Genomic DNA, 57671 nt, shown 5'->3' with positions numbered 1-57671 from the left:
CGCGCGCCGGTCCGGCGACGCGCCCCCGGCCGCGATCCCGTCACCCGAGGCGACCCGTCCGGCCGCTCGGCCGGCGCCGCCGGGCACGGCCGCCAAGAATCGTGGGTACGGCACCGTGCGCCACCTCACCGACACGGCCGACCTGGTGGTCCGCGGGGAGGTGGCGTCGGTGACGGACGGGCGGGCGGTCTACCGCGTGGCGGAGGTGCTGTACCGCGCCCCGGGCGCCCCGGTGCCCACCGAGATCATCGTGGCCGCCGAACTGGCCGGGACGGCCGGCCGGCCGAGCGTCCTCTACCTGGGCCTCGTCGACCCGGCTGCGCGCGTCTACCACCCGCTCGGCGGGGAGTTCGGGATCTTCGACCTCGCCGGGGAAACGGCCACCAGCCGGTCACCGGCGATGTCGGTGACCGGTCTGCGTAGCGAGGACGCCACCGCTGCGGGTCGCGCGTTCGTCACCACGCTTGCCGAGCTTCGTCAGCTCGCGCGCGAGCGGCGCTGACCCCCGAAAAGCTGAGCCCGAAAAAAATGGAACTCGGTGCCCGGGACGCACAGATAGAAGGCGTAAGCAGTGCCGCGTTCCGAGCGAGACGGCCCGGGACGGCACCGAGACGCGAGGAGCGTTCCATGGCAGTCGACCTTCGCCGTACCCGGCCGCTGTGGGCCACGGCCGCCGCCGTGCTGTCCGTCGCGGCCCTGGCCGCCTGCGGCAGCGGCGGTGACGCCGACCGGGCCGCCGGGCCCGCCCCGAGCAGCGCCGCCCCGAGCAGCGCCGCCACGCCGACGGACGTCGCGCCCCCGCCGATCAAGGGCAAGCTGCGTGGGTACGCCACAGTGCGGCAGCTCAGCGACACCGCGGACCTGGTGGTACGCGGTGAGGTCGAGGAGACCGGATTCCGGGTCGACGAGGTGCTGAGCGCGACGACCGGATCGACAGTGCGGGCCGGGGTGCGGATCACGCTCGCCCAGCTGCCCGCCGGTGTGCCGGACATGGCGCACATGTCGAAGCTCGAGGCCGGCCAGGTCGTGGTGCTCTACCTCGCCCAGGACCCGGCGGCCTCGACGTTCCGGACGCTCAGCGGCGACTTCGGCGTGTTCGACCTGAACGGGTCCGGCGCGGAGGCCGTCGCCACGACCCGCTCGCAGACCATGGCCGTCAGCGGCCTGAACGCCGAGGACCCGGCCGCCTCCGGCCGCGGGTTCCGCACCACTCTCGGCCAACTGCGGGCCGTCGCCGCTCAGGCCAGGTAGGAGGAGTGGGCACGCGGACGGCACCCGCCGAGTGCCGTCCGCGTGGTCACTGTTCCCGGTAGGTGGCCAGGTCGAAGTCGGCGTGCACGCCGTCTCCACCCAGGTCCTGTACCCACAGGCCCAGGAACGCCCCCGTGAAGCCCCACGCCGCCGGCTCACCGTCGATGATCAGCGCGGCGTGCTCGTCGGACAGGATGGTCGCGTCCAGTTCGACAGGTAGCCGCTGCCAACCGGCGCCGAGGTCGTAGTCGAAGCGCACCGCCGGCCCGTCGAAGACGGCCCGCAGGCCGACCCGGGTGACGCCGTCGACATCGACGGTCAGCTCGGGGTACGCGGTGCGCCGCCCGTTGTCGGAGCTGAGCAGCTCCAGCACCGTCCGGCCGTCGTCGGCCCGGGTCAGGTAGAGGTGGTGCCAGTTGAGCGTGTTGTAGTAGGCGGTGATCCCGGCGAGCTGACGGTGGTCGGCCGGTGCGAACTCCACAACGGTCTCCAGCGAGCACTCCCTTGCGCCGACGCGCCGCCCGATCAGGCTGGGTGCCTGTCGACCGACCGGCGACTGCCCGCCGTGGACCCGCAGGTACGACGGGCGGGTGCGCAGGTCGACCCAGTCCGGGGTGGCCGGCCGACGCAGCGTGGACCAGCACCGGCCCAGCTCGGGGGCGTCGAAGTGGTCCGTCTCGGGCTCCGCCGGCCAGGGGTGCGCGGGCAGGTCGGGTGCGACGACGTCGTCCGCCGGCACCCCTCCGGCGATGCGCGGCCAGCCGCCCGACGGCCACTCGACCCGCTGGATCGCTGTCTCCCGACCCAGCACGCAGTTGCCCAGCGGGGAGTACGGGCGACCAACCAGGTGGGCCAGGTACCACTCGCCGTTCTGCGTGTGGACCAGACTGCCGTGCCCCGCCTTCTGCAACCGCAGGTCGGGCCGCCCGAAGGAGGTGAGCAGTGGCCCGTCCGGGTCCACCTCGTACGGTCCGAACAGCTCCCGGGACCGCGCCACGGTGACCTGGTGCTCCCAACTGGTGCCGCCCTCGGCGGTGATCAGCCAGTACCAGCCGTCGTGGCGGTACAGGTGTGGACCCTCGGTGACCCCGGCCGGGGAGCCGGTGAACAGGATGCGAGGGCTGCCGACCAGACGGCGTGCGGCACGGTCGTACTGCTGGATCTCGATGCCACCGAAGCGGTCGCGGCCGGGCCGCCAGTCCGCGCTCATGCCCAGCAACCAGGTGGTGCCGTCGTCGTCGTGGAACAGCGCCGCGTCGAACCCGCGCCCGTGCAGTTTCACCGGATCGGACCAGGGGCCGGTGATGTCCTCTGCGGTGACCAGGAAGTTCTGCGGATCCCAGTAGCCGCTGGCGAAGCTGGCCACGTCGCTGTAGACGAGGTGGAACTGACCGTCGTGGTACGTCAGGTCGGGCGCCCACACTCCGTTGGAGTCGCCGCATCCGCGCAGATCGAGCAGGCGCCGGTCGGTGATGATCCCACCCAGGCTGCGCCAGTTCACCAGATCACGCGAGTGGTGCACGAGCACACCCGGATACCACTCGAAGGTCGAGGTGGCCAGGTAGTAGTCGTCGCCGACGCGCAGGATCGACGGGTCCGGGTGGAAGCCGGCGAGGATGGGATTGCGGATCGACCGGATAGCGGTCGCCACGTTAGCGATGTCGGTCGACACGAGCACTCCTCTGGACGGGCTGTCTGGAACTTCCGGAAAATCGCGGTCCTGGATCACTGGAGGCCCTGCTTACGCTAGCCGCTCTTTTCGCAATAGGACAGAGGTCTTGACCGCTGGGACAACAGCTCGTAGCGTGCCGGCCATCGATCGGCATTACCGGCGAAGCATTGAAAGTTTCGGAGATCCATAGCTCCGCAGGGGGGACCGTGGGCACGGAGAACGGCCGAAACGTCACCATCGCCATGATCGCGCGGTTGGCCGGAGTCTCCGTGCCCACCGTCTCCCGGGTCATCAACGGCCGCTCCGACGTCGCCCCCGACACCCGGGAACGCGTCGAGGAGCTACTGAACCGGCACGGCTACCGCCGCCGCTCACCGTCACGGCGTACCGACGCCGCCCTCATCGATCTGGTCTTCAACGACCTGGACAGCCCGTGGGCCGTGGAGATCATTCGTGGGGTGGAGGACGTCGGCCAGACCAGTGGCGTCGGCACCGTCGTGTCGGCCATCCACTGGCGCATCTCCTCGGCCAAGCAGTGGCTCGACAACATGCGTACGCGGTCCACCGAGGGAATCATCTTCGTGACCTCGATGGTGAACCCACCGTTGCAGGCCGAGCTGCGCCGGCTCCACCTGCCGGTCGTCATCATCGACCCGGCCGGGGTCGACCCGCAGGAGTCACCCACCATCGGCGCCACCAACTGGGCGGGCAGCCTCAGCGCCAACCAGTACCTGATCAGCCTCGGCCACCGCCGCATCGGCTTCATCGCCGGCCCGCCGCACCTGATGTGCAGCCGGGCCCGGATGGACGGCTACCGGGCCGCCCTCGGCGCCGCCGGGATCCCCATCGACGACGCCCTGATCCGCCCCGGCAACTTCTACCACGAGGCCGGCTTCACAGCGGGTACGCAACTGCTGGCCCTGCCCGACCCGCCCACCGCCATCTGCGCCTCCAGCGATCAGATGGCCCTCGGCGTCTACGAGGCGGTCCGTAAACGGGGTCTGCGGGTGCCCGACGACGTCAGTGTGGTCGGCTTCGACGATCTGCCGGAGGTGCGCTGGTGCTCGCCACCGCTGACCACCGTCCGGCAACCCCTGGCCGAGATGGGCATGCTGGCCGCGCGGACCGTGCTGCGCCTCGCCAGCGGCGAGAGGACCGAGAGCCCCCGGGTCGAACTCGCCACCGAACTCATCGTCCGCGACAGCGCCGCACCAAGACGCTCGTGACCTTGCCTAGTCGATGCGCAACGCCTCGTCGACGCCGGTCTCCCGGCGGCCGAGGTGTGCCGGATCCCGACCGGAGAGCAACTCCAGCGCTGCCTTCAGACAGGCGCCGTTCTCCCGGTACGAACTGAACCACCACGTCTGGGCGTACCGCTTCGCGCTGTCGTCGCCCACTCCGTTGGCGTCGATGCCGAGGCGGCGGCACAGTGCCACGGCGCGCGGAAGGTGGAAGGTCTGGGTCACCACAGTGGCTCGCCGCACCCCGAAGATCCGCTCAGCGCGCGCACACGAGTCGTACGTGTCGAAGCCGGCGTAGTCCGGCACCACCTTGTGCGCTGGTACGCCCCGCTCCACCAGCCATGTCCGCATCGCGGCGGGCTCGTTGTAGTCGGCGTTCATGTTGTCGCCGGACACCAGGATCGCCCGCACCTTGCCGGCGTCGAACAGCCGCCGCGCGATCTCCAACCGGGCGGCGAGGACGGGTGAGGGCGTGCCGTCGGCGTCCACCTTGGTGCCCAGGACCAGGGCGACCGGGGCGTCCGGCACCTCGGACTCGCCGTAGAGGTGGCCCTCCGCGGTGTCGCGGATCCACGTCACGCTGGCCACCGTGCCGCCGGTCAGCACCACGATCCCCACCACGAGCGCGAGGACCGTACGACGGACCAACGGGTGCTCCCCGTACCAGCGTCTGGCCGCGCCGAATCGTCCCCGCATGCCGCAAGGCTATTCGGCCCGCGCTCACGACTGTCGTCGGCGTCGCTGTCGACCTGATGCCGTAGCCGAGTCATCGATTGTCTATGGACAATCGCTCACTGTTAACGCTAACGTGACGGACAGTCGTCGATACTCGACCGATCTCAGGCCGCCGTGACGGAGCTGTCGCCATTGGCCCGAGGCGTGACGGATGACGATCGTGGCGTGGGGCGGGTGGCACGTGGCCGGCGCGAGACGGCCCGAGACCACCACCGGGCGACCCGCGCGCCACGCGGCCGAGGCGTGAACGGCCACCGGGATTCCAGGGCACCGCAGCAGCCGGGACAGTCGTACGACGACGACCGGCCCGCCCACCTGCCCAGCGCACCTCGCTGAGCAGTGGCCCACAGCTGGGCCGCCCTGATGGCGACCGTCGATCCCGGCCCTGGCCGCCGGTTTGCGTCCCGCTGTTCGGAGTCCGGGCCCGAGCAGCGGGACGCACACCCGCACGAACAACCGCACGAACAACCGACGGTGTACGCCGCCGTCGGTCAGCGCGTCAGCTTCGGGACCACCGCTGGCTGTTCGAGCCGTTGCAGCTCGACAGGACCGCAGGGGTGCCGTTGGCGGTTCCGGCGGCGTTGGGCGTCAGGCACAGGCCGGACTGTGCGCCGGTCACCGTGCCATCGGTGTTGACGTTCCACTGCTGGTTGGTGCCGCCGTTGCAGTCCCAGATGATCACCCGCGTGCCGGGCGAGGTTCCGGCACCCTCGGCGTCCAGGCACTTCGTGCCGTACACCTGGAGTTGTTTCGCGGCGGTCGACGTCCACTGCTGGTTGGTGCCGCCGTTGCAGTCCCACAACGTCAGTTGGGTGCCGTTGGTCTGCGACCGCGACGGGACGTCTAGGCAGCGGTTGGCGGCCGCGTTGCGCAGTGGCGCCGACGTGCCGCCGGGTGGCGGCGTGGTGGCGCTCGTGGTGTCGAAGCCGAGGAACCGGATGGCCTGCGCGGCGTCGAACGGGATGGAGTGGCCGTACCCCTGGAAGCTGATCGCCTCGACGGGCGCCGTGCCGCCGGTGCCTCCGTACCGGGTACGGGTGGCGCTGGCCTGCGGGGAGTCGGTGAAGCTGGGGATCTGCGACACGCCCAGCACGTTGGTCCACTGCTTGATCTGCTCGCCGAAGTTGACGTAGCTCAACGTGGTGTCCGTGGTGCCGTGCCAGATCTGGAACCGAGGACGCTTGCCTGAGTAACCGGGGTAGGCGTTGCGGACCAGGTCACCCCACTGCTGCCCGGTCCTGACGATCCGGCCGCCGGAGCACTCGCTGTTCCACTCCGCGCCGTTGGTGGTGGCGAAGCACCCGAACGGGACCCCGGAGGAGCTGAACCCGGCGTGGAACACATCCGGGTAGAGGCCGACCATGACGTTGGTCATCATGGCGCCGGAGGAGAACCCACCCACGCCGATCCGGTTGGCGTCGACCGGGTAGCGGCTCCGGACGTGGTCGACCATGGACTTGAGGCCCACCGGGTCGCTGCCGCCGTCGCGCCGCAGGGCCTGCGGTGACGATACGTCCCAACACTTGCTGCTCCGGGTCACCGACGGGTAGATCACGATGAAGCCGTAGCGGTCGGCGAGGGTGCTCAGGCCGAAGCCGCTGTGCACCGCCGGACCGCTGCCGGTGCAGTAGTGCAGGGCGAGGAGCAGGGCCGGCTGGGCCGCGACCCGGTCCGGCACGTACAGGTGCATCTGGAGGTTCGTCGGGTTGGTGCCGAAGTTGGTCACCTGGGTGAGCGTCGCGGCCGACGCCGGGGTGGCGACCGTGACCACTGCCGTCATCGTCGCCAGGGCCGTCGCCAGCGTGGCGGCCAGCAGTGCGATCCTTGATCTCATCGGCGGTTCCTCTTGTCGTGAGTCGGGGACCCGGCGGCAGCACGGCGGTCCGGCGCAGGCGGATCGACGACGGCGCCAGGGTGGCCCCGGGGCGCGCGACGTCCGCCGCGCGTCACCGGCGGCTGCTGACGGAACCTGATGCGACGTCCACCTGCCCCGGGGACGTCCTGACCACTGAGGTCGAACCAGCGAGGGGCCTCCCGGTGAGCCGCGGACGCTGACCGCCTCGCATCGACTGTGAGCGATAACATGCCGTTCGTCAAGCTGTAACGTTCGACGACTGTCGATCTCATGTCGGGGCGTTCACGGCTTCCACCGCTGGAGGGTGGATGTCACAATGAGGGCGGCGCTCACGTGGTCACCGCTGAGCCCGGGGGAGGGCCTTCCGCAGGAAGCGGACGGTGGGCACGAACCCGGAGGCCGTCTCATGACCCATCTGCCAGACGCTACTGCCCTCTCCGGCATCGTCGAACTGCTCGGCGGCGTGCTGCAACTCGCCGCCGCGGTCGTCACTCTGCTGGCCGCCGTGAGTGTCCGCGGGCGTCGCTCCGGGCGCGGGGAGCGCGGCGAAGACGACGTCTGACGCATCTTGAGATTGTCCAACCGACAGTGCCATTGTGGTACGTCGATGAAGAGCCGCGCGCGGGGCTGACGTCCGTCCACTGGGCAGCCGGGATCACATGTGATCTCGGGGGGCGGTGACACGAGCGATGGACCAACCCGAGTCTGCCGTCCACGAGATCGCCCGTCACCGGTTCGCACCCTGACCGGTCGGGCGGCTCCTCTGCGCGAAGGAACCCCGCCCATGCGTAAACCGAAGACCCGAGCAGCACTCCTGGCGGGCCTGCTGCTCGCCGCGAGCGCGCTCGCGGGCGTCAACCCACCAACCGCCAGCGCGGCGGCCGACCCGGTCACCGTGACCGTCAACACCCGCGCGGGACTGGCGAGCGTGCCGGACACCGCTCTCGGCGTCAACCACGCCATCTGGGACTCGAACCTCGGCACCGCCGAGACGTCGGACCTGCTCAGAGATGCCGGTGTGCAGATGATGCGCTACCCCGGCGGCTCGTACGCCGACATCTACCACTGGAAGGACCACACCGCGCCCGGCGGTTACGTCGCGCCGGGGACCGACTTCGACACCTTCATGGCGGCGGTCCGGCGCGTCGGCGCGCAGCCGATGATCATCGCGAACTACGGCACCGGCTCGCCCGCCGAGGCAGCCGACTGGGTGCGGTACGCCAACGTGACCAAGGGCTACGACGCGCGTTACTGGACCGTCGGCAACGAGAACTACGGCAACGGCCACTACGGATCCGCGTGGGAGGCCGACGACCACCCCGACAAGAGCGCCACACAGTACGCGAGGCTGGTCGTCGAGTACGCCGACGCGATGAAGGCTGTCGACCCGAGCATCAAGGTCGGAGCGGTGCTGACCATGCCGGGCAACTGGCCGGACGGGATCACCGCCGGCAGCGATCCGGGCCCGTGGAACCAGACAGTGCTCTCCATCGCCGGCCCGAAGATCGACTTCGTGGACGTGCACTGGTACCCGGGCGGCACCGCCGCCGAGTCGCTGGCCCGCGTCAACCACCTCCCCGACGCCACCTACCTGCTGCGGCAGCAGCTCGCCAGGTACGCCGGCCCGAACGCCGACCGCATCGGCATCAGCTTCACCGAGCTGAACGTCGACGCCGGCCGGAACACCCAACCGGCCGCCCTGTTCCTCGCCGACGTCTACAGCGGTCTGCTGGAGAACGGCGTCTTCACCGCCCACTGGTGGAACGTGCACAACGGCATGGGCACCGTGACGCAGGTGGCCGGTCAGACCGACTACGGCGACTTCGGGATGCTCTCCAGCGGAGCCTGCACGGAGGACGGCTCGGTCTGTCAACCGCCGCTGAACACACCGTTCGCGCCGTACCACGGGCTGAGCATGATGAAGCTCTTCGCGAAGACCGGCGACCAGTTCGTTCGCGCTGGTACCGACGAGCCCCTGGTCACCGCCCACGCCGTCCGCCGGAGCAACGGTGACCTCGCCGTGCTTCTGGTGAACAAGGACCCGGACAACGACCACCCGGTCACCATCGACTACTCCGGGTTCACCCCGTCGACCGTCGCGCCGACGGTGTCCACCCTCACCAACGGGGCCACCGGCATCGTCACCAGCCAGTCCGGCTCGGCGACCAGCCGGACGCTGCCCGCGTACTCGTTGACGACGCTCGTGCTGCGTGCGGCCGGCACCACCGCCGGACGGCCGACGGCACCGGGCCAGCCGACCGCGAGCGGCGTCACCGACCGCGCCGCGACGATCACCTGGCCGGCGTCCGCCCCGGGCGCCAGCCCGATCGCCAAGTACGAGGTGCACCGGCAGTTCGGCGCGGTCAGCGAGCAGGTCGGCGAGACGACGAGCACCTCGTTCACCGTCGACAACCTCGTGCCGGGCAGCAGGTACACAGTCAACGTGTTGGCCCGCGACACCGCCGGGCGGGTCTCCTGGGCCTCACCGCCGCTGACCTTCGCCACCGGCAGCCCTGCCGCCAGTACGTGCACCGTCCGCTTCAGCGCCAACAACGACTGGGGCAACGGTTACATCGGTGGCGTCGAGATCATCAACAACGGGTCCAGCCCCATCAACGGCTGGACGCTCACCTGGACCTGGCCCACCGGTTGGCAACAGGTGAGCAGCGGTTGGAGCGCCACCTGGGAACAGGTCGGCACCGCGGTGCGGGTCACGCCCACCACCGACAACCGGCAGATCGCCGCCGGCGGCACGGTGAGCGCCGGCTTCGTCGGCGCGTACGGCGGGCCGAACGTGCTGCCCACGGCGTTCACCCTCAACGGCACCATCTGCGCCACCGGCTGACGCCGCGACGGTCGGCTGGCCCGTTCGTCGGGTCAGCCGGCCGTCCCTGCTATCCGCGCTCGTGTCTGCCCGGGGTGTGCCCGAAGGCCCGGCGGAAGACGTCGATGAACGCGCTGGCGGAGGACCATCCACACCGATGCGCCACGGCGGTGACCGGAACATCCTCGGCCAGCATCACCAGAGCACGGTGCAGCCGCAGTTGGGTACGCCACTGCGGGAAGGTCATGCCGAGGTCGGAGCGGAACAGGCGGGACAGCGTACGGTCGCTTCCGCCGACCTGCCTGCCGAGCGCGGCCAGGGTGCGGTTGTCGGCCGGGTCGGCGTACAGGATCGCGCAGAGTGCCTTCAGTCGGGGCTCGGTGGGCGTGGGCAGGCGCACGGGCTGCGTGGCCGAGGACCGTAACTGGTCGAGCAGAACGGCCCGCAGCCGCGCACGCGCGGGGCTGTCATCCTGGGGTGCGCGGGTGTAGGCGAGGATCAGCTCGCGCAGCAGCGGCCCGACGGCCAGTACGGTCGGCTCCGTCAGATTCAGCGGGTCCTCGGTCGCGGGCAGGCCGATCAGGTGCAGTTCGAGTGCGCCGTGGGCCTGGTGCGCGTGCGCGGTTCCGGCGGGCACCCAGATGGCGCGGCTGGCGGGGACGACCCAGGAACCCGCGTCGGTGGTAATGGCCAGCACGCCACGGGCGGCGTAGACGATCTGATGGTCGTCGTGGCGGTGCACGTCGATGACGGACCCGGACGCCAGCTGCTGGGCGCGAGTCGGTGCCACCGGCCGATGGCGGATTTTCGTCATTGGTTGGCAGATTATCGGAAGCCCGACAGGCCGGGAAGCGGCGAGCATAGCGGCGTGCCGAGAAACAGAACGATCATCCTGCTATCCGTCGGGCATGGTTGCGTGGACGTCTACCAGGGGGCTGTGGCGGCGCTCATACCGTTCTTCATCGCCGAGCGTGCCTACACCTACGCGGCAGCTTCCGGCCTTGTGCTCGCCGCCTCGCTGCTCTCCTCGGTGGCGCAACCGCTGTTCGGTGCGCTGACGGACCGGTGGGCAATGCCCTGGCTGTTGCCACTGAGCACGATCCTGGGCGGACTGGGAATCGCATGCAGCGGAATCACCGGTTCGTACCCGATGACGCTGGCGTTCGTGGCCGTCTCCGGGATCGGAGTCGCGGCGTACCACCCCGAGTCCGCCCGGGTCGCGCGGATCGCCAGCGGCGGAAGCCACGCCGGGATGGGTTGGTTCTCCCTCGGCGGCAACCTCGGCTTCGCCGTAGCGCCCATTCTGGTCGCCGCCGTCGTCGCCAGCCGCGGTCTGCGACTCACTCCGTTGCTCGTGGTGCCGGCCCTCGCGGGCAGCGTGCTGTGCCTGCCCGTCCTTCGCGCGCTGCGTCCGACGACGGGGGCCGGTTCCGACACTCCGCGGTGGATCGGGACCGACGACAGGGCGTCGTTCGGCCGGCTGTCGCTGGCCGTGGTCTGCCGCTCCATCGCGTTCGCGGGTCTGAGCACATTCCTGGCGCTCTACGCGCCGCAGCGCACCGGCGGGGGAACCTCGGCGGGAACGGCGGCGCTGGTGGTGCTCTACCTCGGTGGAGCGGTGGGTACGGTGCTCGGGGGCAACCTGGCCGGCCGCTGGGACCGGGTCACCGTCGTGCGCTGGTCGTACCTGGTGAGCGTCGCCGCCGTCGCGGGGGTAGTGCTCGTCCCCGGGCCGGCGTTCTATCTGTTCGTGGCGCTCACCTCGGCCGGGCTCTACATTCCGTTCTCTCTCCAGATCACCCTTGGCCAGGACTATCTTCCGACCCGCGTCGGCACCGCGAGTGGCATCACACTGGGCCTGGCCGTCAGCGCCGGCGGCCTGGTCAGTCCACTCATCGGCGGTGTCGCCGACGCGATCTCCCTCCAGGTCGCCCTCGCCCCGCTGATTCTGATGCCCGCGCTCAGTTGGCTGCTGTTCCGTACCCTCCCCGAGCCTGCCCCGCCGAGGCGCTGAAGCAAGCACGTTCGGGTTGGCACCTGACGCACTCCCCGAAGTGTGTGATGTCTGTGAGTCATCACGATGACTCACAGACATCACGCTCGTCCGGGAAGGGTCGGCCCCCACAACAGCCGCCGCAGTCAGCGCCCCTGGCGCATGATGACGGTGGCCGAGCCGGTGTCGTCCGCCCACGGGTCGAGCACGAGGGTGTACGTGCCGCGCTTCGGCAGCGGACCCGTCTCGAACCGGCCGGTCCCGCCGATGATGCAGCCGCTGCCCATCGGGTCGCCGTCCGGGCCGGTCAGGAGCAGGATGCCGCACCGGTCAGGCAGACTCCCGGCAGTCACCACGACGGTGACGCGACGACCGGCGTCGGCGGTGAACCTCAGCCGGCTCACCGCACCCGGTCTGCTGACGGTCAGGGTGGCGGCTCGGCCGTCCGCGACGCTGTCGGCCTCCTCGTCGTGAGCGTCGCGTAGCCGCACGTCCGCCGAGCCGGTGTCGGTGGAGGTCCCGTCGACCTCCAGCACGTACCGGCCGGTGGCTGGCAGGACGAACCCGTCGACATGTCCCTGGCCGCCGATCACGCAGCCGCTGGTCACCTGTTCACCGGCCGGGTCGCGCAGGCGCAGCAGGTTGCACCGGTCCGGCACTGTGGCGTCGGTGACCTGGAGGAAGATCTTCTGACCGGCGCGGCCGTCGAAGGCCAGGCGGCTGACCGCGCCCGGTTGGGCGAGCGTCGCCCGGACCGCGGGCCCGTCCAGCGTGAGCGTCTTCTCCTCGTCGGTCACCGCAACGACCCGTACGGTTGCCCGACCGAGGTCGGCATCCCACGGATCGAGCACCACCTGATGGTCGCCGGTGGCCGTCAACGTGGTCGTGTCGATGAAGCCGGCACCGGAGATGACACAGCCGGTCGCCAGTTGCCGGCCCTGCGGGTCGAGCAGCAGCAACACGCCGCAGCGATCCGGCACGGTGGCGGCGGGTACCTCCACGAAGATCTTCTGACCGGCCCGGCCCGGCACCTTCGTCGCGGCCGTGGCGCCGGCCCGGGTCACCTCCAGCTCGACATCACCGGCGGCAGGCACGTCGCGCTGCGCGCGGGCGGCGTCCTCGGCGAACGCCACCTGCCCGGTGAGGCCGACGTCGAGCACACAGTCGGCGAAAATCTGCGGGTCGGTGACACCGGCGCGCCGGCAGACGAGTTCGGCGGTGGCCCGGTTGGGCAGGTCCCCGACGGTGAGCAGTCGGTCCGGGAACCGCCGGTCGGTGAACGTGCCGGTGTTCTGCCCCGGCTCGTAATCGAACAGCGACCGTTGCGCCTCGACGCGCCAACTGTCGGCGAAGCCCGGGTACAGCGCCTCGAAGGTGGGCGGCTGCGCCACCCGCTTGCCGTTGCGGACCGTCAGGTCGTCGCCTGGGTCACCGTCATGGTCGCCGAGCAGACCCTGCAGCGTCCCGGCCCAGGCGGTGGGCGCGCTGACGCTCACGCTCAGCCCCCACACCCCGATCGGCTGCGCGGTCAGTCGCGCGCCGCCCGGCCACTGCACTGTCACAGTGCCGTCTCCCCAGGTGGTGACGGTGCCACCGTGCGGCAGCTTCACCCCGTCCGGCGCGGACACCGGCGCGGCGCCGTTCACCCGGACCGCAGGACCGTCGGGTGTGGCGTACACGCCGACCCGGTCACCGGCCACCCGAGCGGCGACTGCCGAGTTGACGGCCACCACCGAGCTGGCCGGGAACATCGTCTGTCGTACCTGGACCTCGAAGTCGTCGGTCGTCGAGCGGGTCAGGACGAACTCACCGGCGGCCTGGAAGTCGTAGCGCAGACCGTCGTAGGTGAGCAGGTGCGGGTCGCCGTTGCTGTTCGCGCACCGGTAACCCTTGCCGATCACCGAGATCGAACAACCGCCACCACCGGGCGGTCGGGGCTTGGGCTGGTCGCAGTCCTTGCCGTTGGACGGGAGTTTCACACCGCTGTACGTCGTGCGCAGTGGCACACCGACCGCCTTGCGGTACGCGTTCTCCGCCAACACCGCGTGCACCTCGGCCGGGTCCGCAGTGCTGGCCTGTTGACCGCCCTGCGTGCAGAACTGGCCCCGGTTGGTGTCGTTCACCTCGTCGAGGGCATGGTTCATCTCGTGGATCAGGGTGGCGCACTGGTCCTCGGTGAAACCCGCCCCCTCCTCCGACAGCGCCCGCCCGTCGTTCTCCGGCACCCAGTTGATCTGCACGTCACTGCCCGGGACGTACGTGGTGGTGCTGCTCTCCGAGCCGAAAATGGGTCTACGCACCTTGATTTGCTTGCCGGAGCGTTCCAGCTCGTCGAGCACGGCGCCGTTGCCGGAGCCGCGGATCTGTCCGACGCAGCCCGCGTACTCGGCTTGCAGGTCGCTGTTGACGCTGACCACGGCGGACGCCGCCTGTGGGGCGAGCAGCACCAGGACGCCCGCCAGCACGACGCCCATTCGCACTCGGCTCCGCAACCCGGTCACCCGCCCCTCACCTCGAACGCGACAGTGCCCTGCTCGGCCGTCGCGGCGCAGGCGTCCGCCGGCACACCGCGCAGCGGCGCTCGCAGGTAGCCCAGGACCAGCCGGTACGCCCCCGGTTGGTCGACCGGCCACCACGTGACGGTGGCCCCGCCCCGCCCGTCCGGCGCGGAGGTGGTCAGCGCCGCGCCGACCGGGCTCTGCGGGTCGCTGCCCAGCGTCAGCTCCACCGACCCACGCGGGGGCACCCGTACCAGGTTCTCGATCAGGTACGCGGTGAAGTCCCGGTAGTAGGCCGCGCCGCCGATCGCGGGCGCCACCGCCGTGCCGTCGCGGGTCAACGACATGACCGTCACCGCCCCGTCCGGCACCCGACTGAGCTGGCACTCGGCGTCGCGGTTGTTGACCAGCCTCAGCAGCAGGCTGATCTGCTCACCCACCCGGTACGACGGCTGCGACGCGCTGACCGTCAGGCCGACAGTCGCCGTGCCGCTGGTCGGTGTCGGTGACGGACGCGACCGTCTGCACCCGGCCGTGGTGACCAGCAGCAGTACGGCGAGACCGCCGGCGATCACCACCGTCCCTGCGCGGGGTACGCCCATGGGCCGCGAGCCTCCTCCGGGTGCCGACGGTCGGCACAGATCCCGGCCAGCCTGCGCCGAAGGGTGCCGCGAGCGCTGTCGCGATCCGGCCCGGCGGATGTCCGCTAGCCGACCCGGAGGGCCGAAAATCGATCATCGCGGGCGTTATGCTGCGGGACCGGACAGCCGGGGGAGAGGTGGTCGATCATGACGCAGTCGCAGTCGCAGTCGCAGTCGGAGGCAGCCCTGCAACCGGACAGGCCGAACGCGGCGCGGATGTTCGACTACTACCTCGGCGGGAAGGACAACTTCGCCGCCGACCGGGCCGCCGCCGAGATGGTGTTGCAGGTGGCGCCGTGGATGCCCGAGGCTGCCCGGCAGGGTCGTGACCTGATCGCCCGGACGGTCCGGCACCTCGTGCAGGAGAGGGACATCCGACAGATCATCGACCTCGGGTCCGGGCTGCCGACCCGGGACAACGTCCACGAGATCGCGCACCGCATCGACCCGGACGTGCGGGTCGTCTACGTCGACAACGATCCGGTGGTCTCCGCGCACGGCCGTGCGTTGCTCGCCGACTCGCCGACGGTGTCGGTGGTCCAGGCCGACCTGCGCGACCCCGAGCAGGTGCTCGGCCACCCCGAGATCAGCGCCGCGATCGAATTCGAAAGCCCGGTCGCGGTACTGATGATGTTCGTGCTGCACCTGGTGCCCGACGAGCAGGATCCGCAGCGGATCGTGGCCACCTACCGCGACGCGCTCGCCCCCGGCAGCTACCTGGCGCTGTCGCACGCCAGCACCGACACGCACCCCGACCTGATGGCCCGGATCTCCGCGATCTACGCGCGAGCGAACAGCCCCTTCGTGCCGAGGAGCCACGCGGACATCTCCCGGTTCTTCGGCGACTTCGTCCTGGAGTCGCCCGGGCTGGTCAACATGTGGCCGTACGACGAGCCGCCGGCCACCGAGGACCCACAGGTCGCCCGCACCGGCTACAGCGGCGTCGCCCGCAAACCCTGAGCCGGGTCGGTAGGCGGGTCGCCCCCGTGCGGCACGATCCACTCAGGTTTGCGGACGTCGGGGTGTTCCTGGCCGTCCAACACCCCGACTTCCCGGAAAGCGAGTGGATCAGCCCCCACCGGCCGCGCCGTTGGTGACACTCCGCTGTGGAGGCCATTACGCTCAGACGGTGGCTCACGGAATCGGGTCGAGCTGACGAAGCGTTCCACGCCGGATAGCGGTGTGAGTAGTTGTGGGGAGAACACAAAATGGCCGACCTGCCACATCCGCTCGCCGCGTTCATCGTCGCCGAGATTCGCCGCGCCCGAGGGGCCTCCGGGATGACCCAGGATGCCTTCGGCCGGGGCGCGGGCTTCAGCGCCTCCCACGTCAGCGCCGTGGAGAGCGAGACGCGGGCCCTGACGTTGGACTTCATCAAGGGTGCCGACCGGGCGTTCAAGAACGGCGGCCTGTTCGAGCGCATGGTCGCGAAGCTGGGGGCACCATCCTGGTTCCTGCCGTGGCTGGACGCCGAACGTGTCGCGACTCAACTCCGGTCCTGGCAACCGTCCCTGATTCCCGGCCTGCTGCAGACCGAGTACTACGCCCGAGCGGTCATTCGCTGTGACGACATGCTCAGCGATGAGGAAGTTAACAAGCGGCTCTCGGCTCGGCTCGACCGGCAGTCGATCCTCACTCAGCCGAAGGCACCGCAATTCGTTGCGGTCATCGGGGAGGAGGTGCTGCGGCGGGCGGGCGAGGAATTTCGGGCGGTCATGGTCGGGCAGATCACGCACTTGTTGACCTTGGCCGAACGCCCGAACATCAGTGTTCACATCGTGCCGTGTGACGTGAGCATGCACGCCGGGCTGACCGGCCCGTTCATCCTGGCCCGGGCCGCCGATGGCAACTGGGTCGGCCAGTTGGAGAACCAGCTTGGCGGGGCGGTCATCGACAACGACGATGACGTGGCTACGCTTCTGTCGAAGTGGGAGACCATACGGAACGAGGCCCTACCTCGGCGGCAGTCAACTGACTTGATGAAGGAAGTGGTGACGTCATGGACCTGATCGACGCTACGTGGCGCAAGTCCACTCGCAGCGGCTCCAGCGGTGGCGACTGTGTAGAGGTCGCGGACAATCTCCCCGGTATTGTCGGCGTGCGGGACTCGAAGGACCCGGAGGGGCCGGCGCTGGTCTTCGAGCCGATGGCCTGGCAGGCGTTCGTCGCCGAGGTCGCCCACCGGTCATAGCCTCACCAGACGCCGAAGCGCCCGTCCCCAGCCGAGGGGACGGGCGCTTCGCCGTGTACGGGTTGGTCAGCTGACCACCGACCGCAGCGGCACCTCCGCGTCGCGCAGCGCGCGTACCAGATCCCTGGCGAACGGGTGTTCGTCCACCTGGAGCCCCTGCGGGTTCGGGATCACGACGTACGCCGAACCGTTCTTCTCGGACGCCTGCGCGTCGGTGGTGAAGCGTTCGACGATCGCCCGGGTGCGGGGCAGGTCACCGGCCGCCACCTGGATGGTGATCGGCCGCCAGTCGCCGCTCAGGTCCGGCGTCACCGGCGCGGCGGCGGCGCTGGCGCGCGCCGCGTCGACACCGGCCGGGCGTCGGGCGTCCGACGCGGCGGTCGCCGGGTAGAGCAGCGCGTTGGCGACCAGGTGCAGGCCATTTTCGTTGTACGCGCGGAAGAGCGGATTGAACGCGAACAGCACCGCCCGACCGGCGCCGGTCGGTTCGTCGACGACGGCGGCCGTGCCCTTCAACGTCTCCGCGCCGACTGTGAAACCGTTGGCCCAGAAGGTGTCACCCGTCGGGTAGGTGAGCACGTTCGTCCCGGTGGTGCTCGGGGTGAGGATCGGGTCGCTGTTGTTGAACTCGAAGTCCTCCGCCGGGCGACCCAGCGCCACCGGGCTGTTCCGGTCGACGTCGACGCGCAGGTGCGAGCCGATCACCAGGTAGTCAGCGGGCTTCGTCTTCTCGGTGGTCGAGGTGAGCCCGGCGGCGCGGGCGACCCGGGTGCCCTCGTTGCGCAGCCCGAGGTAGGTGTGGCCCCGGCCGATCCAGTCGCGCAGGTTGGCCTGCCCGGCGGCGCTCAGGCCGCCGGTGGCGCTGCTGCCGTCCGGCACCAGCAGCACGGTACGCCCGGTGAACGCCTCGGTGTTGTCGTTGATGTCAGCCGTGGTGACCGGTGTGAGGTCGAGCCCCCACCGCTTGCCGAGCACGTAGCGGGCCTCGCCGTGCGAGCCCGAGGTGGTGGAGATGCCGGTGCCCTGGAACAACCCCACGTCGGGCAGGTCGAGGCGGGTGCCGGCGGGCCGACCGCCCGGGGTCAGGGTGACGCCGAGCCCCTTGGCCAGTTCGTCCACGGTCCGGTTCACCGTGGCCGCCGGGATGGCGACCCTGCTGGTCGTGAGGTCACGGACCAGGGGTACGCCACGGCCGAGCAGGGTGAAGGTGAACTCCGCGGCGGCGGCCGAGTCCAGCGGGTACGTGTACGAGCCCCAGGGCCACGCCGCGCCGGTGCGACCGCCGGAGACCTTGCGCACCAGTTCGGCCCTCGGCCGGACGGTGTCTCCGGTGTAGATGGTGTTGATGCCCATCAGCAGCGGGTTGCTCCAGGACGACACGTCGTAGAAGTACGGGAACGGGACGTACGGGTCCTCGCCCATGACGGCCTGGATCCAGTGCTTCTGCGGCTGGTCCATCGGAATCCAGTACGCGCCCTTGGGCACTGTCACGTTCGTGGCGCTACGCCCGCCGAAGACCCGTGCGGTGGGCACCCGGGTCGTCTTCTGCACCTCGTACACCTCGACGTCCATCCGGCGTAGCCGCTCGACGAGTTGGCGGACGTCGGCGAGTTGCCGGTCGGGCAGCAGGAAGTACGAGCGGATGGTGAGGTCCGGCACCGGGAACTGCACCTCGTTGGTGGGCTGCACCACCTCGTTCGGCTCCAGGGTGCCCGCCCTGCCCTGGGCGAGCGCGTCGGTCCAGATGTCGAAGTAGCCGTCCAGCACCTCGCGCTTGTTGGCGGCGGCCCAGCCGAGCGTCGACCACTGGGTGTGGAACTGCTGCTGGACCCGGTCGGCCACCGCCGACGCGCTGCCCTTCTCGTACGTCATGCCGGCCGCGCCGAAGCCGGTGGTCGGCACGGTGTCGCCGTAGCCCATGAAGAACATGTCGTACGTGTCGTAGTTGAAGTAGCACTCGGTGGTGACGGTGTCGTCGCAGGCCCCGTTGAAGCCGAAGCCGGCCTTGTTGGCCTCGCCGATGCGGTTGATCCAGTCCACCGCCTCCCCGGCGATCTCGTGGTGGATCGGATCGGCGTTGGGCGGGAAGAAGTACTGCCGGCCGCCCATCTCGTGTGCGTCGATGAACACCTGCGGCGGGTAGCGGCGCAGCAGTTCGAGCTTGCCGTCGGTCTCCTGTTGGGTGCGGGCGAACCAGTCCCGGTTCAGGTCGAAGCCGAACTCGTTCTGCCGGCGGGTCGCGTCACGGCCGTCCGGGTTTTGAGTGGGGACGATGATGGTGACCAGGTTGTCGTTGCGCTGGGCGACAGCGCAGGACAGACCCGCTGCCAACTCGTAGAGCGTCTTGAGCGCCGCGTCGGCGCCGCTCTTCTCTCCGCCGTGCACGTTCGCGGTGACCCAGACGATGGCCGGGCTGTCCTTCGCCGTCCGGGCGGCCGTTCGCGCGCTGGTCCGGCGAGGGTCGCGCAGGTTCCGGATGTCGTCGGCGATCTCGCGGAGCGCGGCGGGCCGCACGTGGCGTTCGTTGGACACCACCGCGTACGGCAACGGCTGGCCGAGCACACTGGTGGTCATCACGCCGGTCACGACCCGGTTCGAGGCGCGATCGACCGCCCCGAGGTATGTCCGGACCTCGTCGTTGGTGACGACCCGCTCCTGTCCCGCGCCGAGCGGGAAGCCGAGCACGGCGTCCGGGCTGGGCACTGTGGTCAGCCGGGCGGTCGGGTCGCTGCTGCAGGGGGTCGGCCGGGCGGCGCTCGCGGCTGCCGGGCCGCTGAGCAGGGGTGCCATACCGAGCAGGAGCGCGATCGTGGCGGCGTTGGCCAGCCGCTTCGCAGGGAGGGTCCAGAACGGACGCGACGATGGGGCCATGTCTCGGGTTCCCTTCTTGGGGGAAAGCCTCGCAGTGGCCGGAGCCTATGGACGGGCGGGCGCGACGGTCAAGCTCTGATCGACTTCGGTGACTGCGAGGGCTGCCGAGGGCCACGCCGGCTGGCAGGATGACGGAGTGGGGTTGGCCTTCGCCGGAAGGAGAAGACGTTGCCCGCGTCTCAGGAGACGATCACGCTGTCGGTCTGTCCGGATCTTCCCTCTGCCGATGCTCGACGTTCTCTGGGGTCCTGGCTTCGCGCCGAGAACCGGCTCCGTGACAGTGTGACCACCGCGCCCGCCGCGGGTGCCACTGACGTGCTGGTGGTCGCCGTCGACGGCGGCGGCGCCATCATGGTGCTGGTGCAGGCGATCGCCGGCTGGTTGACCCACCGCCGCGACGACGTGACGGTGCGGCTCACCGGTGCGGACGGCTGGTCGGCCGAGTTGGACGTCCGCGGTGCTCGTGACATGGATCAGGTGACAGCGCTCATCGAGGCTGCGGTGCGTGCTCTGGCCGATCACCGACCGACGGTCGAGACGAACGACCGCTGAGCCGCTCCGGCCCGAGCAGGTCGACCGGCCGTCCGCACCCGACGGCAGACGATGTGCACCCGCCTCGACGATGACCGATATCGATCGCTGCACGATCACCCGGCCACGCGCTCCGAAGTGGATCCATGTCGGGTTCTCGACCCAGCGCTACCGCCCGAATCCCCTTGCCCGGACAGTGCACTGCGCCGGAGGAGGTGGGGAAGTTGGGGCAACCGACGGGCGAGACCGTCATGATCCGGGACTGGTTCAGTGTGCCGCGGGTGTCCGCCGAGAACCGGGCGGCGGTCTACGGCGTACGGACCCAGGATCCGCGGGTGGAGTTCGTCGCGCTGACCGTACGGTACTGGGTGGACGCGCACGCCACCCGCTCGATGACCCGCGACCGGGTGTTGCAGGCGATGACCGGCCGGATCTCCGCCGACAACGTCTGGGACCTGGTCGCGATGCTGGCGAGGCTCGGGCTGGCCGAGGAGTTCTTCGACCTGGCGGCCTCCGACGTCGACGCGGACGGCGCGTTCCGACGGTTCCTGCTCGGCCTCGACCCCGCGCTGTTCGACGCGATGCGCCACTACGCGGCCTGGAACGGCATCAATCCGAAGCTGTTCCTCGACGGCTTCCTGGTGGGCGTCGGGGAGTCGTTGGCGACTGTGGTGGTCGACCTCGGCAAACTGATGCAACTGGTCGGTCGGCTCCAGCAGGAGCAGTTCACCACCCTGATCGTGCTCACCGTGGACCCCCGGGCCGGCCTGCGACGTCTTGCCGAGCAGGCCACCGTCGTCCGCGAGGCGCTGGCCGGCGTCGTGGCCGCGCTGGACCCGAGCACAGTGCCCGAGCGGCTGCTGACGCTCTGGCGCGGCTGGGCGACGGAATTCGGGCGGCACCTGGAGGATCTCGATCCGTTCGCCGCCGGCCGGCTGCTCGGCCGGATCGCCGGCGACCTGTTCCAGGTGCTGACCGGCCTGGTCCACCTGGTCCGGCTACTCGGTGGCGTGGCGGTGCGCGCCGCGATCCGGTACGTGCCGCTGCTGATCGTGGGCGCCCGGGAGGCTGCCGCCGAGGTCCGTCTCCTGACCACCCAGATCGCCGCGCTGCTCGTCGCGATCGGCCGGGCGGCACTGCTCGCCACGCCGCAGGTAGGCCTGGCGGTGCTGCGTACCCTGTTCCCCCCGAAGGTGCTCGACGCGTTGTTCCGGCACGGCCGGGCGCTGCTCGTCGATGCCGAGCTGACCCTGACGGTGTTCAACCAGGCCGCGCACGCCGAGGCGTTCGCCGGGGCGGGTGCGGGCGCCCGGCTCAGCGCGCTGATCAGCGCCGACGGCAAACCGGTCCTGATGGCGTGCATGTCGGAGACCGTGTCGTCGGCAGGTCGTTCGGCCAGCCGAGCGGAGCTGAACCAGGCGCTCGACGAGATCATCAAGCGGGTCGAGGACCTGCGCGAGCTCAAACCGCCCAAGACCCCCCGCGACATCCGGGCCGCCGCAGTGCGGGCCGCCATCGCCCGTCAGCTCGAGCAGCGCCTGACCACCGTGTTCAACCGGGCGTTGCAGACCGCCGCGTACGAGGAGTTCCGCGCGCTGCGGAAGGCCGGGCAGGCACAACCGTGGCGGCTCGGCCAACAGGTACACCGGCGGATGGCTGCCGAGACCGCCCAGTTGGTCGCTCGCTCACCGGGGTTGCAGCCGTTCGCGGAGAAGTCGCTCGCCACTGTCGTCGAAGCGGTCCGCGCGGCCAACCCGGAGCTGGCTGCGGCCCTGCGTGGCTCCGACGCGGTGCTACGGCAGACGGTCGCTCAACTCCTGCTCAGCCACCCGGACCGGGACCTGCTGCTGCGTCTCGTCGGGTTCACCAGGAGCCCGGCCGCGGCCGGCGCGGAAAAGGCGTTGGCCACCCACCTCGCCGAGCGGTTCGGCTGGAAGGCGTCCACCACCGTCGGTGAGCTTCGCAGCGACCTGCTGTTGGTCGATTCGGAGGCGGCCCGGGTCACCAACGTGGACTGGACCGCGTCGACGAAGCTGGAGCGCTTCGAGAAGACGTGGGGCACGGTCGCCGACGACCTCGGCGAGGCGTTCGACGGTCGCTGGGAGGCGATCGCGGACGCCTACCAGCGGGCCAGCAAGGGCGGGGTGCCGGCTGAGGTCGTCGCCGGCCTGGAGGAGCTGACGGCGCACGCGGTGCGAGAGACCGTCGTCCGGCAGGCCGCCCTCAGCCAGTTGTTTCCCGGGTTCTTCGTCACCTCGCACGAAATGACCTACCAGGGTCTGCACGCCCTTTACAAACTGCCACTTTAGAGGAGCACCGATGGGTGAAGTCGTCGTCGCCGAGGCGGACCTGGCGACGCTGGGGTTCAGTAACGCGCACTCCGACCGCTACGTCTACTCCAACTACTTCGTGCCGGTCCAGCTCACCTTCGACGACGGGCAGACGCCGCTGTTGCCCTTCTACGTCAAGCAGGCGTTGATCGAGGCGATGCGGTACGGCGGGCTCTCCCAGGACCGGCTGCCGCACCTGCTCAAGGAACTCGGTCTGTCGGAGCTGTGGAAGGCCAACGACATGGACGCCGCCGAGGCGGCGCTGCCGGGGCAGGACTCCGGCATGATCTACCGGGAGCCGCCGGCTCGGCGCCAGAGCATCCTCGGCGACCAGGAGGCGGAGTTCGTCGCCGGCCTGCTCCAGTCCGACGTGGGCATCGCGTTCCTCGACCGGACCCGGATCCGGCCGGTGGGCTTCGCGCTCGGCGAGCACGTCTACGCGTTGGCGCTCGCGCCCGGCGAGGAGGCGGTGCTGGAGCAGCGCACCTACACCAAGCGTGAGCTGACCCTGGAGGAGCAGGACGAGACCGAGAGGCAGACGGACGTCGAGCTGACCAGCGCGCTCACCACGGAACTACAGGAGGGCTTCGAGCGGCAGAAGTCGCTCACCGACACCTGGGGGCTCAACGCCAGCCACACCGGCCAGTACACCAGCCCGACCGGTGTCTGGGGCACCTTCAACGCCAGCCACACGATCGGCTACACGCGCAGCGTGACGGCGGCCAGCCAGGAGACCAGCCGCCGTGCGGTGAAGGACAGTCAGACCGCCACCTCCAAGGTCGCCGCCCGCTACCGCACCCAGCACAAGACCGACTTCAAGCTGGTGAGCGAGACCGGCATGGAGTCGACCTCGAAGCGGACCGTCCGCAATCCCAACCGGGTAACGCCGATCACGCTGCACTACTTCAAGGTGCTGCAACGCCTGGAGCTGGCCCACGAACGGTACGGCGCCAGGGTGTGCTGGGCGCCGACGGTGAAGGACCCGGCGCTGGCGTTCGCCAAGAAGATCACAGACGGGCGCCAGCGGATCAGAGACAACGCTCTCGCCGCGCTGCCCACCATGCCGGTAAAGCCGGTGCGCCCCGCACCCGGCGTGCCGGCCGCCGTGGAGACCCGCACCATCCACTCCCCGGTGGTCACACTCGACAAGTGGGGCTTCACCGGCGACATGAGCGCCGACTACGACATCGACGTCACCTTCGACAGCGGGTGGGAGTGGGACGGTGACATCGAGACCATTCGGCAGAACCTCAACCTGATCACCCGCCGGCCGCCGACGGGCATCGCGGCTCGGGTGGTCGGCGTTCCGGTGGTCACCGACGTCAACGGTCAGCCGGCACTGCGGGTACGCATCCACGTCGGCGCGGCCAGCTGGCTCGCCGGTCCCGGCGCCGACGTGCAGCTCGCCGCCACGTTCCGGCGTACCCCGACGCAGGTCGACCAGAATGCCGACGACGCCGCCTACAACGCGCTGGTGGCTGGCTATCTCACGGATCTGCAAGCCTGGCAGGACACGCGCGAGGCGGCGCTGGCGGCGGCCGAGGAGGCCGGGGACGAGTTCGAGGCGCGGCTGCGCGGCGGCTACTCACCGGTCAACGAGATGGTCTCGCAGATCGTCGAGGCGCACTTCCCGGCCAGTGTGCGGGACGAGGCGTGGGAGATTGACTTCTGGCACCGCGTCTTCGACTGGGAGCGCGCCTCGTTCGTGTCGTACCCCGGCTGGTGGTCAGCCGGTGACGCCCGTGCCCCCGAGCGCGACCCGAGCGACTTCCTCAACGCCAGCTGGGCCAAGCTCTACCTCCCGGTGCGGGCCGGTATGGAGCTTGCCGCGCTGCGGTGGATCTTCGGCAAGGCGGTGGCGACCCGGCTCGCGCCGGCGGTGGAGGAGCAACTGGCCGCGTTCGTCGACGAACTGGCAGCGTTCCGCACCAGTCACCTCGGCACCGGCGACGAGATGCCCGACCTGACCAGCGAGTGCCAGGAGGTGCCGGAGCGGGTCTACTGCCTTGCCAAGTGGGCCGAGCTGATGCCCACCGACGGCACTCACCTGGAGGTCGTGCAGGGTGCGACGACCGCGGCGGACGCGATCACCAGCAAGGAGATCACGGACGCGGAGGCTCTGCGGGCCGCGCTGCTCGACGGCGAGCTGCAGACCAACCGGCTCAAGACCAGGGCGTACGACCAGATGACCGGGGCCGCGGACGTCGACATCCACCTCGGCACGTCGGGTAACAGCAGCCCGACGGCGTGACGCACTGGCGGTTCACCGCCGCCCGCCGCCAGCCGAGGAGTCGGCCGGCGGCGGGCCGGGTGGATCGGGTACGGCTACCAGGTCGTCAGACCGAGGCCGATCGTCTTGGTCAGCGTGGCGTTGTCGTCGTCGCCGTCGAGTGACCAGATCATCGCGCCGGCCAGGCCGGCCCGTCGGATGTAGAGCGTCTTCTGCAACACGACCGCCGGATCGTCGTACGTCCACAACGTCGTACCGTCGAACAACCAGGCGTGTCCGGCGCGCAGGTCGCGATGCACGGTGTAGCCGTTGCCGGCCAGGGTCTTGAGGTTCTTGTAGTCCTCGTACCCGGCCTCGAAGGTGGCCGGCGCGGGCCCGGTGGCCGGCTGGAACAGACCGTTGCCGCCGCCGGTGATGCCGGTCCAGCCGCGACCGTAGTAGGGGATGCCGAGCACGAGCTTGTCGCGCGGCGCTCCACGGGCGATCCACCCGTCGATGGCGACCTCGACGGAGAAGTCCGGGTTGTCCGGGGCACCCGCCGGGACGCGTAGCGCCGACTGCTGGTTGGCCCGTGCGTCCCAGCCGCCGTGGAAGTCGTACCCCTGCACGGTGGCGAAGTCCAGGTACTTGAAGATCTTGCGGCCCTCGTAGCCGGCGTCCATGGTGGCCGGGCTGGCCGGCAGGAACGCGGTCAGCGGGTGATGCGCGCGGGTCGTGCGCCCATACCCGTCGAGCTGCCGGCGGAACTCGGCGAGCAGCTTGGTGAAGTTTTCCCGGTCCTCCGGGCGGATCACGTTGCCGGGCTCACCGTCTGAGCCGGGCCACTCCCAGTCGAGGTCGATGCCGTCGAAGACGCCGGCCCCGGCACCGGCGGTGGTGCCCGGCAGGTTGCCCTTGAGGTAGAGGTCGATGCAGGACGTGACGAACGCCTTGCGGGACGCGTCGGTGCGGGCCGCGTTCGAGAAGTACGTCGACCAGCTCCAGCCGCCCAGCGAGATCAGCACCTGCAGCTTGGGGTGCTTGGCCTTCAGCTTGGCGAGCTGGCCGAAGTTGCCGTTGAGCGCCTGGCCCGGGGCGTCCGCGACACCGTCGACGCTCTCCTCGGCCGGGACGGGGCGCTGGTAGTCGGCCCAGGCGTCGCCCTCACCCGGCCCACCGTCGACGTAGCAGCGACCGTCCTCGCTGACGTTGCCGAAGGCGTAGTTGAGGTGGGTGAGGCGGCTCGCCGCCCCGGAGGTTTCGAGCTTCTTGACCGGGAAGGCCCGGCCGTAGATTCCCCACTGGGTGAAGTAGCCGACCCGGTGGTAGCCGGCGCGTTCGGGCTTGGCGCCCGCGTTCGCGGCGGTCGGTGGGGCGGCGGTGACCAGAAGGGTCGTCAGAGCGACGACGGCGGTGAGACGGCGGTGACGGAATGGTCGCATCGGCACACTCCACGAGACATCAAGCAGAATTAGTTAAGAGACTTATCTGATTGATGAAGTTAAGCCGGTCACCGTCTACGGTCAAGAGGCGTCCGTCCGCACGGGGGATTGTGAACGCGTTACCCGGTGGTAACGATGTTGTGCCATGGACTCCGCCCTGACACTGATCGGACTACCCGTCGCACTCGGCATCATCATGCTCGGTCTGGGTCTAGGACTGACCATGGCGGACTTCCGCCGGGTGGCCCAGCATCCGCGAGCCGCCGTCATCGCCCTGGTCTGCCAGGTGCTCGTGCTGCCGGCGCTCTGCTTCTGCCTCGTCCTCGCGTTCGACCTGGCACCCGAACTGGCCGTCGGCATGATGCTGCTCGCCGCGTCACCGGGCGGCACCACCGCCAACCTCTACAGCCACCTGTTCGGCGGGCACGTGGCCCTGAACATCACCCTGACCGCCATCAACTCGGTGCTCGCCGTGTTCACCCTGCCGATCCTGGTCAACCTGTCGGCGGCGTACTTCCTACCCGACGGCAGGAGCATCGGCCTGCAGTTCGACAAGGTGCTCCAGGTCTTCGCCATCGTGCTCGTCCCGGTCGCGATCGGCATGCTCATCCGGGCGCGGATGCCCCAGGTGGCCGAGCGGCTGAACCGCCCGGTCCGGATCCTCTCCGTCGTCGTACTCGTCGCGGTGATCGCCGGCGCGGTGCTCGGCGACCGGGAGAACATCGCCGACTACTTCGTCTCGGTCGGCCTGGCCGTGCTCGCCTTCAACCTGCTCAGCCTCGCCATCGGGTACGGGGTACCGCGCCTCGCCGGCGTCGACCGGAGCGCCGCGACGGCCGCCGGCTTCGAGATCGGCATCCACAACAGCACCCTGGCCATCACGATCGCGCTCAGCCCGGCGCTGCTCAACAGCACCCAGATGGCGATCCCGGGAGCCGTCTACGGCATCGTCATGTTCTTCACCGCGGCGGCCTTCGGCTACCTGGTGACCCGCGTCGGCGCCCGGTCCGCCCCCGCCCTGACGCCCTGACGGCCGGCGCCCTGTCGCCCCGACGGCAGCCGTCGAGGCGACAGGGCGGACGGCAACGGTCAGCCGACCTGGTTGTTGTCCTTCTGCGCACCCCAACCGTGCCAGCGGTCGATCTCGATCAGGGCGCTGACCCGGGCGCGTTCCCGCCGTGGGTACGCGTTGCCGGTGTAGTGCTTCGACAACCGGTCGATGTCCGCCAGGCCCTCGTCAGGGCGCAGTTCGGCGACGTGCCCGATGATGCTGACGTGGGTGTACCAACCAGCCTCGTCGAGCACGGTGAGGGACACCCGGGGGTCGTTGCGGACGTGCTCCAACCGGCGGCGGCTCTCGTCCATGTTCACCAGGATCCGGCCGTCCTCCCACAGGTACCAGGTGGCGGCGGACACCGGCTGACCACCGTTGCGAAGCGTGGTCATGACGGCCGGGTTCGGCTTCTGCAGCATGGCGACCGCGGCCTCGGGAAGCGGTGGCTTGGACATGAAGTCTCCTCTTCGCGACAACGTTTACCCCTGCACGTTACGCACCTGCCGGCTCCGATCAGGATCTGATCGGGATCGTGGCGCGATCGGGGTCTGTCGCCACGACCGCGAGCGGACGGCTGGTGCCCCACGAGCCACTATCTCGGAGGCTCAGAAGCGCCGAGACGGTCTCTCAGTCGAACCTCCACCCGCCGTAGCCGTTCGTACAGGGGTGGCCGCCGGCCGACGCCGTGCCGGTCGTAGACGTCGTTGAGGACCCGCTCGGAGCGACCGACGACGAACAGCGCCGTAGTGAGCAGGATAAAAAGCGCGCCGGTCGTCGAAAGCACCTGTTCGGACGAGACGCGCCCGATCAGGTAGGCGATCACTCCGGACAGGACGGCCGTCGCGACCGAAGCCGCAGCCAGGGTGAGGAGAAGCCCACGGATGGCCTTGTACGCCGACTCGCTCCGAGGAAACATTCCTGGCTCGAGTCGGGTGACGGTGTTGATGAAGGCCATCGCGCCGAGCAGAGCGAATGCGCCGGTGGCGATCCACCACGCCCGCGAGTTGCCCAACAGCAGCGGTGGGACGATTTCCCCCACGCCCAGCACGACAGGGATGGCCGTGTCGCGAAAGGTAGGAGTCCACCGCATGACAGTGGAGAACCACAGATACTCATATGACACGATGATCAGACATGCCAGCGTCAAAGACGACTGCGCGAGGGTCGGCAAGAGTGGCAGGGGATCGGTGTCGCGTCTCAGTGTATTGACGGTTTCGACGACGAGTACGCTCAGAGCCACACCCTGAATGATGCTGATGTTCATCAGGTAGCCCTGCGGGAATATCTCAATTGATCGCTTCCGCAGGATCTGCTGGTCAAGTGGTTGAAGTATTCGTTTCCGCTTCCCAGCGGTAGACGTCGTGTCGGGGGAACTTTCGACAGCAGCGAGATTGTTGTCGACGAGCGGCACTGTGGTCGTATCAACAACATCGGCCTCGCCGAAGTAACGGCTGGCGCAGTAAGCGGTCATCACCGAGAAGGCCGCCACGAGCACGAGAGCCGCCACGGGTATGGCGGTTGGCACCGAGGTGCTCGTCTCGGTGAATGTGATCAGCGCAGCAGAGCCCAGTAGCGAGGCGAAGGACAGTTGGGTGGCGAGGCGCGACACCTTCGTAGCCAACTCGAAGCGACCGGCTGACTGTCGGCCGAAGAGCAACCGCAGAAGGAATGCTGCCAGCAGAGTTGTGCCGAGAGCGCCGACGGCGACCCAGTCGGGCCATCCGTAGAAGGTTGCTTGGCCCTTCAGGCTTTCGAGGTGGTCTCGAACACCACTCCACATGAGCAGGACGAGCACCGTTGGAAGGTACGACACGAGGATGCTGCGTAGAAAACCGATAGCGGCAATGCTGAGCGAGCGCCCCTGTGGCGCATCGTGCTGAAGGTCGCAGAGCAGAATGTAAATCGCGTACATCAGCATCGCGCCGGCAATGCTGAAGCCCATTCCGGCCACCGTCTGCACGCTCGCGACGCGTGCCGAACCGATAGGTTCTCCCGCCACCAGGGCATAGTCCAGGCTCGCTGTAACCAACCCGATGAAGGCGCTCACCAACGGCCCGAGACTCCTCAGTACCGTCGTTGCCGCGTTCCGGGCCGCCAACTGGGTGGTCACGAGGCCGACCACCCCGGCGAAGCCGAAGCCGGCGAGGACACCGGCGAGTTGGGAGTAGTAGCCAGCCACAGTAGGGAGGTCGGGGATGTCCGCTGTCCGCCAGACCAGCATCATCCAGCGACCTCGACATCGGTGGGCGATTCGTTGGCTCGATCGGACGAGCTCGGCGGATGGTGATGACAGGTGCGGGCAGCCAGGGCGGCGAACAGAGCCAGGATAACGAAGGCGGCGACCTCGATGAATATCTGGAGCGCATCGGGTAGCAGGAAGTCCGCCGGCATGGTGGCGACCGCGATAGCGCCGACAACTGTGATCGCGGGTACCCCGATGATGAGATGTGCCATGGCGCGGGCGGTCCAGGACGGCGGCGGTACCGTCGGTCTCCAAAAGACGATCAGTGCGGTCAGTGCGAGGAAGGCGAGGAGGAGGGTTAAGCCAATTCCAAGCCCATAGGGCCGGGAGAATGCAACTTGGCTGCTCGCCCGGCAATCCTCGGCGGGGCTGGTGCCCAGGCACTCCTTGAGAGAGAGATCCATGCTCGACCCGGCCACAAGCAGCATGGCGATCGTCGGTCCGACTACTCCTAGGAGGACTCGCGCCGAGGCCAGCATTGGCTCGAGGTGAGTGAACGGAGTGGCAACCAGTGCGGTACAGAAGAAGATGCCGAGGATGGCCAGGCAGAAAGCCGGCCCGTTGACCATCATCCCAGAAAGCGAGTTCCCGCTGTCCGGAGAACCGCCGGCGAGCATGCCGTACAGCACCGCGCATACGACCAGCCCACCCAGCGTGTTGAACAGCACGACCGTCACCTGTTGACGTACGTCGAGCTGGCTCTGTTTCGATCTGGGAAGTCGCTGAGCGGGAATGCCGGCATCCTCAGGCTGCCGGCCCAGATAGGACAGAAGAGTTGTGAAGGCAAACCCTGCCAGCACGCCGGCGATCTGCGAGTAGAGGCCGGCAGTCGCACCAATGTTGATGAAGGGCTGGGTGTCGAGCACAGGTCCCCCCATGGGATCGGATACGGGAGAGGTCCCACCGTGCGTCGCCTCTGACCGACTGCAATTGGGTACGGAAAGCGTGCCATTATGCTGCGGCTTGGCGCATCGGCTGAAAGTTGCGTCACGTTCGATGAATCAGCAATAGGCCTGTCTGGATCCCGCAGATTGCTTTTCGCTTACCGTGCTGGCTGCTACGCTCCGCCGTTCTGCGATCGGATCGGCCGCCCGCATCGGCGGGCTTGACCCACCCGCCAGCGGGTCATCGTGCCGGGCCGGAGAGGATGTGGTCATGAGCATCTCCGCACTGCCCAGGCGTGTCGTCGTCACCGGCGCCTCCGGCAAGCTCGGCCGCGCCGTCGTCGCCCACCTACGGGCCGCGGGTGTCGACGTGCTGGCGGTGGACCGCGCCGGCGGCCGCGACCCCCGCGACGTGGACGGCGAGTTCCTCCTGGTCGACCTGACCGACTACGGGCAGGTGGTGGAGGCGTTCACCGGGGGCGCCGACGAGCACGCGGGCGGCGTCGACGCGGTCGTGCACCTGGCGGCGGTCCCGGCCCCCGGGCTGATCTCGAACGCGACCACGTTCGCGAACAACTCCGCCGCCACGTACAACGTGTTCGCCGCCGCGCGGGCGGCCGGGATCAAGCGGGTCGTCTGGGCGTCCAGCGAGACGGTGCTCGGGTTGCCGTTCGACACGCCGCCGCCGTACGCGCCGGTCGACGAGGAGTACGCGCCCCGGCCCGAGTCGACGTACTCGTTGAACAAGGCACTTGAGGAGGAGATGGCCCGGCACTTCTGCCGGTGGGACCCGGAACTGGTCATGGTGGGTCTGCGCTTCTCCAACGTGATGGACGTCGAGGACTACGCGCCGTTCCCCTCGTTCGACGCCGACCCGCAGCTGCGCCGGTGGAACCTGTGGGGCTACATCGACGCGCGCGACGGGGCCCAGGCGGTCGAGCGCGCGCTCGCGCACGACCAGCCCGGTGCCGACGTCTTCGTCATCGCCAACGCCGACACCGTGATGACCCGGTCCAGCGCCAGCCTGATGGCCGAGGTCTACCCAGGCGTCGAGATCCGCAAGGAGCTGGGTGAGCACGAGACCCTGCTCAGCATCGACAAGGCCCGCCGGGTGCTGGGTTACGAGCCGCGGCACTCATGGCGAGATCACGTGGACGTGCTGTAGGTCAGCGTGCCGCCTGGTAGGCGCGACCGACGGCGGTGGCGGTGCTGCCGGTACGGAACAGGCCGGTCTGGTCCTTGTCGGTCGCGGGCAGGCCGAACCACGCGTACCGCTGAAGCCAGGACAGCCCACCCAGCATCTTCGTCGCCGCGGTGAGGAACGCGGCCTGCTGTGCCTGGGTGGGGAAACGGACGCCGTTGGAGAAGTCGATCAGGGCGAACTCGGTGAGCCAGACCGGCAGGTTGTACCTGTCGTGCACGGCCTGGAGGTACGACTTGAGCTGGTTGACCGCGTTGGCCGTGGTGAAGTCACCGCCGTACCAGTGCAGGGCGATGAAGTCGACACGATAGCCGCGCTGCTTGGCCCCGGCCATGAACCGGTCGAGCCACTCGCCCTGCCGGTCGCCGCCCCAGGCCACTGCCGGGCTGCCCAGCGGCAGGCCGGTGGCCTGCAACTGCGGCCACAGCTCAAGCGCCTGCTCGACGGTCATCTCGGCCTGGCCCTTCAGGTCCGGCTCGTTGAAGCCGAGCAGGTAACGGCCGTTCTGCTTGGCCTGTTGCAGGTTGCTCGCGGTGACGCTCTTCGCCCCCCAGATCATCGGGACGAACTCGGTGCCCTGCGGGCTGGTGACGCCCTGGTGCTTCACGTCCCAGGTGTAGTACCAACTCGCCCCGGAGTTGGCCAACGCCTGGCTGACGCCGTCGAAGGTCCACACGCCGACGCCCTTGCGCTTGGAGGTCACCGCGGTGGCCGCCGGGGCGACCGGACGCCCGGATGTCGGCTTCGCCGCCGGCGTCGACGGGGGAGCCGTCCCCGTCGGGCTCGCCGTGGCGGCGGGCGTGGCCGCGGCGGGTGTGCCCGGCAGCGGGCTCGTGGACGGTGACGCGTCGAGCGCCTGCGTCGCCGCCGGGGCGGGCGTCGGCCCGGTCGGCTGCACCACGACGATCACACCCGTCACCAGTACGGCGACCGCGGCGGCCACGAGCAGCGGCCACAGCAGCCGCCTCACGTTGTTCGGGAGGCGGCCGAGCATCCCGCGTCGGGGTTCCGCGTGGACGCCCCGGTTCCCCCTCGCGGCGTCCGCCTCACCCTGGCCGGTTGCGCGCATCGTCTCGACTCCCTCGTTCGGTCGTACCGCTGACTGACGGAGACGATGACGGAAGATCCGTCACCTGCCTCCCCTCAGGAGACTGGCCGGCCGCACCGGGATAACGATTTCCACAGCTGACGATCTCGGGCGAACCCTGGGCGTCTGGACCGACCCCCGGGGGCGCACCGCTGGCCGTTACCACCCGGCCTGCGCGGTCAGGGTCTCTCGCAGGTACGTCTTCGGCCTGGACCCCACTGTCGAGCCGACGACCTCGCCCTGACGAAACACGAGCAGCGTCGGCAGGGACATCACCCGGTAGCTACGGGTCGCTCTGGGATTCTCGTCGGAGTTGAGCTTCGCCACGACCATCCGGTCACCGAACTCCTGGGCCAGTTCGGCGAGGCTCTTCTCGATGGCCTTGCAGGGGGGACACCAGTCCGCCCAGAAATCGACGACAACGGGTCGGTCGCTGGCCAGCACCAGCTCCGCGAATGTGTCGTCCGTGACGGTGACCAGCGAGCCTATGTGCGTCTCCTGGGGCATGTCTTCTCCCGATGTGCGATCGCCTGAGTGAGTTGACTGTGCAGTTGCTGGCGCACCGCGCCGAGCCGGTCGATGACGGCCTCGACTTCGACGATCTTGCGCCGCAGCACCAGCACCGAGTCCGGGCAGACGTCACCGGACGTGTTGCCGGCCCGGAGGCAGGCGACGAACGGCCGAACATCGTCGAGGCCGAACCCGACGTCGAGCAGCGCCCGGATCTCCCGTACGACGCGTAGCTCCGACTCGTCATAGTCGCGGTAACCGTTGGGGGAGCGCTGCGCCCGTACCAATCCGTGCGCCTCGTAGTAGCGCAGCGTGCGAGGGCTCGTGCCGGCCCGCTCAGCCAGCTCGCCGATCAGCATCCAACCTCCTCCATCGGCCCGTCGCGACCACGCTAAACCTTGTCGTCAGCGTCAAGGCAAGGGCCGACCGTGCGGAGGGCGGGACGAGGCGACGGTCGTCACCGACGCAGGGTCGTGGACGGTGTCTCGCCGAAGCGGCTCCGATACTCGGTCGCGAACCGACCGAGGTGCACGAAGCCGTGTTGCAGGGCAACCGTCGTCACGGACGCCCCCGGCGCGGCGGAGCGGAGCGTGCGGTGCGCCGCGTCGAGCCGGCACGCCCGCAGGTACGCGGTCGGGGTGATCTGCAGTTCACGGCGGAAGCAGTCCTGAAGTGTCCGTACGCTCACCCGTAGCGCCTGGGCGACGTCACCGACGGTCAGCGCCTCCCCGTGGTGTTCGGAGATCAGGGCGCAGGCCCGGCGGACGAGACGCCCGGGGTGGGCGTGCTGGCCCGGCTCGGCCAGCAGGTGGGAGTGGCTGTGCTGATGGGCCAGCAAAAGCTTGCCGATGAGCCCCTGTTCGAAGCGGGCGGCTACCTGCGGGTGGTCGAACAGGGACGCGTCCGCCGGCTGGGACAGCTCGTCGGCGAGGAACGCCACCCCGCGCGCCCACGCCTGCGCGGTCGGAGTGGTCATGAGCATGCCGACGTCGAGGCGGACCGGGTCGTCCACCGGGTGGCCCAGCAGGCGGGCGAGTTCCCGGTCGACGGCGCGCCGGTCGGCGTAGAAGATCCGGTGGGGTGATCCCTCGGACCACCGCATGTCCGAGGAGTCGTACGGGGACAGCACCGAGGCGACGTCGGGGGTCGAGGTCACTGTCTGACCGGCGTGCCGGACCATCGTGCTGCCGGCGCTGGGGATCTGGACGAGGTAGAAGGTCTCCAGGGCTGGCGGTTGGATGCGCACCGCCTGCCCGTAGTCCAGGTCGATGACGCCCACCCCGCCCGCCCGGCGAGCCGCCATCCGTAGTCGCACTGCGTGCACACCCGCCTGCGGGGTGAGCCGGTGTGGACAGAAGACCCGACCCACCTCGGCGCGAGCCCGGTCGACGTCGTCCGTCCGGACCGTCACCGCATCCATCCGACACCTCCCGGGCGTCCCGTCGCGCTGACCGTAAGGCGTGACCGGGCCGGACCAGATCCGAAAGCCGTCGACCCGACAGGAAAGGGTCTGGCTGCGTACCGCGGACAGCGCCCGCGTCGAGCGGATAGCGACCTTCGTGGCCTGCTCGCTAGCGTGCGAGCACCGCGGGCGGTCAGCGCCGGCACGGTTTGTACGTCCTTCGGAGGAGATCATGAGGATTGCCGTCGTCGGTGCCGGATTCGCCGGTGTGAGCGCAGCCAAGGTGCTGCGGCAGAGCGGATTCGACGTCACAGTGTTCGAGCGCGCGCCCGACGTCGGCGGGGTGTGGAGTCGTACCCGGCGATACCCCGGCCTGCACACCCAGAACGACAAGGGCACCTACCACCTCTCCGACCTGCCGATGCCCGCCGACTACCCGCAGTGGCCGTCGGGTGAGCAGGTCCAGCGGTACCTGGAGAGCTACGTGGAGAAGTTCGGGCTGGCCAGCGCGCTGCGCCTGTCCACGGAGGTCGCCTCGGCCGAGTTGGTCAACGACGAGACCGGGTGGCTGGTGACCTCGCGGCCGGCGGGCGCCCCGGCCCCGTTGACCGTGGAACGGTACGACCACCTGGTCGTCGCCAACGGCATCTTCTCCGACCCGGTCGTCCCGTCCTTCGACGGGCACGCGAGCTTCGCGGCTGCCGGAGGGCGCGTACTGGCGACGGGGGAGTTCCACGACATCGAGGCCGCCCGGGGCAAGAACGTCCTCGTGGTCGGGTACGGCAAGTCGTCCTGCGACGTGGCGGTCCCGGTGAGCGAGGTCGCCGCCCAGACCCACGTGGTGGCGCGTGAACTGCTCTGGAAGATGCCCCGCAAGCTCGGTGGAGCACTCAACTACAAGTACCTGCTGCTCACCCGGATGGGTGAGGCGCTCTTCCGTTACCTGCACCTGAAGGGCTTCGAGCGGTTCCTGCACGGCCCGGGGAACGGTCTGCGCAAACGTATGGTCGACAGCGTCGGCTCGGTCGCGACCCGGCAGTTCAACCTGCGCGAGCTGGGTCTCGTGCCCAACGGCAGCTTCGAGGACATCGCCCGCAGCACGGTCAGCCTCGCCACCGAGGGCTTCTTCGAGCGGGTCACCGACGGTCGCATCGCCGTCCACCGGGAACAGGTGATCACTGAGTTGCTGGTCGACGGTGGCCGGCCCGCCGCGCGCCTGACCGACGGCACGGTGCTCCCTGCCGACCTGGTGATCTGCGGTACGGGCTTCCGCCAGCACGTGCCGTTCTTCGACCACGCGTTGCACGCCCGGCTTCAGGACGACGCCGGCAACTTCATGCTCTACCGGCAGATCCTGCCGATCGGCGTGCCGCGGCTGACGTTCGCCGGCTACAACTCGTCGTTCTTCAGCCCGCTCAGCGCGGAGATGGCGGCGGTCTGGACGGCTGCGTACCTGCGGGGAGGGATCACACTGCCGACCGAGGTCCAGATGCGCGACGAGGTGCGCGCTCGACTGTTCTGGATGACGAAGCGCACCAACGGACGGCACGCTCGGGGCACGAACATCATCCCGTTCTCGATGCACAACGTCGACGAGGTGCTCGACGAGCTGGGGCTCAACGTCGGCCCGCTGACCCGGGCCCGGCAGTGGCTGCTCCCCGTCGACCCGGGCTCGTACCGCAGGGTGACGGCACAGATGATCCGGCGTACCGCCGACCCGGTATCCGCCATCAGCGACGGAGAGCCGATGAAGATGGATAAAATACGCAGATAGGCATCAGGTGGGCTGGTCGGCGAGGGAGGCTCGGGGGCGATGGCAGCGAAACGGGGTCACCACAGTGGTGCGCCCGTGCCGACGACCCTGGCCGGCTGAGCTGTCCCGCCGTCCGTGCTGACGCGCACCGAGTTCTTCCGTGGGCTCGGGGACAGCAAGAGCCCCCGCTCGGCGACCGTCCTGGAACTGCTCTTCGACATCGTCTACGTCTTCGCGCTGGCCCGCCTCGCCGGGCGGGTCGCCGACGACCTCACCATCGTCCGGCACACACTGCTGTCCGAGGCCGGCCAGACCGTCCTGTTCTTCACGGCGATGTGGATGATCTGGTCGCTCAACGCCCTGCTGGCGAGCACCTACGACCCCCGGCGCCCCGATCTCCAGGCCGTCCTGCTGGCGACGATGTTCGGCACGCTGGTGCTGGCGGTCACCCTGCCGCAGGCCTTCGGCCAACGCGGGGTCGTCTTCGCCTGCACGTACGTCGTCATCCAGGTCGGCCGACCGCTCTTTCTGTCGTTCGCCCTGCGGGGTCACGCGGGTCAGGCGTTCGCGCTCCGGGTGCTGACCTGGCACCTGGCGTCCAGCGTGCTCTGGATCAGTGGCGGCATCAGCGGTGGTCTCGGTCGGGGCGTCTTCTGGACCCTCGCTCTCGCCATCGAGTTGATCGGCGCCGCCACCACCTACCCCCTGCCCCGCATGGGCAAGCGACAGCTCACCGGCCTGGGGGTCACCGTCTCCCAGGAGCATCTCGCCGAGCGGTACAACCAGTTCTTCATGATCGCCCTCGCCGAGGTCGTGCTCGAAGCCGGCGCCGCGGTCAGCTTCCCGGGCTTCACCACCGAGGGAACCATCGCCCTCATCGCCGCGTTCGTGGCGGTCGTCTCGTTCTGGCGGATCTACTTCTACCACGTCAGATCCGGCCACGCCTCGACCCCGAGCGGGGAGGGGATCCAGCTGTCGCGGTGGGCGAGCTACAGCCTGCTGTTGATCGTCGGTGGCATCATCTGCACCGCCGTCGGCTTCGGTCAGGTCATCGAGGATCCGCACCCGCCGATCGACTGGGCTCTGGTGGTCATCATCTTCGGCGGCCCGGTGCTGTTCCTGATCGGTCGGAGCGTCCTGGAAAAGGAGAACCGATCCGCGCCACGGTGTCGGGCGCTGTACTTCGGCGCGGCGGCGCTGATCCTGGCGGCCCCGCCGATGGTGCTGCTCCCGCCGATCGCCGTGGCGGCCGTCGCGGCCGTGATCCTGGCCGGCATCACCGTGTACGACCAGCGTGCCCACAAGCGTGGGTCGGAGACCAACCCGACGCTGTGACGATCTGTTGCGGGCCGGCGACCAGTCCGCGTATGGTCGTCGGGCACGCCGTCGAGCTGGAAGGAGGTCAGAACAATGTCCGATGTTCTGCGCCCCCTCCGCGCTCCGGCGTCCGCGCGGATCTGAGTCCGGGGCGCGCGCTTCCCGGAGGACCAACCCATGACTGATCTGGTCATCCGTCCGCTCGTCGCGGGCGAGGAAAACCTGTTCGACTCCATGCCTGATCCGCTGCCCCAACTGCGCCAGGTCGCGTACGCCGACGGGATCGCCGGCGGCGGCTACCGGCCCGAGAACACCTGGGTCGCCCTCCGTGCCGGCCGGGTGGTCGGTCGGGCAGCCTGGGTCCTCCCGCCGGGTGCCATCGGTGCCCCGTGGTTGGAACGGTTCGACCTGGACGCCGAGCCGGAGGTGGGCGCCGAGCTGCTGCGTGCCGCCCACGAGGCGCTGGGCGGTCCCGGTCTGTACTACGCCGCGCTGCCGGCGCACTGGCGGCGTCGACCCGAGGTGCTGGCCGTGGTGCGGGCGCCCATGGAGGCCGCCCGGCTCGCCGGGCTGGTCGAGCGGGGGGAGCGGCTCCGCTGCTCCTGGACGGGCACCCCCCTGCCGGCGTCCTCCGGGCGGTACGAGTTCCGTCGACCCGTCGACGTGGCGGAGATCAACGCCCTGGTGGCCAGGACCGCCGAGCCGGACGTACTGACCGGCGTCGAGAACGCCCGAGCCGTCGGCGGCGTCGACCTGGCGACCGACCCGCTCGCCTGGCTGGGCGAGGCCACCGAGGAGTGGCGCGTCGTGGTGGACGCAGGTAAGCCGGTGGGCCTGGCCGGAACGGCCGGGGACGCCTGCTTCCCACTGATCGCCTACCTCGGCCTGCTCGACGAGGCCGCCCGGCCCGAGCTGCTGGCCGAGGCGGTCCGGGTGCTGGCCGCCGGTGGTGCCCGCGAGGTCATCGCCGACGTGGACTCGCACCGGGTGGCGGTACTGGCAGAGTTGGAGCGGACCGGCTTTCGACAGTTGCGCACCCGGGTCGTCTTCGCGCCGCCGAACAGCAAGGAATAGCTGACCGGGTGCGCCCGGTCACCCGGGCGCACCCCCTCAGCCGGCGTCGAACGCGTCCCCTGTCAGCATCTGACCATGCCGGAGATCATCGCGCTCCTCGTCGGCGGGTTGGCGCTCGTCGCGGCGGCGGTCGCCGGGCTCTACCTCTGGCCGGTGGGCCGCAGTGGGTTACGGGTCGCGCCGGCCCGCCCGCTCGACTTCGACACGGCCACCAGTGCCGCCGCGGCCCTCATCGCCGCCGAGACGGCCGATCCGGAGGTGCGACCGGAGTCGCGCAGTCGCCTGCTGAGCCACGGTTCCCGTACCAGCCGGGCCGTGCTGCTCTTGCACGGCTACACCCTCGCCCCCGAGCAGTACGAACGGCTGGCCGAGGAGTTCTTCGACAGTGGTTACAACGTCTGGGTTCCGCGGGCGCCCCGGCACGGGACCGTCGACCGGCGGGCCCACCACCGGGTCGAGGCCGGTGAGCTGACGACGTACGCCGCGCAGGGGTGGGCCGTCGCGGCGGCCCTGGGAGACGAGGTCGGCGTCGTGGGCATCTCCGGGGGCGCCGTGCTGGCCGCCTGGCTGGCCCAGGTGCCGGGAAACGTCGTACGGCATCTGCTGTTGCTGTCGCCGTTCTTTGCTCCTAATCCGCGACAGGCGCCGGCCTACGCGGTGAAACCGCTCATCACGCTGTACGGGCGTCGCGTTCTGCGGGATCGCGTCACGTCGCGGGGATACTCCCTCGCTGCCGTCACCCAGTACCTGACGATCGCGCGCACACTGCCGAAGCCGCCGCGGCGGACCGGTCTGCGGAGCGCGGCGGTCGCGATCAGCCCTCTCGACGGCGTGGTGGATCTCAGGGCGGCGGTCGACGTGCCGCGCCGGATCGCCGACGCGAACGCGATACCGCTGCGGGTGTGCACCCTGCCGGAGACGTTGGGCGTCGAACACAACACCCTCAACCTCGCCGCCCTCGGCGCTGAGGGCGACGAGCTGCGCCGGCTGTACGTGGCGCTCTACGAGGGTGCACCAGCACCAGAACCAGACCCCACACCAACCCACCGCTAAATCCCCCGCGGGGTAGGGGTAGGGGCAGGGGTCGTGCGAGGTTCTACTTGGCGTTGAACACCGGCGGGGCGTAGCCGGCCGGCTTGTCGCCGATGCCGAGGCCGGGGCTCACCACCCAGGACTGGTACTGCGGGGTGAACATCACGTAGGGCACCCCGAGTTGCGGAGCGCTGGCCTCGTCGAGACGGCGACGCGCGTCGGCCGGGATCTCGAAGTCGAGCGCCTCGAAGTTGCTGCCGATCTGCTCGGCGCTGCTCGCGCCGATGATCACCGAGGCCACTGCGGGTTGGGTGGCGACCCAGTTGATTGCGACCTGGGCCATGCTGCGGCCCAACTCGGTGGCGACGCTCTCCAGGGCGTCGATGACCTGCCACTCGCTGGCGCTGACCTCGCGGCCGCCAGTGTCGGGATTGGTCAACCGGCCGGTCCCGCTGAGGCCGTCGCCGCTGCGGCGGTACTTGCCGCTGAGCAGGCCGCTGGCGATCGGGCTCCATGCGGTGAGCCCCATGCCCATGGTCTGGGCCATCGCCACGTACTCCGCCTCGATGTCGCGGCTGACCAGGGAGTACGGCAGTTGCAGATTGATCATCGGGGCCAAACCGTGCGCCTCGGCGTAGCTCTGCGCCCGGGTGGCATACCAGGCCGGTACGTCGGAGAGGCCGGCGTACCGGATCTTGCCGGCACGCACCAGGTCGTCGAGAGTGTGCACCACCTCCTCGACCGGGGTGATCCGGTCCCAGGTGTGCAGCAGGTACAGGTCGATGTAGTCGGTGCCCAGTCGGCTCAGTGACGCCTCGACGGCCCGCATGATGTGCTTGCGGCCGTTGCCGCTCGCGTTCGGGTCACTCGGGTCGACGGTGTTGGTGAACTTGCTGGTGAGCACGAGCCGTTCGCGCACGCCAGCCCGCTCGATCAGCCGGCCGAGGATCTTTTCGCTCTCGCCGGCGGTGTAGAAGTCCGCCGTGTCGATGAAGTTGCCGCCCGATTCCAGATACCGGCGGAAGATCGGCTCGGCCTCCTCCTCGGTCTTGCCGTACGCGGCGTGGAATCCGTCGACGCCGAAGTTCATGGTGCCCAGCGCCAGCCGGCTCACCCGCAGACCGGACCGCCCGAGCAGGTAGTAGTGGTTCATCGTTGTGTCCTCTCGATCACGTGGCGGCCCGAGCGGACCGTTTTCCAGACCTTTGCTCGACAAAATTGGACCTGCAAGTCCAAAAGCCGAGCTAGGGTCAGTCGGGCAGGCACGAGGGGCAATCGGTGAGGGAGGTCTCATGACAAGGGCGCTGACCCGCAAGGGTGAGGCCACCCGGGCGCGGATCGTCGCCGGCGCCGCCGCCGAGATCCGTGAGCGCGGCGTCGACGAGGTACGCCTCGAGGATGTGATGGCCCACACCGGCACCAGCAAGGGCCAACTTTTCCACTACTTCCCGGACGGGAAGGAAGAACTGCTGCTGGCGGTGGCCCAGCACGAGGCGGACCAGGTCCTGCTCGACCAGGAGCCGATGCTCAGCAACCTGACGTCCTGGCCGGCCTGGCTGGCGTGGCGTGACCGACTGATCGAGCGCTACCGGGCACAGGGGGTGAAGTGCCCGCTCAACGGTCTGCTCGGCCAGACCGGGCGGCGGGCGCCGGGCGCACAGGCGATCGTGACCGGGCTCATGTGGCGCTGGCAAACCAAGATCGCCGAGGGCATCCGGCACATGCAGTCGACCGGCGACATCGCCCCCGAGGTGAAGGCCGACCGCGCCGCGGCGGCGCTGCTCGCCGGCATTCAGGGCGGCGTACTCCTGCTGCTCTCCAGCGGAAGGACCGACCACCTGGAAGCGGCCCTCGACCTCACCATCGACTCCCTGCGGGCAAGCGCCCGGACGGTCTGATCGTGTCAGGATCTGCCCGTCCGGCCGTGTCGGTCGCGGTCGGAGAGGGGCGGTCGATCATGTCGGCAGGAATGGCGGCGGCACTGGTGGGCGGCGGGGTCGTGCTCTGCGCTGGCCTGCTGCTGGTGATCATCGCCGTGCTGGGGCGTCGCGCTCGGGCCGGGCGACTGGCGGGCCGATACACGTCCCGGCGGGGAAACTCGTCGGACAACAGCTCGTCGAGCACGGGCGGGAGCTGAGCCGAAGCCGGCACGGTTATTCTTGCGCCCGAGTTCTGGGAGATCGGAGCAGACGTGGCAGGTGACGACGACATCTCCGGGTGAGCACCCGGACCGGCCGCCGACGGGCGCGTGATCGCGCCTCCGTCGCCGCGGCCTCCGTCGTCATGTCCTGCTTCCGCCGGGGTGCCGGTGTGCGCCCCGGATCGTCCTTATCCGAGGTTCCCCATGTCTGTTCGACCTGCTCTCACCGCCCATGACCTCGTGCGGGTCCGCGGCGACCGCCGGGTGCTCGACGGCGTCTCCCTGACTGCCGCGCCCGGCCACCGGATCGGCCTGATCGGTGAGAACGGCACCGGCAAGACGACCCTGTTGCGGGTCCTGGCCGGCGTCGACGTACCCGACTCCGGCACCGTCACTCGTCCACCGGACGTCGGCTTCCTGCACCAGGAACTGCCGTTGCGGGGATCCGCCACCATCGCCGCCGTCCTCGACGACGCGCTGCGCGAGGCTCGCGCCGACCTCGCCGAGCTGGACCGGATCGGCGTCGCGCTCGCCGACGCGCCGGAGGGCACCGAGCAGCACGACCGGCTGCTGGCCGCGTACGGCGAGGTGCTGGAGCGGGCGCAGGACCGCGACGCCTGGGACGCCGACCGGCGTGCCCGCACGGTCCTCGACGGCCTCGGTCTCGGCGGGCTGCCCCACGACCGAATGCTGGGCGCGCTCTCCGGTGGGCAACGTGGCCGGCTCGCCCTCGCGGCGACGTTGATCCGCCGGCCGAGCGCGCTGCTGCTCGACGAGCCCACCAACCATCTCGACGACGCGGCGGCGGCGTTCTGCGAGGACCAGCTCCGTGCCATGCCGGGGGTGGTAGTGGTGGCCAGCCACGACCGGGCCTTCCTGGACGCGGTCTGCACCGATCTCATCGACCTGGACCCGGCGGTCGACGGACCGGTCCGCTTCGGCGGCGGCTACACGGCGTACCTGACGGCCAAGCGTGCCGAGGCGCAACGGTGGCGGCGGCGCTACGACGAGGAGCAGGCGCTCCTCGCCGACCTGCGCGAGGCCGCCGCCGTGACCGGGCACCAGGTCGCCCACGGCCGGGGCCCGCGCGACAGCGAAAAAATGGGGTACGGGCACACCGCCGGCCGCGTTCAGAACCAGATCTCCCGGCGCGTCCGCCACGCCGTCCGTCGACTGGAGACGATCGAGCGCGACCCCGTTCCGGTGCCGTCGGAGCCGTTGCGCTTTCACGCGACGGCGCTCACCGTAGGCGACAGTGACGGCGTGATCGTCACGGCGGACCGGCTGGAGGTTCCCGGCCGACTGCGGGTGGCGCACCTGGAGCTCAGGTCCCGCGACCGGCTGTTGGTGACCGGCCCCAACGGTGCTGGCAAGTCGACCCTGCTCGCCGTGCTCGCCGGCCGGCTGACCGGTGCCGGAACGCTCTGGCGACGACCGGAGCTGCGGGTCGGCCTGCTCACCCAGGACAGCGTCTTCGCGGATGCGCGGCGGACCGCCCGGCAGGTCTTCGAGGGGGCCGTCGGGATGGAACGGGCCGCTGCCGTACCGCTGTCGTCCCTCGGGCTGCTCGCCCCGGCGGACCTCGACCACCCGGTGGCCGACCTGTCGGTCGGACAACGCCGTCGGCTCGCCCTCGCGGTGCTCGTCGCCGATCCGCCGGAGCTGCTCCTGCTCGACGAGCCCACCAACCACCTCTCGCCGACGCTCTGCGACGAGTTGGAGGACGCGCTGGGCACCGGCCCGGGTGCCATCGTCGTGGCCAGCCACGACCGCAGACTCCGCTCCCGCTGGCCCGGCCGAGAGCTCCGCCTCCCCACCTGAACCCACCCCCACCCCACCCCTCCCGCACCCCACCCCTCCCGCACCCCACCCCCCGGAACTGTTGATCATGAAGTTATCGCCACGACACGCCGCTGCGCAGGGCAATAACTTCATGATCAACGCGACGGGGTGGGAGGTGCGGTGCGGTGCGGGGGGTGCGCGGTGGGGTGCGGGTCGCGGGGGTTGGAAACGTTTTCGTAACGGGCCCTTGACCTCTCCGCCACTTGCGGAGCAGACTCCCCGGAAACGTTTACAGCTATCGGGTGGAGGTGCCGAACGTGGGTCGTAAACGTTTACAGGAACCGGCGGACGGCCGGCCCACAGTGCACACCGTCGCCGCCCGCGCCGGCGTCTCCATCGCGTCCGCCTCGCGGGTGCTCAACGGCGTCGGCGGCAGCCCCGAGACGATCCGCAAGGTCCGTGAGGCGGCCGCCGAGGTGGGCTACGTGCCCAACGCGATCGCGCGGTCGTTGCAGTCCCAGCGCACCGGCCTGATCGCGCTCGCGGTGGAGGACATCGGCAACCCGGTCTACGTGGAGATGATGCGGGCCATCGAGGCTGTGGTCGCGTCCTCCGGGCGGCAACTGCTGGTGCACGCCACCGGCGGGCGGATCGACAACGAGACCGCTCTGCTGCGACGACTGGCCAACCGCTACGTGGACGGCATGATCATCTCGCCGATCCGGGTCACCGACGACCATCTCACCGCGCTGGTGGACAGTCCGGTGCCGGTGGTGGTCGTCGGCCAGCTCGGCGAGGACGCTCCGATCGACAACGTGCGTACCGACTCGCGCCACGGTGTGGCGCTTGCCGTGGACCATCTCGTCGCCACCGGCCGACGGCGGATCGGTTTCGTCAACGGCCCGCTCGACACCGTTCCGGGCGCCGCCCGCGACGCCGGATTCCGGGCCGCCCTGACCCGACACGGCATCCCGCTCGACGCCGACCTGATCGAGGTCGGCGACTTCCAGTACGCGGCCGGCCGCGCCGCCACCGAGCGACTGCTCGCCCGCGCCGACCCGGACGCCCTGGTCTGCGCCAACGACCTCATCGCGGTCGGCGCGCTGCACGCCCTGCTGGTCGCCGGCCGTCGGGTGCCGCAGGACGTCGCCCTGGTCGGCATGGACGACACCGAACTGGCCCGGATGATGTTTCCCCAGCTCTCCAGCGTCTCGCTCGGCTCGGCCGAGCGTGGTCGCCGAGCCGCCGAACTGCTCCTGCACCGCATTGCCGACGCCACAGTGCCGCCGCGACGCGAGCAGGTGCCGCCAAGTCTCGTCGTTCGCGCGTCCAGCGCCGCGACCCTGCCGGTCCCTCGACCCGCCGGCCCACCCACCACCCACCCGTCCAGCGAAGGGGTGACCGCATGACCACCCTGACCGAGCGGCCGGACGTCGAACGGGCCGAGCCGGCCCGGCGGCGCAACCGGTTCCGCTCCGACCGCACCACCATCTACCTTCTCCTGCTGCCGTCGCTGCTGCCGATCCTGGTGCTGTCGGTGTTTCCCCTGCTGCGGGGCATCTACCTCGGCTTCACCGACGCCCGCGCCGGTCGCAACGTCGAGGTCAGCTTCACCGGCCTGGCCAACTACCGGGACCTCCTCGGCGACGAGCTGTTCTGGAACTCGTTCAAGATCGGTCTTCTGTGGGCGGTCGGGGTGACTGTGTTGCAGTTCCTGCTCGCCCTCGGGCTGGCGCTGTTGCTCAACCAGCAACTGCGGTTCCGAGGTGTGGCGCGGGTGCTGGCCGTCGTGCCGTGGGCGATGCCACCCGTCGTCGTCGGCATCCTGTGGAAGCTCGTCTACCACCCCGACGCCGGCCTGATCAACGAGTTCTTCCACCGCGTCGGCGCCGACGGACTGCGGACGAACTGGCTGGGCGACTTCAGCACCGCACTGCCCGCGGTGATCATCGTCGGGGTCTGGGCGGGCATGCCGCAGACCACCGTCGTCCTGCTCGCCGGCCTGCAGGGTGTGGGTCGCGAGCTGCACGAGGCGGCGGCGGTGGACGGGGCCAGCACCTGGCACCGGTTCCGGCACGTCACGCTGCCCGCGCTGGCGCCGGTGATCGTGGCGATCACCTCGCTGGACTTCATCTGGAACTTCAACTCGTTCGGCCTGGTCTACGTGCTCACCGCCGGTGGACCGGGCGGCAAGACGATGCTGCCGATGCTCTTCGCGTACGAGGAGGCGTTCCGCTACGGCAACTACGGCTACGCGGCGGCACTCGGCAACGTCATGGTCGTGATCATCATCGCGCTGCTCGCGGTCTATCTCCGTCGCCGGCTCAGGGAGGCGAACTGACATGTTCGGAAAACCGAGCCGCACGAGCCGGACGCTGCAGTACCTGGCGCTCGCCGGCTACCTGATCTTCCTCGGGTTCCCGCTGGTCTGGCTGCTCTCCACGGCGTTCAAACCGCCGCGCGAACTGGTACGCCTGCACCCGACGCTGATCCCGGACAACCCGACACTGCAGAACTTCGTGCAGGCGTTCACCGAACAGGAGCTGGGCCGGGCAGCGCTCAACAGCCTCCAGGTCTCCCTCGCCTCGGCGGTCCTGACCGTGCTGGTCGCCATGCCGGCGTCGTACGCGTTGGCCCGGTTCCGCTCCAAGCTCGGCACCGCCGCGCTGGGCTGGGTGCTGCTGTCCCAGCTCTTCCCGTTCGTACTCCTGATCATCCCGATCTTCCTGGTGCTGCGGCAGGTCGGTCTGGCCAACACGCACGCCGGGCTGGTGCTGATCTACGTGGTCTGGGCGCTGCCGTTCGCGCTGTGGATGTTGCAGGGCTTCGTCCGCAACATCCCGAGGGAGCTGGAGGAGGCAGCGTCGGTCGACGGCGCCACCCGGGTGCAGGTGCTGCGGCGGGTGGTCTTCCCGCTGCTCGCTCCGGGCCTGGTCGCGACCGCGTTGTTCTCCTTCATCTCGGCCTGGAACGAGTTCTTCTTCGCACTGGTGCTGATCAAGACCCCGGAGCTGGCCACCCTGCCGGTGGCGCTGGCCCGGTTCGTCGGCATCGAGGGCACCGCCCGGCTGGGTCCCCTGGCCGCCGGTTCACTGCTGGCCACGCTGCCCAGCCTGATCTTCTTCGCGTTCATGCAGCGCCGGCTCTCGTCCGGGTCGCTCGCGGGCGCGGTCAAGGGCTGAGCCGTCCCCCCAACCACCACCAAGGAGGTACCCCCCATGCTTCGTACCCGATTCCGCCGACTCGCGGCGGGCGCCGCGGTCGCGGTCGTCGGCCTCGGCGCGCTCACCGCGTGCGGCTCCGGCGGCGACGACGAGGCCGCGTCCGGCCCGGCCAAGCTGCGTTTCCTCAGCCTCGCCTGGCAGAAGGAGTCGCTCCAGGTCAACAAGGACCTGGTCGCCAAGTGGAACGCCGAGCACCCGGACATCCAGGTCGAGTACGTCCAGGGTGACTGGAACTCGGTGCACGACCAGTTGCTCACCTCCTTCGAGGGCGGCGACGCGCCGGACATCGTGCACTACGAGGCGTCCTCGATCGGGGAGTTCAGCAAGCAGGGCTACCTGGCCGACCTCTCCGACCTGGTCTCCGACGACCTGAAGGGGCAGATCGACAAGGGCATCTGGGACACCGCCACCGTCGACGGCAAGGTCACCGGCGTGCCGTTCCTGCTGGAGTCGCAGGTCGTCATCGCCAACAAGAAGCTGCTCGACGCCGCAGGTGTCGCGGTGCCGCCGGCCGACGGCGGCTGGACCTGGGACGAGTTCCAGAGCAACGCGCAAAAGCTCACCAAGCCCGGCCAGTACGGCGCGGCGTGGGCGTTGAAGTCGCCGACCAACCGGGTGCTCAACCTGGCGCTCAACTACGACGGCAAGTTCTTCTACGGCGACGGTGGGCGCACCGAGGTCAAGGTCGGCGACGCGGAGAAGGAGATCCCGAAGCGGATCCACGACATGCTCTACACCGCCAAGTCCGCCTCCCCGGAGGCGCTCGGCATGAGCGGCGCGGACACCCTGCCCGGCTTCTTCGGCGGGAAGTACGCGATGCTGCCCGGCTCGGTGTCGCTGCGCCAGCAGATGGTCGAGCAGGCGCCGGCCGGCTTCGAGTGGGTCACCCTGCCCCCGATCAAGGGACTCTCCACCAAGCAGGCCGCCAACCCGCAGACGCTGTCGATCTCCGAGGACAGCAAGCACAAGAAGCAGGCCGCGCAGTTCCTGGAGTACTTCCTCAACCCGACGAACATGGCCGCCCTGGCCAAGGGCGACTGGCTGGTGCCGACCGGCAAGCAGGCCAACGAGCAACTGGTCAAGCTCACCGACGGCAAGCAGGGCTGGGACGTCGCCGCGGACAGCGCCGCGGACCTGACCGTCGCCCCGTTCCAGCAGGCCGACGGCTACCCGGAGTGGAAGACCAAGTACGCCACCCCGGCCCTCCAGCAGTACTTCGCCAACAAGATCACCCTCGATCAGCTCGGCACGCAGCTGGTCGACGGTGGCAAGCAGGTTCTGAGGTAACGACATGTCACTCTTGCTCGACACATCGGTTGGTTGCCTGGTCGGCGCCGCTGTCGGAGACGCCCTGGGTGGCGCCACCGAGACGGCGCTGCCCGAGCAGATCCGTTCCCGCTTCGGCGGCTGGGTAGAGGGCATCGTGCCCCCGTACCACGCCGACTGGGCCACCGCGCGACCCCTCGCGCCCTACCACAAGGGCGACGGGCACCTCACCGACGACACGTTGATGACCCACGCCCTGGTCCGCGCGTACGCGGCCAAACGGGACCACCTCGATGCCTTCGACGTGGTGGACCTGCTGGTTCCCGACCTGATCGAGCGGGTGGTGTACATCCCCGACCTGGAGCGCGACGGGGTGACCTTCCACCGGCTCGCCGCCGCCGAACGGTGGCTGGTCACCCGACTGCACCACGCCCACGCGGACCCCCGCGAGGCCGGGGTCGGCAACATCGTCAACTGTGGCGCGGCCATGTACATGGCACCGGTCGGCATCGTCAACGCGGGCGACCCGGCCGGGGCGTACGCCGAGGCGGTGGAGATCGCCGGCGCGCACCAGCACAGCTACGGGCGGGAGGCCGCCGCCGTGTTCGCGGCCTCGGTCGCGGCGGCCGCGACCCCCGGCGCGAGCGTCGAGGACGTCGTCGCGGCGGCGCTGGACCTGGCCCGCGACGGCACCCGCGCGGCCATCGACGCGGTGGTCAAGGAGGCCCGCGGCCACAGCGACTGGAAACAGGCCATCCCGGCGCTGCGGGCCGCGGTCGCCCCCTACGACACGGTGGGGGAGGAGTACCGCAGCCCCGGCCTCGGCGCGCGGCGGCCCAGTCGCCTGCACGCCATCGAGGAGTTGCCGGTGGCTCTCGGCATGCTCGTGGTGGCGGGCGGCGACTTCCGGGCCGCGGTGCTCGGCTCGGTCAACTACGGCCGGGACGCCGACTCCACCGCCACCATGGCCGCCGCCATCGCCGGGGCGCTCGGTGGCGCCGACGCGGTGCCGGCGGAATGGTCCGACGTGGTCGCCACCGCCTCCAAGACCGACCTGGTGGAACCGGCCCGGGTCCTCGCGACGGTGGCCGGCGAGGTCTTCGAGCGCGACCAGGCCCGCTTCGCCCGCCGGGCGGAGCGGTTCGCCGGGCTGGCCGCCGTTGCCACCCGGGGGGTTGGGGGCGAGACCCGGTGAGGATCACCTGGGTTCAGCCGGAGGACCTGCTGCCGCACGAGCTTGCTGCCAGCCGGGACGAGGGACGTGACGTCGCCGCGATCGCTCAGCGGTGGACGGCGGCTGGCGGGGACCTGACGCCACCGGTCAGCGGGGCGTCGGTGAACCCGGCGTCGCCGGAGCTGCGGGCCCTCGCCACGGAGCTGCTGGACGCCGCCGACGCGGTGCCCGCCGTCGACACCACTGACGAGGCCGACGACCTGACCTCGCTGCGGGCCGGGTGGCCGACCACCTGGCCGCTGCCGACAGAGGCGGCGTACGACCGGCTGCACGGCGGGTGGCTCGGCCGGGCGGTCGGATGCCTGCTCGGCAAGCCGGTGGAGAAGATCCCCCGCGAGGGCATCCGGGAGATCCTCACCGCTACCGACCGGTGGCCACTGCGCGACTGGTTCACCGCGAAAGGGCTCCCGGCCGACGTGGCCGCCCGCTGGCCGTGGAACCGACGCAGCGCGCCGACCAGCCTCGCCGAGAACATCGACGGGATGCCCGAGGACGACGACCTGAACTACGCGTTGCTGGCCCTGCGCGTGCTGGAGACGCACGGTCGGGGCTTCACCAGCGCCGACGTGGCGCAGGCGTGGCTGGACTGGCTGCCCGGCGGGCGGGTCTTCACCGCCGAGCGGGTGGCCTACCGCAACCTGCTGCTCGGGTACCCGCCGCCGCAGAGCGCCCGCCGGCACAACCCGTTCCGGGAGTGGATCGGCGCGCAGATCCGCACCGACGTGTACGGCTGGGTCAACCCCGGCCGGCCGGACCGCGCCGCCGAACTGGCGGTACGCGACGCGACGGTCAGCCACGTCCGGGGAGGGGTGCACGGCGCGCTCTGGGCCGCGGCACTGTCGGCAGCCGCGCCGGTGGCCGACACCGTGGACGAGGTGCTGGACGCCGCCGAGGCGGTGCTGCCGCCGAACAGCCGGTTCGCCGCCACGGTCCGGGAGGCACGCGCCCTCGGCGCGGGCACCGACGACTGGGAACGCGTCGTCGACGAGCTGTACGCACGACACGGCCACCTGCACTGGGTGCACGTCCGCAACAACGCGGCGCTGGTGGCCGCCGCCCTGGCGTACGGGCGGGGGGACCTGGAACGGTCGATCACCGCCGTGGTCAGTGGTGGCTGGGACACCGACTCGACCGGCGCGACGGTCGGCGCGGTGACCGGAGCGCTCACCGGCGCGTCCGGGTTGCCGCAGCGCTGGGTCGCCCCGCTGCGCAACCGGCTGGCCAGCAGCATCGCCGGCTTCGACGGGATCGGCTTCGACGAGCTGGCCGAGCGGACCCTCGCCCTGGCACGGCCGGCGACGGAAGGGAGCGTGGCATGAGCGCGCGGGTGGCGGTGGTGGGCAGCAGCAACCTGGACCTGGTGGTCACGGCGTCGCGGCTGCCCCGCCCCGGTGAGACGGTGCTCGGCGAGAACTTTCGGACCGTACCCGGCGGCAAGGGCGCCAACCAGGCCGTCGCCGCCGCCCGGGCCGGTGCGGCCTGCGACTTCGTGGGAGCGGTGGGCGACGACGAGTTCGGTACCCGGATGCGGGCGAGTCTCGTCGACGCCGGCGTGGACGTCCGTGGTCTGCGGACCGCAGCCGGCCCCTCCGGTGTCGCGTTGATCGCCGTCGACCGGGACGCGGAGAACTTCATCCTGGTCGCGCCCGGCGCCAACGGAACGCTGACCGAGCTGGACGCGGACGACCGGGCGACGATCGCGGCGGCCGACGTGCTGCTGCTGCAACTGGAGGTGCCGCTGAGCGCCGTGCTCCAGGCGGCGAGCTGGGCCCGGGCCGACGGCACCACACTGGTGCTGAACGCCGCGCCCGCCGCCGCGCTGCCCGCCGCCCTGCTCGACCTGGTCGACGTGCTGGTGGTCAACGAGCACGAGGCGGCGGTCGTTGCCGAGGTCGCCTCCGACGAACCGCCGGTGCTGCTCGACGCCCTGCTGAAGCTGGTGCCCCGGGTGGTGCTCACCCTCGGCGCGCGTGGGGCCGCGTACGCCGATCGACACGGCCTGCGTCTCGCGGTCCCGGCGCCGCAGATCGACGCTGTGGACACCACCGCCGCCGGTGACGCGTTCACCGGCGCGCTCGCCGTCAGCTGGGCCGAACGCGGCGGCGCCAGCACTGAGGACACCGTCACCGCCAGCCTGCGCTGGGCCTGCGCCGCCGGCGCGGCCTGTGCCCAGCGGCCCGGAGCGTCCACCGCCCTGCCCGACCGGCCGGCCATCGACGCCCTCTACGACGCGACCTACCGAGGTGCACCGTGAGCTTCAACCCGTACGTCCCGCGCCCGATCGACCGGCCGACCGAGGTGCCGTTGGGCGGGCACGCCGATCTGAGCACCCTGGACGAGGCGAAGATCTTCGCCGCCCCCGCCGACCCGGCCGACTGGCCGGCGTGGCGGGAGCAGATCGCCCGGTGGCGGGTCGACGCCCGGGACCGGATCGGCTACGTCGGCGAGCACTACGACGAGATCGCCGGTGACTGCTTCAGCGTCTGCCTGGCCTGGCTCTGGGACGAGACGCTCTACGACCACGATCGCGGCGTCTTCACCGTCGACGAGTTCCTCGACGCGGCCGGGAGGGACTTCGGCGGCTTCGACGGGGTGGTGCTCTGGCACGCGTACCCGGTCATCGGCCTCGACGACCGCAACCAGTTCGACTGGTACCGGGACGTCCCGGAGCTACCCGATGTGGTGCGCGCGTTCCAGCAGCGTGGGGTGCGGGTCTTCGTCGACTACAACCCGTGGGACACCGGCACCCGGCGCGAGGTGGGCAGTGACGCCGAGGAGGTCGCCACGCTGGCCGGCAAGCTCGGCGTCGACGGGGTCTTCCTGGACACCCTCAAGGAGGGCGCCGGTGAGCTGCGCACCGCGCTGGACGCGGTGCGCCCCGGCATGGTCCTGGAGGGCGAGAGCCGGGTGCCGCTGGCCCGCATCGCCGACCACGCCATGTCCTGGGCGCAGTGGTTCGCCGACTCCGAGGTGCCCGGCGTGCTGCGGGCGAAGTGGTTCGAGCGACGGCACGTGCTGCACCACACCCGGCGCTGGCACCGCGACCACCTCGACGAGCTGCACTCCGCCTGGCTCAACGGCGTCGGCGTGCTGGTCTGGGAAAGCGTCTTCGGCGTCTGGGTCGGCTGGAACGAGCGCGACCGCGCGGTGCTGCGGGCGATGCGCCGGGTGCAGAGCAGCCACGCCGCGTGGTTGCGCGCCGAGGACTGGGTGCCGCTCGCCGACCACCCCGGCGACGGCCAGGTGTACGCGTCCCGCTGGACGCACGACGACGAGCCGCTGTGGACGGTGGTGAACCGGGGCGCGGACCACGACGGCCCGTGGCTGGTCACCGACCCGAGCGCTGGCCGACACTTCGTCGACCTGGTCACCGGTGCCGCGTTGACCGTCACCGAGACCGCCGACGGTCGACTGGCGGTGGGCGGCCCGCTCCCGGCCGGCGCGATCGCGGCCGTGGCGCGCGGACCCGCCTCCGCGCAGCGGCACGCGCCGCCGACCGGCGACCCGTCCTTCCCGGCCCGCGCGGCGGTGCGCGCCCGTACGCCGTGGGCGCCCTGCCTGCACGTGCCCCAGGGCCTGGTCGCCGTCGAGGGCGGCCGGCACGACCTGGTCGTCCGGCACCGGGTACGGGAGACCGGGCTGTACGGCGAAGCGCCCTACGTCGACGAGTGGAAGCCCTTGCCGCCCCGGCTGCACCACCCCGGCACGCTGCGGCGCAGTGTGCGGCTCGGCCGGTTCGCCATCGCCATGCACGAGGTCACCCACGGCGAGTACGCCGAGTTCCTGCGCGCCGCCGGCTACGTTCCGGTGCGCCCGGAGCGGTTCACCGCCGGCTCCGGTCCGGCCGACGCCCCGGTGACCGGGGTCGAGCTGGCCGACGCGCGGGCGTACGCCACGTGGGCCGGGCTGCGACTGCCCACCGAGGACGAGTGGCAGGTCGCCGCCGAGGCGGGGATGCTCGTACGGCGGGAACCGCTGGTGTGGAACCTGACCGAGAGCGAGCACTCCGACGGTCGTACCCGCTTCGCCATCCTCAAGGGCGGCGCCCAGTACCGGGCGGAGGGCTCCGACTGGTACCTCGACGGCGGCCCGCAACCGGCGGACGTGTCGGTGAAGCTGCTGCTCACCGGTGCCGGCCTCGCCCGCTCGGAACAGGTCGGCTTCCGTTGTGCGGCCGACCTGCCGGAGGTGACCCGGTGACCGCGCCACTGGACGGCGTCAAGGTCGTCGACCTGGCCACCCTCTTCGCCGGGCCGCTCGCTGCGGCGTTCCTCGGTGACTTCGGCGCCGACGTGATCAAGGTGGAGCATCCGGCCAAGCCGGACCCGTCGCGGGGGCACGGCCCGGCCCGCGACGGTGTCGGGCTCTGGTGGAAGGTGCTCGGCCGCAACAAGCGCACCGTCACCCTCAACCTCTCCGACCCGGACGGCGCCGCGTTGCTGCGTCGACTGCTCGCCGACGCCGACGTGCTGGTGGAGAACTTCCGCCCCGGAACACTGGAGCGGTGGGGGCTCGGGCCGGCCGAGCTGCACGCCGTCAACCCCCGGCTGGTGATCACCCGGATCAGTGGGTTCGGGCAGGTCGGCCCGTACGCCCGCCGGCCCGGCTTCGGCACCCTCGCCGAGGCGATGAGCGGTTTCGCCGCGGCCACCGGGGAACCGGACGGGCCGCCCACGCTGCCCCCGTTCGGGCTGGCCGACTCGGTGAGCGCGCTCGCCGCCGCATACGCGGTGATGCTCGCCCTGCGGGCCCGCGACGCCACCGGCGCCGGGCAGGTGGTCGACCTCGCCATCATCGAGCCGATCATGGCGATGCTCGGGCCGCAGGTCACCTGGTACGACCAGCTCGGCTATATCCAGCCCCGGCTGGGCAACCGGTCCAACAACAACGCCCCGCGCAACACCTACCGCTGCGCCGACGGGCGCTGGGTGGCGGTCTCCACCAGCGCGCAGAGCATCGCCGAGCGGGTGCTGCGACTGGTCGGCCGCGGCGAGCTGATCGACGAGCCGTGGTTCGCCACCGGCAGCGGGCGGGCCGCCCACGCCGACGAGTTGGACGCGGCGGTGAGCGCCTGGGTGTCGCAACGGGACCGCGACGAGGTGGTGGCCGCGTTCGAGGAGGCCCAGGCCGCGGTCGCCCCCGTCTACGACGTGCGCGACATCCTCGCCGACCCGCAGTACGCCGCGCTGGGCACCGTGCGCACCGTGCCGGACGAGGAGCTGGGCGAGGTGCGGATGCAGAACGTGCCGTTCCGCCTGACCGAGACGCCCGGCGAGATCCGGCACGCCGGCCGGCGGCACGGCCAGGACACCGACACGGTCTTCGGCGCGCTCGGCCTGAGCGCCGAGGAGTTGGCCGCGCTGCGCGAGCGGGGGGTGCTCTGATGCTGTTGAGCTGGCTCTACGTACCCGGCGACCGCCCGGACCGGTTCGCCAAGGCGGTCGCCTCCGGTGCCGACGCGGTCATCCTCGACCTGGAGGACGCCGTGGTCGCCGGACGCAAGGCGTACGCCCGGGACGCCGTCGCCGAGTTCCTCACCGAGGCGCACCCGGTGTCCGTGCAGGTCCGGGTCAACGAGCTGACCGGCCCGGACCTCGATGCCGACCTGGCGGCGGTGGCCGGCCGGCCCGGGTTGGCCGGGCTGCGGCTGCCGAAGGTCGAGTCGGCCGCGACGCTGGCGGCCCTCGCCGAGCGGGTCGACGTGCCCCTGCACCCGCTGATCGAGTCGGCGGCCGGGCTGGAGGCCGCGTACCCGATAGCCGCCGCCCACCCCGCGGTGGCCTCGATCGGGCTCGGTGAGGCCGACCTGCGCTCGGATCTGGGGGTGAGCGACGACGACGGGCTGCTCTGGGCGCGCGGCCGGGTGGTGGTCGCGGCCCGCGCGGCCGGTCTGGCCCCGCCGGCCATGTCGGTGTACGCCGACGTCGTCGACCTCGCCGGCCTGGCCGCCTCCTGCGCGGCGGGCCGACGGCTCGGGTTCCTCGGCCGTGCGGCGATCCACCCACGCCAGCTCCCGGTGATCGTCGACGCGTTTCGCCCGGCCGATCGGGAGGTGGCGCGCGCCGCGGAGCTGCTGGCCGCCGTGGCGGACGCGCACCAGCGGGATTCGGGGACCGTGGTGCTGCCCGACGGCCGCTTCGCCGACCGGGCGATGGTGGCCGCCGCCCGGCGCGTCGTCGACCTCGCCGCCCGCTACGCCGCCTGAGCCGCGCCGGCTGTTCCTCCAAGACGTCGGTGCGGCTATCCGCCTGCCAGCGTCGGCTCCGCCCGACCGCCCACTGAGCGCGCGGCTACGCGGGGTCGAGGTGATCGAGCCGTTCGAGGTCGGCGGTGCCGGACCGAACCACGGCCGCCGCCAGCGCGATGGTCGCCGGCTGGGCCCCGCTCTGCTGCTCTGCGGTTGCGATCCGGACCGACTGTGCGAGATGCGCCCGCAGGTGCCCGGCGAGCAGGCGGTGAAACGGCTGCCCGTTGGCCGCCCGCAGCGCGGCCATCTCCTGCGCGGTGGCCATGCCCGGCATGTCGTGGCCCTCGTGCGGATTCGTGGTCGGGGCGGCGGCGTCGGCCAGTAGCCGGCGGGCGCGTTCCAGATCGGCGCGTCGGGTGGTGGCCACCTGGGTGGCCGTCTGCCGCCAGGCCGGGTCGGTGGTCCGCCCCGGCACCAGATCGAGGACGGGCAGCAGGCGTTCGGTCATCGCCACGGTCAGTTGCAGCCAGGCGACGTCGGTCGGGTTGAACGCCGTACCCGTGGGGGTCGGCGTGGTCGTCGCCGGTGGCGCGGCCACGGGTGGTGTGGCGGTGCTGACCGCGTCGCGTGGCCCGGGGCCGCAGCCGGCGACGAGCAGCACGGCGATGAGCACCGTGGAGGCTGCGGGCTGGCGCATCCGATCTCCCTTCCCAACCAGGGCGGCGGGCCCGGGTGACCGGACCCGCCGACGTGGTGTGGAGCTGTCGCTCAGATCGGTCGGCCGTCGTGACCGCACTTGATGACAGGACGGATGCAGTCCTGGACCCGGCGGGCCAACTCCGCGACCGGCCAGGCGTTGAAGAAGTCGCCGTGCATGGTGTAGCCCGGCCCGGAGGCCAGCCGGAACCGCGACGGATCGCCGGTGACCGGGTACCGCAGCACCTGACGCAACTTCGGCACGTGCACCGGGTGGGTGCTCGGGCAGGCCTGGTTCACCGGGTACGCCAGGTGGCTCTTGTGGTCCAGCGAGTCGAGGTCACGGCCGTTCCAGCACTGCGGGAAGTCCAGGTACGACTCCAGCATCGTGCCCGACGGGCAGTTGACGAAGTCCTTCGACGGCGGCACGTGCCCGGCGTGCAGGCAGGACCAGCGGGCGATGCTGTCGTTCGGCCCGGTGGCCTTCGCGTTGCCGGCGACGAGCCGCAACCCCTGCGGGAACGGCTGGGTGTTCGCGACGACGTCGGCGCGTACGCCCTCGCCCAGGTAGTAGAACGTGGCGATCGCCGGCTCCACCGCGACGTTGTCCCGGTACAGGGTCGGCACCCAGTACGACGAGACGTCCACCTGCGGGTTGCAGGTGGTGGGCGAGCTGACCAGGTCGGGGAGGGTGGTCCTGGCATTCGTCACAGTGCTGCCGAAGAAGCTGTGCATGTGCGACGCCCCGGGCAGCCCGGGGAAGACGATCGGGTCGTCCGGCAGCCGGTGGCTGTAGGTGCAGTCGGCGGGGAACTCGGCGACCCGGATGGCGTTGGCGCCGAAGTCAGCGCCGGCTTGGCCGGGGGCGGCGTCGGCCCGGTTGGTGGTGGACACCAGGTACGTGCCGAGTAGCACCAGCAGGGCGCCGATCGCCGTGGCGAGGCGCAGTCGGCGGGGGATGCCGGAGAGGGGTGCGGCCCTGTCCATCGTGACTCCTGTCGGGGGACGGGTCAGGGACAGCTCCGGCGCCGCCGCCGAAGGCATCGGAGTTGTGCCTGGCCAGACTGGGTGGTGGCCGGTTGGGCCGGGTGCGAGAGAGCGCTCTCACTGCTCCCAGCCTCACGCCGAAGTCGACAATTGTCAATACGTGCCGCAGATGGTGGAAAGACGACGAAGGGCCGGACCCTCGTGGGGTCCGGCCCTTCGCTCTTGTGGTGTGGGTCAGCTGGTGGCGTAGCCGCGGGTGGCGATCCAGTCGGCGAGGTGTTCGACGCTGATCTGGTAGGCGGCCTGGTTGGGGTC

General features: G+C 70.5%; 49 protein-coding genes (1 of these 49 running past the window's edge). 31 read left to right on the top strand and 18 right to left on the bottom strand.

The features are described from left to right. Both AB0B68_RS17205 and AB0B68_RS17200 read left to right on the top strand, forming a co-directional pair. On the top strand, positions 1-502 hold the 3' portion of the coding sequence (locus AB0B68_RS17205; protein ID WP_357202410.1) for a hypothetical protein. 212 nt of this gene lie to the left of the window's left edge; only the last 502 of its 714 coding nucleotides appear in the window; its start codon lies off the left edge, out of view; its stop codon occupies positions 500-502. 125 nt (positions 503-627) lie between these two features. After that, positions 628-1251 carry a hypothetical protein gene (locus AB0B68_RS17200; protein ID WP_357260963.1) on the top strand — a complete coding sequence of 208 codons (624 nt, stop codon included), beginning with the start codon at positions 628-630 and terminating at the stop codon, positions 1249-1251. Positions 1252-1297: 46 nt separating this feature from the next. On the opposite strand, the gene AB0B68_RS17195 is transcribed toward AB0B68_RS17200, so the two are convergent. Next, positions 1298-2923 (bottom strand): glycoside hydrolase family 43 protein, encoded by a 1626-nt coding sequence (locus AB0B68_RS17195; RefSeq protein WP_357260960.1) that lies wholly within the window; start codon positions 2921-2923, stop codon positions 1298-1300. Between the two features lie 206 nt (positions 2924-3129). Here AB0B68_RS17195 and AB0B68_RS17190 point away from each other — a divergent pair, with 206 nt between their 5' ends. Next, a complete protein-coding gene (locus tag AB0B68_RS17190; RefSeq protein WP_357202401.1) occupies positions 3130-4149 on the top strand; it encodes a LacI family DNA-binding transcriptional regulator in 1020 nt (339 codons plus the stop codon). Between the two features lie 6 nt (positions 4150-4155). Here the strand turns inward: AB0B68_RS17190 and AB0B68_RS17185 are convergent, their stop codons facing one another. Both AB0B68_RS17185 and AB0B68_RS17180 read right to left on the bottom strand, forming a co-directional pair. Further along, the gene (locus AB0B68_RS17185) at positions 4156-4860 is read right to left on the bottom strand and encodes an ElyC/SanA/YdcF family protein (protein WP_357260957.1); all 705 of its coding nucleotides are present in this window, start codon (positions 4858-4860) and stop codon (positions 4156-4158) included. Positions 4861-5398: 538 nt separating this feature from the next. Continuing rightward, positions 5399-6733, bottom strand: a complete 1335-nt coding sequence (locus tag AB0B68_RS17180) for a PHB depolymerase family esterase (protein WP_357260954.1) — start codon at positions 6731-6733, stop codon at positions 5399-5401. 427 nt (positions 6734-7160) lie between these two features. Between AB0B68_RS17180 and AB0B68_RS17175 the strand changes: the two genes are divergently transcribed. Both AB0B68_RS17175 and AB0B68_RS17170 read left to right on the top strand, forming a co-directional pair. Continuing rightward, positions 7161-7316, top strand: a complete 156-nt coding sequence (locus tag AB0B68_RS17175; RefSeq protein ID WP_357202392.1) for a hypothetical protein — start codon at positions 7161-7163, stop codon at positions 7314-7316. A gap of 222 nt (positions 7317-7538) precedes the next feature. Continuing rightward, positions 7539-9599, top strand: coding sequence for a cellulose binding domain-containing protein (locus AB0B68_RS17170; RefSeq protein WP_357260951.1), 2061 nt, complete (start codon positions 7539-7541; stop codon positions 9597-9599). Positions 9600-9648: 49 nt separating this feature from the next. Here AB0B68_RS17170 and AB0B68_RS17165 read toward each other — a convergent pair whose 3' ends face one another. Continuing rightward, the gene (locus AB0B68_RS17165) at positions 9649-10392 is read right to left on the bottom strand and encodes a helix-turn-helix transcriptional regulator (protein WP_124857253.1); all 744 of its coding nucleotides are present in this window, start codon (positions 10390-10392) and stop codon (positions 9649-9651) included. Between the two features lie 54 nt (positions 10393-10446). On the opposite strand from AB0B68_RS17165, the gene AB0B68_RS17160 reads away from it, so the two are divergent. Beyond that, positions 10447-11592: an MFS transporter gene (locus AB0B68_RS17160; RefSeq protein ID WP_357202386.1), complete on the top strand. Its 1146-nt coding sequence runs from the start codon at positions 10447-10449 to the stop codon at positions 11590-11592. Positions 11593-11717: 125 nt separating this feature from the next. Here the strand turns inward: AB0B68_RS17160 and AB0B68_RS17155 are convergent, their stop codons facing one another. Beyond that, positions 11718-14072: a VWD domain-containing protein gene (locus tag AB0B68_RS17155; protein ID WP_357260949.1), complete on the bottom strand. Its 2355-nt coding sequence runs from the start codon at positions 14070-14072 to the stop codon at positions 11718-11720. Further along, positions 14069-14671: a hypothetical protein gene (locus tag AB0B68_RS17150; protein WP_357260946.1), complete on the bottom strand. Its 603-nt coding sequence runs from the start codon at positions 14669-14671 to the stop codon at positions 14069-14071. Before AB0B68_RS17150 ends, AB0B68_RS17155 begins: the two co-directional genes overlap by 4 nt. Before the next feature lie 186 nt (positions 14672-14857). Between AB0B68_RS17150 and AB0B68_RS17145 the strand changes: the two genes are divergently transcribed. From AB0B68_RS17145 to AB0B68_RS17135, 3 genes are all read left to right on the top strand, one after another. Next, positions 14858-15670 carry an SAM-dependent methyltransferase gene (locus AB0B68_RS17145; RefSeq protein ID WP_357260943.1) on the top strand — a complete coding sequence of 271 codons (813 nt, stop codon included), beginning with the start codon at positions 14858-14860 and terminating at the stop codon, positions 15668-15670. A 248-nt stretch (positions 15671-15918) separates the two neighbouring features. After that, positions 15919-16719 carry a helix-turn-helix transcriptional regulator gene (locus AB0B68_RS17140; RefSeq protein ID WP_357260940.1) on the top strand — a complete coding sequence of 267 codons (801 nt, stop codon included), beginning with the start codon at positions 15919-15921 and terminating at the stop codon, positions 16717-16719. Continuing rightward, a complete protein-coding gene (locus AB0B68_RS17135; protein WP_357208616.1) occupies positions 16710-16901 on the top strand; it encodes a DUF397 domain-containing protein in 192 nt (63 codons plus the stop codon). Before AB0B68_RS17140 ends, AB0B68_RS17135 begins: the two co-directional genes overlap by 10 nt. A 66-nt stretch (positions 16902-16967) precedes the next feature. Here the strand turns inward: AB0B68_RS17135 and AB0B68_RS17130 are convergent, their stop codons facing one another. Further along, on the bottom strand, positions 16968-19772 hold the full coding sequence (locus AB0B68_RS17130; RefSeq protein WP_357260937.1) for a M14 family zinc carboxypeptidase: 2805 nt from the start codon (positions 19770-19772) through the stop codon (positions 16968-16970). Between the two features lie 168 nt (positions 19773-19940). On the opposite strand from AB0B68_RS17130, the gene AB0B68_RS17125 reads away from it, so the two are divergent. The 3 genes from AB0B68_RS17125 to AB0B68_RS17115 all read left to right on the top strand — a co-directional run bounded on the left by AB0B68_RS17125 (position 19941) and on the right by AB0B68_RS17115 (position 24884). After that, positions 19941-20324 (top strand): hypothetical protein, encoded by a 384-nt coding sequence (locus tag AB0B68_RS17125; RefSeq protein WP_357201800.1) that lies wholly within the window; start codon positions 19941-19943, stop codon positions 20322-20324. 194 nt (positions 20325-20518) lie between these two features. Beyond that, positions 20519-22612 carry a hypothetical protein gene (locus AB0B68_RS17120; protein ID WP_357260934.1) on the top strand — a complete coding sequence of 698 codons (2094 nt, stop codon included), beginning with the start codon at positions 20519-20521 and terminating at the stop codon, positions 22610-22612. Positions 22613-22622: 10 nt separating this feature from the next. Further along, complete coding sequence (locus tag AB0B68_RS17115; protein ID WP_357260931.1) at positions 22623-24884, top strand: hypothetical protein; 2262 nt, start codon at positions 22623-22625, stop codon at positions 24882-24884. 74 nt (positions 24885-24958) lie between these two features. Here the strand turns inward: AB0B68_RS17115 and AB0B68_RS17110 are convergent, their stop codons facing one another. Beyond that, a complete protein-coding gene (locus tag AB0B68_RS17110; protein WP_357260929.1) occupies positions 24959-26284 on the bottom strand; it encodes a glycoside hydrolase family 18 protein in 1326 nt (441 codons plus the stop codon). Between the two features lie 145 nt (positions 26285-26429). Here AB0B68_RS17110 and AB0B68_RS17105 point away from each other — a divergent pair, with 145 nt between their 5' ends. Then, entirely contained in the window at positions 26430-27314 is an 885-nt protein-coding gene (locus AB0B68_RS17105; RefSeq protein ID WP_357260926.1) for a bile acid:sodium symporter family protein, read from the top strand. Positions 27315-27373: 59 nt separating this feature from the next. Here AB0B68_RS17105 and AB0B68_RS17100 read toward each other — a convergent pair whose 3' ends face one another. From AB0B68_RS17100 to AB0B68_RS17090, 3 genes are all read right to left on the bottom strand, one after another. Then, positions 27374-27793 (bottom strand): PPOX class F420-dependent oxidoreductase, encoded by a 420-nt coding sequence (locus tag AB0B68_RS17100; RefSeq protein WP_196926210.1) that lies wholly within the window; start codon positions 27791-27793, stop codon positions 27374-27376. Positions 27794-27930: 137 nt separating this feature from the next. Further along, positions 27931-29562, bottom strand: coding sequence for a hypothetical protein (locus AB0B68_RS17095; protein ID WP_357260923.1), 1632 nt, complete (start codon positions 29560-29562; stop codon positions 27931-27933). Next, positions 29559-30446 (bottom strand): hypothetical protein, encoded by an 888-nt coding sequence (locus AB0B68_RS17090; protein WP_357260920.1) that lies wholly within the window; start codon positions 30444-30446, stop codon positions 29559-29561. The genes AB0B68_RS17095 and AB0B68_RS17090 overlap by 4 nt, the downstream gene beginning before the upstream one ends. 289 nt (positions 30447-30735) lie before the next feature. Between AB0B68_RS17090 and AB0B68_RS17085 the strand changes: the two genes are divergently transcribed. Then, a complete protein-coding gene (locus AB0B68_RS17085) occupies positions 30736-31629 on the top strand; it encodes an NAD(P)-dependent oxidoreductase (protein ID WP_357201785.1) in 894 nt (297 codons plus the stop codon). A gap of 1 nt (position 31630) precedes the next feature. On the opposite strand, the gene AB0B68_RS17080 is transcribed toward AB0B68_RS17085, so the two are convergent. From AB0B68_RS17080 to AB0B68_RS17065, 4 genes are all read right to left on the bottom strand, one after another. Further along, entirely contained in the window at positions 31631-32734 is a 1104-nt protein-coding gene (locus AB0B68_RS17080; protein ID WP_357201781.1) for a glycoside hydrolase family protein, read from the bottom strand. A 177-nt stretch (positions 32735-32911) separates the two neighbouring features. Further along, positions 32912-33259 carry a thioredoxin gene (gene trxA / locus AB0B68_RS17075; RefSeq protein WP_357201778.1) on the bottom strand — a complete coding sequence of 116 codons (348 nt, stop codon included), beginning with the start codon at positions 33257-33259 and terminating at the stop codon, positions 32912-32914. Further along, complete coding sequence (locus AB0B68_RS17070) at positions 33238-33621, bottom strand: MerR family transcriptional regulator (RefSeq protein WP_357201775.1); 384 nt, start codon at positions 33619-33621, stop codon at positions 33238-33240. The genes trxA and AB0B68_RS17070 overlap by 22 nt, the downstream gene beginning before the upstream one ends. 98 nt (positions 33622-33719) lie before the next feature. Then, a complete protein-coding gene (locus tag AB0B68_RS17065) occupies positions 33720-34682 on the bottom strand; it encodes an AraC family transcriptional regulator (protein ID WP_357260917.1) in 963 nt (320 codons plus the stop codon). A gap of 214 nt (positions 34683-34896) precedes the next feature. Between AB0B68_RS17065 and AB0B68_RS17060 the strand changes: the two genes are divergently transcribed. The 4 genes from AB0B68_RS17060 (at position 34897) to AB0B68_RS17045 (ending at position 39861) form a co-directional block, all read left to right on the top strand. Next, positions 34897-36438, top strand: coding sequence for an NAD(P)/FAD-dependent oxidoreductase (locus AB0B68_RS17060; RefSeq protein ID WP_357260914.1), 1542 nt, complete (start codon positions 34897-34899; stop codon positions 36436-36438). A gap of 114 nt (positions 36439-36552) precedes the next feature. After that, positions 36553-37752, top strand: a complete 1200-nt coding sequence (locus AB0B68_RS17055) for a low temperature requirement protein A (RefSeq protein WP_357201766.1) — start codon at positions 36553-36555, stop codon at positions 37750-37752. A gap of 159 nt (positions 37753-37911) precedes the next feature. Further along, entirely contained in the window at positions 37912-38808 is an 897-nt protein-coding gene (locus AB0B68_RS17050; RefSeq protein WP_357260911.1) for an acetyltransferase, read from the top strand. Between the two features lie 75 nt (positions 38809-38883). After that, a complete protein-coding gene (locus tag AB0B68_RS17045; protein WP_357260907.1) occupies positions 38884-39861 on the top strand; it encodes an alpha/beta fold hydrolase in 978 nt (325 codons plus the stop codon). 43 nt (positions 39862-39904) lie between these two features. On the opposite strand, the gene AB0B68_RS17040 is transcribed toward AB0B68_RS17045, so the two are convergent. Next, positions 39905-40993 (bottom strand): aldo/keto reductase, encoded by a 1089-nt coding sequence (locus AB0B68_RS17040; protein ID WP_357201758.1) that lies wholly within the window; start codon positions 40991-40993, stop codon positions 39905-39907. 139 nt (positions 40994-41132) lie between these two features. On the opposite strand from AB0B68_RS17040, the gene AB0B68_RS17035 reads away from it, so the two are divergent. From AB0B68_RS17035 to AB0B68_RS16975, 13 genes are all read left to right on the top strand, one after another. Then, the gene (locus tag AB0B68_RS17035) at positions 41133-41738 is read left to right on the top strand and encodes a TetR/AcrR family transcriptional regulator (protein WP_357260904.1); all 606 of its coding nucleotides are present in this window, start codon (positions 41133-41135) and stop codon (positions 41736-41738) included. 59 nt (positions 41739-41797) lie between these two features. After that, on the top strand, positions 41798-41977 hold the full coding sequence (locus AB0B68_RS17030; RefSeq protein WP_357260902.1) for a hypothetical protein: 180 nt from the start codon (positions 41798-41800) through the stop codon (positions 41975-41977). Positions 41978-42184: 207 nt separating this feature from the next. After that, positions 42185-43801 carry an ABC-F family ATP-binding cassette domain-containing protein gene (locus tag AB0B68_RS17025; RefSeq protein ID WP_357260899.1) on the top strand — a complete coding sequence of 539 codons (1617 nt, stop codon included), beginning with the start codon at positions 42185-42187 and terminating at the stop codon, positions 43799-43801. 278 nt (positions 43802-44079) lie between these two features. Beyond that, positions 44080-45171: a LacI family DNA-binding transcriptional regulator gene (locus tag AB0B68_RS17020; RefSeq protein WP_357260895.1), complete on the top strand. Its 1092-nt coding sequence runs from the start codon at positions 44080-44082 to the stop codon at positions 45169-45171. Continuing rightward, positions 45168-46103, top strand: coding sequence for a sugar ABC transporter permease (locus tag AB0B68_RS17015; RefSeq protein ID WP_355010245.1), 936 nt, complete (start codon positions 45168-45170; stop codon positions 46101-46103). Before AB0B68_RS17020 ends, AB0B68_RS17015 begins: the two co-directional genes overlap by 4 nt. A gap of 1 nt (position 46104) precedes the next feature. After that, on the top strand, positions 46105-46944 hold the full coding sequence (locus AB0B68_RS17010) for a carbohydrate ABC transporter permease (protein ID WP_238667634.1): 840 nt from the start codon (positions 46105-46107) through the stop codon (positions 46942-46944). A gap of 36 nt (positions 46945-46980) precedes the next feature. Further along, the gene (locus AB0B68_RS17005) at positions 46981-48273 is read left to right on the top strand and encodes a sugar ABC transporter substrate-binding protein (RefSeq protein ID WP_357233654.1); all 1293 of its coding nucleotides are present in this window, start codon (positions 46981-46983) and stop codon (positions 48271-48273) included. 4 nt (positions 48274-48277) lie between these two features. Continuing rightward, positions 48278-49447 (top strand): ADP-ribosylglycohydrolase family protein, encoded by a 1170-nt coding sequence (locus AB0B68_RS17000; RefSeq protein ID WP_357260892.1) that lies wholly within the window; start codon positions 48278-48280, stop codon positions 49445-49447. Then, positions 49444-50805: an ADP-ribosylglycohydrolase family protein gene (locus AB0B68_RS16995; protein WP_357260889.1), complete on the top strand. Its 1362-nt coding sequence runs from the start codon at positions 49444-49446 to the stop codon at positions 50803-50805. Before AB0B68_RS17000 ends, AB0B68_RS16995 begins: the two co-directional genes overlap by 4 nt. Beyond that, positions 50802-51740 carry a ribokinase gene (locus tag AB0B68_RS16990; RefSeq protein ID WP_357260886.1) on the top strand — a complete coding sequence of 313 codons (939 nt, stop codon included), beginning with the start codon at positions 50802-50804 and terminating at the stop codon, positions 51738-51740. The genes AB0B68_RS16995 and AB0B68_RS16990 overlap by 4 nt, the downstream gene beginning before the upstream one ends. Further along, the gene (locus AB0B68_RS16985) at positions 51737-53686 is read left to right on the top strand and encodes an SUMF1/EgtB/PvdO family nonheme iron enzyme (RefSeq protein WP_357260883.1); all 1950 of its coding nucleotides are present in this window, start codon (positions 51737-51739) and stop codon (positions 53684-53686) included. Before AB0B68_RS16990 ends, AB0B68_RS16985 begins: the two co-directional genes overlap by 4 nt. Continuing rightward, positions 53683-54870 (top strand): CoA transferase, encoded by a 1188-nt coding sequence (locus AB0B68_RS16980; RefSeq protein WP_357206889.1) that lies wholly within the window; start codon positions 53683-53685, stop codon positions 54868-54870. Before AB0B68_RS16985 ends, AB0B68_RS16980 begins: the two co-directional genes overlap by 4 nt. After that, positions 54870-55691 (top strand): CoA ester lyase, encoded by an 822-nt coding sequence (locus tag AB0B68_RS16975; protein WP_357260881.1) that lies wholly within the window; start codon positions 54870-54872, stop codon positions 55689-55691. Before AB0B68_RS16980 ends, AB0B68_RS16975 begins: the two co-directional genes overlap by 1 nt. Positions 55692-55776: 85 nt before the next feature. Here the strand turns inward: AB0B68_RS16975 and AB0B68_RS16970 are convergent, their stop codons facing one another. Next, on the bottom strand, positions 55777-56370 hold the full coding sequence (locus tag AB0B68_RS16970; protein WP_357206887.1) for a DUF305 domain-containing protein: 594 nt from the start codon (positions 56368-56370) through the stop codon (positions 55777-55779). A gap of 71 nt (positions 56371-56441) precedes the next feature. Next, positions 56442-57356 (bottom strand): DUF1996 domain-containing protein, encoded by a 915-nt coding sequence (locus AB0B68_RS16965; RefSeq protein ID WP_357260878.1) that lies wholly within the window; start codon positions 57354-57356, stop codon positions 56442-56444. Positions 57357-57671 lie beyond the last annotated feature (315 nt).

This window comes from Micromonospora sp. NPDC049049, from assembly GCF_040649115.1.
In the GTDB taxonomy this organism is placed as follows: Bacteria; Actinomycetota; Actinomycetes; order Mycobacteriales; family Micromonosporaceae; genus Micromonospora.
This window is presented reverse-complemented; position numbering and strand designations above follow the sequence as displayed.

Bases quoted from the DNA above. Each gene is read 5' to 3' on its own strand.
- AB0B68_RS17095 (WP_357260923.1), bottom strand. From the start codon at position 29,562: ATGATGCTGGTCTGGCGGACAGCGGACATCCCCGACCTCCCTACTGTG.
- AB0B68_RS17000 (WP_357260892.1), top strand. From the start codon at position 48,278: ATGTCACTCTTGCTCGACACATCGGTTGGTTGCCTGGTCGGCGCCGCT.
- AB0B68_RS17045 (WP_357260907.1), top strand. From the start codon at position 38,884: ATGCCGGAGATCATCGCGCTCCTCGTCGGCGGGTTGGCGCTCGTCGCG.
- AB0B68_RS17165 (WP_124857253.1), bottom strand. From the start codon at position 10,392: ATGACGAAAATCCGCCATCGGCCGGTGGCACCGACTCGCGCCCAGCAG.
- AB0B68_RS16975 (WP_357260881.1), top strand. From the start codon at position 54,870: ATGCTGTTGAGCTGGCTCTACGTACCCGGCGACCGCCCGGACCGGTTC.
- AB0B68_RS17085 (WP_357201785.1), top strand. From the start codon at position 30,736: ATGAGCATCTCCGCACTGCCCAGGCGTGTCGTCGTCACCGGCGCCTCC.
- AB0B68_RS17040 (WP_357201758.1), bottom strand. From the start codon at position 40,993: ATGAACCACTACTACCTGCTCGGGCGGTCCGGTCTGCGGGTGAGCCGG.
- AB0B68_RS17010 (WP_238667634.1), top strand. From the start codon at position 46,105: ATGTTCGGAAAACCGAGCCGCACGAGCCGGACGCTGCAGTACCTGGCG.
- AB0B68_RS17080 (WP_357201781.1), bottom strand. From the start codon at position 32,734: ATGCGCGCAACCGGCCAGGGTGAGGCGGACGCCGCGAGGGGGAACCGG.
- AB0B68_RS17145 (WP_357260943.1), top strand. From the start codon at position 14,858: ATGACGCAGTCGCAGTCGCAGTCGCAGTCGGAGGCAGCCCTGCAACCG.
- AB0B68_RS17135 (WP_357208616.1), top strand. From the start codon at position 16,710: ATGGACCTGATCGACGCTACGTGGCGCAAGTCCACTCGCAGCGGCTCC.
- AB0B68_RS17025 (WP_357260899.1), top strand. From the start codon at position 42,185: ATGTCTGTTCGACCTGCTCTCACCGCCCATGACCTCGTGCGGGTCCGC.
- trxA (WP_357201778.1), bottom strand. From the start codon at position 33,259: ATGCCCCAGGAGACGCACATAGGCTCGCTGGTCACCGTCACGGACGAC.
- AB0B68_RS17070 (WP_357201775.1), bottom strand. From the start codon at position 33,621: ATGCTGATCGGCGAGCTGGCTGAGCGGGCCGGCACGAGCCCTCGCACG.
- AB0B68_RS16965 (WP_357260878.1), bottom strand. From the start codon at position 57,356: ATGGACAGGGCCGCACCCCTCTCCGGCATCCCCCGCCGACTGCGCCTC.
- AB0B68_RS17015 (WP_355010245.1), top strand. From the start codon at position 45,168: ATGACCACCCTGACCGAGCGGCCGGACGTCGAACGGGCCGAGCCGGCC.
- AB0B68_RS17060 (WP_357260914.1), top strand. From the start codon at position 34,897: ATGAGGATTGCCGTCGTCGGTGCCGGATTCGCCGGTGTGAGCGCAGCC.
- AB0B68_RS17150 (WP_357260946.1), bottom strand. From the start codon at position 14,671: ATGGGCGTACCCCGCGCAGGGACGGTGGTGATCGCCGGCGGTCTCGCC.
- AB0B68_RS17170 (WP_357260951.1), top strand. From the start codon at position 7,539: ATGCGTAAACCGAAGACCCGAGCAGCACTCCTGGCGGGCCTGCTGCTC.
- AB0B68_RS17175 (WP_357202392.1), top strand. From the start codon at position 7,161: ATGACCCATCTGCCAGACGCTACTGCCCTCTCCGGCATCGTCGAACTG.
- AB0B68_RS17050 (WP_357260911.1), top strand. From the start codon at position 37,912: ATGACTGATCTGGTCATCCGTCCGCTCGTCGCGGGCGAGGAAAACCTG.
- AB0B68_RS16970 (WP_357206887.1), bottom strand. From the start codon at position 56,370: ATGCGCCAGCCCGCAGCCTCCACGGTGCTCATCGCCGTGCTGCTCGTC.
- AB0B68_RS17130 (WP_357260937.1), bottom strand. From the start codon at position 19,772: ATGGCCCCATCGTCGCGTCCGTTCTGGACCCTCCCTGCGAAGCGGCTG.
- AB0B68_RS17030 (WP_357260902.1), top strand. From the start codon at position 41,798: ATGTCGGCAGGAATGGCGGCGGCACTGGTGGGCGGCGGGGTCGTGCTC.
- AB0B68_RS17035 (WP_357260904.1), top strand. From the start codon at position 41,133: ATGACAAGGGCGCTGACCCGCAAGGGTGAGGCCACCCGGGCGCGGATC.
- AB0B68_RS17110 (WP_357260929.1), bottom strand. From the start codon at position 26,284: ATGCGACCATTCCGTCACCGCCGTCTCACCGCCGTCGTCGCTCTGACG.
- AB0B68_RS17200 (WP_357260963.1), top strand. From the start codon at position 628: ATGGCAGTCGACCTTCGCCGTACCCGGCCGCTGTGGGCCACGGCCGCC.
- AB0B68_RS17180 (WP_357260954.1), bottom strand. From the start codon at position 6,733: ATGAGATCAAGGATCGCACTGCTGGCCGCCACGCTGGCGACGGCCCTG.
- AB0B68_RS17105 (WP_357260926.1), top strand. From the start codon at position 26,430: ATGGACTCCGCCCTGACACTGATCGGACTACCCGTCGCACTCGGCATC.
- AB0B68_RS17100 (WP_196926210.1), bottom strand. From the start codon at position 27,793: ATGTCCAAGCCACCGCTTCCCGAGGCCGCGGTCGCCATGCTGCAGAAG.
- AB0B68_RS17140 (WP_357260940.1), top strand. From the start codon at position 15,919: ATGGCCGACCTGCCACATCCGCTCGCCGCGTTCATCGTCGCCGAGATT.
- AB0B68_RS17115 (WP_357260931.1), top strand. From the start codon at position 22,623: ATGGGTGAAGTCGTCGTCGCCGAGGCGGACCTGGCGACGCTGGGGTTC.
- AB0B68_RS17185 (WP_357260957.1), bottom strand. From the start codon at position 4,860: ATGCGGGGACGATTCGGCGCGGCCAGACGCTGGTACGGGGAGCACCCG.
- AB0B68_RS17005 (WP_357233654.1), top strand. From the start codon at position 46,981: ATGCTTCGTACCCGATTCCGCCGACTCGCGGCGGGCGCCGCGGTCGCG.
- AB0B68_RS16990 (WP_357260886.1), top strand. From the start codon at position 50,802: ATGAGCGCGCGGGTGGCGGTGGTGGGCAGCAGCAACCTGGACCTGGTG.
- AB0B68_RS17065 (WP_357260917.1), bottom strand. From the start codon at position 34,682: ATGGATGCGGTGACGGTCCGGACGGACGACGTCGACCGGGCTCGCGCC.